The sequence below is a fragment of the Lacinutrix undariae genome (assembly GCF_052934785.1).
Genome location: NZ_CM128809.1, coordinates 490,403 through 548,073, shown reverse-complemented (window position 1 = coordinate 548,073; position 57,671 = coordinate 490,403). Strand labels below are relative to the sequence as shown.

The window sequence follows — 57,671 nt, the reverse complement described above, 5'->3', positions numbered from 1 at the left end:
GGCATATGCATACCTCTTTCTTCATTTTGAATGCTAATGTCTTCTGTTTTAGATTTACTTCCAAAGAATTTTTGAAATAGACTCATTTATCTTTTTACTATTATCTGGGTTATTTTTAGTGTATAATCTCAAATATAAAAAAACTTAAACTAACACAGGGTCAATTTAAGTTTTTTATAAGAATATTAAGGTATTATTTATGCTTGTTCTTCCTTTATAAACGCGCGTTTTCCAAAAATTGTTTCTAAATTATCTTTAAAAATAACTTCTTTTTCTAATAATACTTCAGCTAGTTCAGTTAGCTTGTCTTTGTTTTCTTCTAAAATGGTTAAAGCACGTTGGTATTGTGTTTCAATGATCTTAGAAATTTCTTCATCAATTAGCTCTGCTGTTTTTTCACTGTATGGTTTTGTAAAACTACCTTCAGATTGTCCTGAATCATAGTAAGTAAGGTTTCCTACTTTTTCACTCAATCCGTAAACAGTTACCATTGCTCTAGCTTGTTTCGTTACTTTTTCAAGATCACTTAAAGCACCTGTAGAAATCTTATTGAAGATCACTTTTTCGGCAGCTCTACCACCTAATGCAGCACACATTTCGTCTAGCATTTGTTCTGTTCTTACAATAAGGCGTTCTTCTGGTAAATACCAAGCTGCTCCTAATGATTGCCCACGTGGAACAATAGTTACTTTTACAAGTGGTGCAGCGTGTTCTAGCATCCAACTTATTGTAGCATGACCAGCTTCGTGATAAGCAACAGCTTTCTTTTCGCTAGGCGTAACAATTTTATTTTTCTTTTCAAGTCCACCAACAATTCTGTCAACAGCATCTAAGAAATCTTGTTTATCTACTGCTTTTTTATCGTGTCTTGCAGCAATTAAAGCCGCTTCATTACATACGTTTGCAATATCAGCTCCAGAGAATCCTGGAGTTTGTTTTGCTAAAAATTCAGCATCTAATTTCTCAGATTGTTTGATAGGTCTTAAGTGAACTTCAAAAATTTCTTTACGTTCTCTAACGTCTGGTAGGTCAACAAAAATTTGTCTATCAAAACGTCCAGCACGCATTAAAGCTTTATCTAGAACGTCTGCTCTATTTGTTGCAGCAAGTACAATTACGTTTGTATTTGTTCCAAAACCATCCATCTCAGTTAGCAATTGGTTAAGTGTGTTTTCACGTTCATCATTAGAACCTGAAAAATTACTTTTCCCTCTTGCTCTACCAATGGCATCAATTTCATCAATAAAAATGATTGCTGGCGATTTTTCTTTAGCTTGTTTAAATAAGTCTCTTACACGAGAAGCTCCAACTCCTACAAACATTTCAACAAAATCTGATCCAGATAGTGAAAAGAATGGTACTTGTGCTTCACCTGCAACAGCTTTTGCTAATAAGGTTTTACCTGTTCCTGGTTGTCCTACTAGTAAAGCTCCTTTAGGTATCTTACCTCCAAGAGAGGTGTATTTTTCAGGGTTTTTAAGAAAGTCTACAATTTCTTGTACTTCTTCTTTAGCACCTTCTAAACCAGCAACATCTTTAAAAGTAGTTTTGATATCTGTTTTCTCATCAAATAGTTTGGCTTTAGATTTTCCAATATTGAAAATCTGACCTCCAGCGCCTCCGCCTCCGCCACCAGACATACGTTTCATGATAAAAATCCAAACTCCAATAATTAAAACAAACGGAAGTAATGAAAAGATAAAATTACCCCATACATTTTCTTCTGTTTGATATTTTAATACAGTGTTTAAATTGTTTTCACTAACAGTTTTATTGATGTTTTGTTCAAAGTTTTGTAAGTCACCAAACTCAAACGAGTAATTTGGTTGTGCACTTACTGCAGGAAAAATACTTGATTTTTCTTTCCCTTTGTGAATTTCTTTCTTTTTAGCTTCATCTGTAAGATAAACTTTAGCTTCTCTTTTGTTTACAATTTCAACTTTAGAAACATCACCTTCTTTAAGGTATTCTAAAAATTGAGAAGGTGTAGTTGTAGCAATATCTCCATCACCAAATCCACCTGTAAATACATTTATAGCTAAAATTCCTACAATAGCTAAGCCGTAAAACCAATACATACTAAGTTTTGGTTTTTTATTTGAATTTTTCTTGTCGTTTGCCATTAATGTGTGTTTAGTAACTTGTTTTTATAACAGTTGTTTTTGCATCTCCCCATAAACTTTCAATGTCGTAGTAATCTCTAATGTGATTTTGAAACACATGTACAACAACATTTACGTAATCCATAAGTACCCACTCAGCATTATCCGTACCTTCTACGTGCCAAGGATTGTCTTTAAGTTGTTTACTAACTTTCTTTTGGATTGAGTTAACTATGGCGTTTACCTGCGTATTTGAAGACCCTTCGCAAACGATAAAATAGTCACAAACTGTATTTTCAATTTCTCTTAAGTCGAGAATTGTAATCTCTTTTCCTTTTACATCTTCAATACCAGCTAAAATAGTTGTTATTAATTGGTCTGAATTAGTGTTTTTATTAGCCATTAAAATGATTTAGTTTTGTGCAAAGTTATTATTTTTTTAGTTCTTTTGAGTTTTAATTATTCATAAGAAAAATATAAATTAATATTTGCCATTGAAATGCATATAATCAAACTTAATGCCATTGACTCAACAAACTCTTTTTTAAGACGTTTAAGTGCTGCTCAAAATCTTGACGACTATACCGTTGTTGTTACAAAACATCAAACAAAAGGTCGCGGCCAAATGGGAACACTTTGGAAGTCTGAAGACGCGAAAAACCTTATGTTTAGTGCGTTTAAAGATGTTTCCTTTATTGAGGTGCAACATCATTTTTACATTAGTATTGTTGTTGCTTTGTCTGTTTTTGAAGCCCTAAACCAATTTGATATTAAAAAATTAAAAATAAAATGGCCAAACGACATTTTGGCAGATAATAAAAAAATTGCAGGTATTTTAATTGAAAATGTCATAAAACAAAATCAATTACAAGCATCAATTATTGGGGTTGGAATAAATGTTAATCAAACTAATTTTGAAAATTTGCCGCAAGCGTCATCTTTAAAATCACTTTCTGGTCGTGTTTTTAATGTAGAAGAAATTTTAGACGCTATTGTAAAACGATTAAAAGTGAATTTTGAGTCGTTAACAAATAAAGAGGGGTATGAGATTTTAAAAAAGCGTTATGAAAGCCATCTGTTTAGAAAAAACAAACCTTCAACATTTAAAAATGCTGAAGGTGAAATGTTTTCTGGTTTTATAAAAGGAGTTTCAGATTATGGAAATCTTAAAGTGCTTTTAGAAGATGATATTCTTAAATTATATGATTTAAAAGAAATCTCTTTAATGTATTAAACTACTGCAGTCATGTTTGAGGCAAGTGTTTCAATAAATTTACTGATTGGGCCTTTTATCATCATTGCCATCATCGCGTTAAACTCGCCATCAAAATTTAATTGTACTTCACTTGTAGTGTCATTAACTTCTGTAATATTAGCAATTAAAGAAAAATTTAATTTTCCACCTGCAGCTCCCAAAACAATTTTATTTGGTGCTATAGCTTCTTTTTTCTTTAATACAATCTCAGGCATTCCTTTTAAGGCAAAAAGAAATTTATCTTCACCTAATACTTCAAATTTACTAATGTTTTCAGGCATTAGTTTTTCAAAATTTTTAACATCAGATAAGAAGTCAAAGGTGTTTTGTGGAGATTTATTTACGGTTACTTTTGGTGATTGTAAGTTCATGTGTGTGTCTATTTTAATTTAATGGTATCAATTAGCATTCCATTCGCTTGGATTTGCATTCCATTGTGCCAAAAGGTCTTGTTGGTCTTTGGTAATATAGTTAGTGTCTAAGGCTTGTTCTAATAGACTAGGATAGTCACTTAATGTTTGTAGTTCTACATTTGCTGCTTCAAAATTAGTTTTAGCAATGTCAAATCCATAAGTAAAAATAGCAAGCATTCCTTTTACGTTTGCTCCTGCTTCTTTTAATGCTTTTACAGCGTTTAAGCTGCTTTTTCCTGTGCTTATTAAATCTTCAATAACTACAACGTTTTGTCCAGAATCTAGATGGCCTTCAATTTGGTTTTGGCGACCATGAGATTTTGCTTCAGGACGTACATATATAAAAGGAAGACCTAAATATTCGGCAACTAAAATACCAATTCCAATAGCACCCGTTGCTACACCTGCAATAACATCTGGTTTTCCATAATGGTCTTCAATCTGTTTTGCCATCGTTTCGCGTATGTAGTTACGAATAAGAGGGTAAGATAAACTAATTCTGTTGTCGCAATAGATTGGAGATTTCCATCCAGAAGCCCAAGTGAAAGGTTCAAGAGGACTAAGTTTTATAGCATTAATCTGCAATAAAACTTCTGCGGTTTTTTTGGCTGTGTGTGTGTTAAAAATCATATTGCAAAACTACGAATTTTTGTTAAAAATGAATTTGAAAATTTTAAATAAAATTATTTTTCAAATGCTTATTTTGAATTGAAAAATGATATTTTTACATTAAATTGTTATAATCTTATATAATGTATAGAGTTTTTGTAAACGACAAGCCTATTGTATTAACTACAGAAGTTAGTAAAGAAACTAATTTTAAAAATTACCTTTTAGATAATATTGATATTGAAAAAGTAATAAAAGAGTTAAATACTACAGATTTGCAAGAGGTGCGCCTAATTCATAAAAATGCTGATAAACTTCTAAAAAAGTTTCTTAAAAAACTGCCTAATGTAATTGCTGGTGGCGGAAAAGTATATAATGAAAAAGGTGATGTTTTATTTATTTTCAGAAATAATAAATGGGATTTACCCAAGGGGAAAGCAGAAGCTAAAGAATCTATTGAAGAAACTTCTATTAGAGAAGTTGAAGAAGAAACAGGTGTTGAAGGCTTAGAAATTGTAAAACCCTTAGATATTACTTACCATATTTTTAAACGTCACGGAAAATATAAAATTAAAGTAACACATTGGTTTGAAATGAAAACAGCTTTCGCTGGAAAGTTAGAACCTCAAGAAGAAGAGGGGATTACAAAGGTAGAATGGCTCAATAGTGAAGAAAGTATTGATGCACTTAATAATTCTTATGCAAACATTAAATTACTTGTGTAACTTTGCAAAAACTTTAATAAGTTTTAAACGTATAAAAATTCTCTTAAAATTACAATTTCATAATGCAACAAATTACCAATACTATTTTAATGATTCGTCCTGTAAATTTCAGAATGAATGAGCAAACTGCTGTAAATAACTATTTTCAAGAAGAGTTATCACTTAAAAATATTGAAATTAATGCTAAAGCTCAAAATGAATTTGATGTCTTTGTTGAAAAATTAACAGCTGTAGGTATTCAGGTAATTGTTGAGCATGATGCTAAAGAATTAGATACACCAGATTCTATTTTCCCTAATAACTGGGTAAGTTTTCATAGTAATGGAGATGTTGGTTTGTATCCAATGTTTGCCGAAAACCGCCGTAAAGAACGTCGTGAAGAAGTGCTTTTACGTTTAGAAAAAGAAGGATTTGAAATTAATAATGTTGTAGATTACACAAGTGCCGAAGACGAAGGTTTATTTCTAGAAGGTACCGGAAGTTTACTTTTAGATCGCGTTAACGAAAAGGCTTACTGTGCATTATCTGCAAGAGCTGATGAAGAATTATTTATTGAGTTTTGCGAAGATTTTGAGTATACTCCAATAGTATTTAATGCCAATCAAACTGTAGATGATAAGCGTTTACCTATTTATCATACCAATGTGATGATGTGTTTAGCTGAAAACTTTACTGTGATTTGTCTTGAATCTATAGATGATAAAAAGGAAAGAAAAAATGTGGTTTCTAGTCTTAAAAAAGACGGAAAACAAATTATAGAAATATCTGAAGCTCAAATGCATCAATTTGCAGGTAATATGTTACAACTTCGTGGCGCAGATGACAAGCGTTATTTAGTAATGAGCGAAGCGGCTCATAATAGTTTAACCGCTTCTCAAATTGCTAGAATTGAAAAACATTGTACTATTTTATCTAGTTCTCTACAAACTATTGAAACTTGTGGTGGTGGAAGTGCACGTTGTATGATGGCTGAGGTGTTTTTACCTAAAGCAACTGCAACAATGAAGGTTGTTTTATAAAGATTTTCTAGGGAGTTTAATAAAAAATTGACTCCCAATATTCTCTTTGCTTTTTACCCAAATATCACCCTTATTAATTTGTATTAATTCTTTGCAAATGGTGAGTCCTAATCCTGTACCTTTTTCATTACAAGTACCGTTAGTAGAAAAGGCGCTTTTTTTGAAAAGTTTATCGATGTTTTCTTGAGCGATTCCTACTCCAGAATCTTCAATGGTAATTATTATATTTTCACTTTCTAAAATTGTTGAAATTGTTATGCTGTCTTCAACAGAACAAAATTTTACAGCATTAGTTATAAGATTCTGAATTACAATTCCTATCATATTCTTGTCTGCAAATACATAATGTTTTTTAGAGTTATCAATTAGAGTAATCTGTTTTTTACTAATTTTATTTTCAATCAGTCTTATTTTTTCCTGAAATACGTCTTGAATATTAAATAATTCTGGACGCGGATTTAGGTTTTGCATTTGTGTTTTAGACCAATTTAAAAGATTGTAAAGAAGAGATGATGCATTATCTGCATTTTCACTAAGTTCAGGAAGAAGTTCGTAAAATTCGTCTTTAGTTAAATTGTTATCTTTTAGTAAATCAATAAACCCTTTTATTGAAGATACCGAATCCTTTAAATCATGAGAAACTATAGAGAATAAACGGTCTTTAACATCGTTTGTTTCTTCTAAGTGTTTTTTTTGAGTTTCTATTTGAGTATTTTTATCTTCAAGATTTTTAGTGTATTTTATTCTGTTTTTTCGTTGTATATATACCATGATTAAAAACGAAATAGCAATTACCGCGATAATAATAAGTACAGCCGAAAAATATTTAAATTTCTTTAATTCATTCATTACATCTTTTGGTAAGAAATCATTTTCTGCACTATTAGTAGCGTGATTTGTAAGATGACTAGCGTATGAGTTTTTTATAAAACCGTCATCACGTAATTTTTCTTTTAAATCATAATATTTATTTTGCCAAAAAAAGGCGTTTTGAAATTTCTGCTCAGTCGAATCTATTTTTGTATGCAATAAATAATTATAGAGTAACTCTTTATTGTTGTTATTAGATTTGGCAATTGTATACGCTTCGTTTAACTGAGCTTTAGCCAGTTTGAGTTTATGCTTGTTGATATTAAGAGCTCCTATGTTATTTAACGTACTTGCAAGTTGTATTTTATTGCTTTGATTATGATTATATTGTAAAGCGGTAATTAAATATTTTTCTGCATTTACATAATCATTATTATGCATAAATTCTGTACCAATCTTGGTTAAAATTTCACCTTTTAATTTTTTGTCTGTAATAGAATTTAAAAGTTTAAGCGTGTTTTTGTAGTAGATAATAGCGTGTTCGTGTTTATTTTGTAATGCATACAAATTGGCTATGTTTTTTGATGTATTTTTCAGACCAATACTATCTTTTAAACACTGTTTAGTCTTTAAAGCTTTTAAATGGTACTCAAGCGATTTATCATTTTGGTTTGTGAGAAGATAAATTTTTGCTAAATCATCATAACTTAAACTTAGTTCATCCTTCATTTCTTTTAACTCAAAAAGGCGAGTGGCTATGAGAATGTGTTTTAAAGCTTTTTTGTAATTACCATTTTTAGTTTCAAAACTTCCTAGCTTATTGTTTGTTCGTGCAATACTTAAAGTATCATTAAGAATGGTGTATAGTTGTATCGCCGAGTAAAAATATTTAGTCGCGTTTTTATAATCATCTTTTTTAGCATAAATACAAGCTTTGTAATAGGTTGATTCTGCTGTGCCTTTTTTATAATTTATAGTTTTTGATAAGGTTTTAGCATTTTCAATAAACAAATCTGCTTTAGGGTAATTTTTACTAATAAACAGCTCTTTTACTAAATGTAATGTAGCATCTACCTTTAATGAATCTTCATTTTTATTGGCTAATTCTGCAGTAAGGCGATCTATTTCTTGAGTTTGACAAATACAAAAAAACGATGATAAAATTGCAGCTAATGTAATTAACTGTCTCATTTATATATGCTGGAATTATAAATTGAAATAGAGTTTTGATGTTGACTTACTACCTTGAGGTATAGGTAAGGTGTAAACACAAAACACAATAACAATCCTTTTTGAGGTTGAATATTGGGTGACATCAATTTAGGGGTCTTGATTAATAGCCTACCAAAAATGATTAAAATTGTTGTAATACGCTAATTTTTAGGTTTTAATGCATTAAAATCAGATGAAAAGGGGTGGAGTAAAGGTAAAGGTCTTTTTATATGTATTAAAAGGTGTTTTTTTTAAGCATATAAATTAATTTTAAATTAAATAAGCTGATTATTAAGCGTTAAAGTATCTTTTAGAGGTATGTGTGAAGTATTAAAAAATGATCAATTACAATGATTTGATAATCAGTTTTATGAGTTTTTTGAGTCATCAGAGAGATAAACCCTAGTTCTTACTCTTTTTTTGTTTAAAAAATAGAACTAAAAACACTACATTTGCACACTTAAAAAGTTACAAAAAATGAGCCTTCAAGACACATTATCAAAACACGTTACACAAGCTGTGCAAACTATTTATAACGCTCAGTTACCTGGGGTAGAATTTCAAGCAACTCGTAAAGAATTTGCAGGTGATATTACGGTTGTTGTATTTCCTATGTTGCGCGTTGTAAAAGGAAACCCAGTACAAATAGGTGAAGCAATTGGTGCGTATCTTGTTGAGCATGTTGCCGAAGTTGAAGGATATAATGTAGTGAAAGGTTTTTTAAATATAGAAATCAATCAGGCTAATTATATTAGTTTTTTTAACGGAATTATTAACGATGAAACTTATGGTTTTGTAACGCCTAATCCCGAAGAAAAAGCGGTTATGGTTGAGTATTCTTCACCAAATACTAACAAACCTCTTCATTTAGGTCATATTAGAAATAACTTATTAGGCTACAGTGTTGCCGAAATTTTAAAAGCTTCTGGAAAGAAAGTCTATAAAACCCAAATTATTAACGATAGAGGTATTCATATTTGTAAAAGTATGTTGGCTTGGGAGCGTTTTGGGAATGGAGAAACACCAGAAAGTACAGGATTAAAAGGAGACAAACTTGTAGGAAACTACTATGTAAAGTTTGATCAAGAATATAAAAAAGAAATAGCCGCTTTAATGGCTGAAGGGCAAACAGAAGAGGATGCTAAAAAGAATGCTCCAATGTTATTAGAAGCTCAAAAAATGCTTTTAAAATGGGAAGCAGGAGATGATGCGGTTGTGTCACTTTGGAAAAAAATGAACGGTTGGGTTTATGATGGGTTTAACGTAACCTACAAAAACTTAGGTGTAGATTTTGATGCTTTATACTTTGAGAGTGAAACCTATTTATTAGGAAAAGAATTTGTTGTAGAAGGTTTAAAATCTGGTGTGTTCTTTCAAAAAGAAGATGGTTCGGTTTGGTGTGATTTAACAGCCGATGGATTAGATGAGAAAATTGTACAACGTGCCGATGGTACTGCGGTTTACATGACACAAGATATTGGTACGGCTATACAACGTATTAAAGATTATCCAGATGTTGGAGGGATGGTTTATACTGTAGGAAATGAGCAAGATTATCACTTTCAGGTGCTATTTTTAATATTGAAAAAATTAGGATTTGATTGGGCTAAAAACTTATTCCATTTAAGCTACGGAATGGTAGATTTACCTTCAGGTAAAATGAAGAGTAGAGAAGGAACTGTTGTTGATGCCGATGATTTAGTATCTGAAATGACTGAAACTGCTGGAGAAATTTCAGAAGAATTAGGGAAATTAGACGGATATTCGGCAGACGAAAAACAAGTATTATATCATACTATTGGTCTTGGAGCTTTAAAATATTATATCTTAAAGGTAGATCCTAAAAAAAGAATTTTATTTGATCCTAAAGAGTCTATCGATTTTCAAGGAAATACAGGTCCTTTTATTCAGTATACATACGCAAGAATTCAATCTATATTAAGAAAGGCAAATGTGGATACTTCTGTAAAAACAAATGTGAATTTACATGATAAAGAGAAATCTTTATTAAAACAGATTCAGTTATTTCCAGAGGTTATTCAACATGCAGCAACTAACCATAGTCCTGCATTAATTGCAAACTATACTTACGAATTAGTAAAAGAATTTAACTCGTTTTATCAAAATGTATCTATTCTTGGAGCTGATGATATTAATGAGAAAATATTTAGAGTGCAACTGTCTCAAACAGTGGCAACAATTATTAAAAACGCATTTGGTTTATTAGGAATTCACGTTCCAAAACGTATGTAATTTTATAAATATTTAAATGTTACCGGCTTACTGGTAACAGGGATTGTTACAATATGGTATGGTTGCATAATTGCTTGTGTAACCATGCTATTTGGAGCAGGAGACGTTTTTTTTACGCTCACAATAATTACTTCTTTTTGAGTTTCAATACTCACAATTTCTATAGCATATCCTCCAGATTTTTTTACAGACATAAATACAGCTAAAACTATTTGAGTTTTAAAATCTACTGTTGTTTCAGATGAAATTACAGTATTAGTTGTATTCATTTTGTTTACCAAACTTATCCAATCCTTTTGAGTTGTAATCGCTATGTTTTGTGACTCTATTTTTTCTTGTCCAGCACCATAAAGCGCACCTTTTTGTAGGGTTGTAATTTCGGTTTCTATGGTTTGGCTTTGTGTCGATTTACAGCTGTTCATTAAAATAATTACTAAAATAGAAAGAAGTGTTTTGCTCATGTTTTTTTGATTTCAATTTAAAGATACCAATTTCAAGATTAAAAATGTACTCTAAAACTTACATTTGGAGTAATACCTAACGATTTGTTTTCAATAGTATGAATTTCATTATCATCATCTAAAGTGTAATATGTGTTAATAATATTAGCTCTGTTGGTTAAATTCCATATTGAAAATCCAAACATTGCATTTGCTGTTTTACTGAATTTAAAATGATATGTCGCCGATAAATCAGCACGTAAATAATCGCTTAAATTATTGGCGTTTGGCGCATTGTATTCTATGGTTGTGTTTGTTGTATTTTGAGTGTCACTAATAGTAGTTGTAGGTTTTCCGGAGTGCCAATTTAATCCTAAAGCCAATTTAAAATCGCTAATTTGGTAAGTACTCGCAAACGTGACAGTATGTTTTACGTCAAGATTACTAGCAAAGGTATTTCCATCATTTAAATCTTTAAAATTGTAGTCGTTATTACTAAACGAATAACTCAACCAAGCGCTGGTATTTTTAAATTGTTTGTGTACCAAAAAGTCAACACCTTTTACTTGATACGCACCTGCAACATCGGTGAATTGGTATTGATTTTGAAACCCCTGACTTCTACTATTTATACCATCTACATGTTTTAAAAATGCTTCGGCACTAATTAAAAAGTTGTTTTTATTATAATGAATTCCTACAGATCCTTGCTTACTTTGTATGATAGGTACCGTATTGTCATCGGAAATAACCCAACGTCGTTTTTCAATACCTAAAAAATCATCCTGTAAATCTATAATTTGAGACATTGTTTGGTGCTTAAATTCTGCCAAAATTTCAAGTCTAAATTTATTGTTTAGTTTATGACTTACTGCCAAGCGAGGTTCGGTGAAAACCTCAGAGAATTTTTCAATATAATTAGTTCTTATTCCAATTCTTGCATATGTGTTTTTGTTTGCTGAAGTAAATTCGGCTTCACCATAAATAGCATGAGAGCGATTGATGTTTTTAGCATAATTTATAATATTAGGATTCATGACATCTTCAGTATTTTTTACAATAACACCGGTAAATTGATAGCCTCCATGGAGTTTTAAATGATCATCAATATGGTTTGTCGCATTAATTTTTATACCAAAATCACTTACAGCATTTTCCTGATTTAAACGTTGGTTATTAATCACATCATAATTTGTGGTGTTTAAATTGTAAGTAGATAAATACAATTGTGCAGTTGTGGTGATTTTGTTATTCCAGTATTTTAAATATTCGGCACCTAAAGCTAAATTATCTTGCTCTAATGAGCTTTTTGAAGGTGTATCGTTGCTTTGTATAGACTTTTTATCGTAACTAAGATTGTTGTTTATGGTTAGAAAATTGAATCGCAATTGATCAGAATCTGTAATGTCATACAGTAATTTGGCACTAACATCATAAAAGTAGAAGTTTTCATTATTAGAAATTGTAGCATCACTATTGGTGTTTGAAAGATCAGAATCCTGAAAAGCACGCTTAAAATATTGATCGTAAGTTGGCGTGATTATAAAGTCGGTGATTGATCGACGTGCTGAAACTTGCAATTCTGTTTTTTTATTCAAAGGAATTTTTGCAAAACCATCACTACTAATTAGGTTAAAACCTACACCTGCTTTAAAATCTTGATCAATTTCATTAGATTGTTGCATGTCTATAACGCCCGAAATTCCATCTCCAAATTTCACACTACTTCCGTTTTTAGAGACGTTTACTTTTTTAGTTAAATAAGGGTTAAATGCAGAAACGAGACCAAAAAAATGTCCTGATTGATACATTTTAATACCGTCCCAAAGAATTAAATTCTCATCGTGAGTACCACCTCTAATATTAATATTTGATACCGTTTCGTCAACACTCATAATTCCGGGAAGTGCTTGGATAGTTTGTAAAATATCGGGTTCAATTAATCCCGGAAGAATTCCAAATTTTTCGGTTTGAAATGTGATTTTACCATCACTTTTTTTCGAAATACCGGTAGTTAAGTAATTATTAATTACAATTTCTTCAAGCTTTTGTGTGATAATGGAACTTAACGGATTGTTTCTAGGGGAAATTACAATGCTATTCTTATCAATAGCTATAAAATCTAAATTAGTTTCAGATTGTAATTGTTTAAGGATTTTTTCTAACTCTAAATTTTCTTCGGGTAAAGTTGCTTTTTTGTCTTCAATAAGTATATCTACGTAAGAAAAATAGATTTTATAATGTTCTTCAATCCATATTAATACTAAAGCAAGCGGTTGTTTTTCTTTTTGAATGTTTTGAGCAGAAACTCTAAAAACACTAAAAAAAACAAAGGCAATAAAAAGATAATATACCCTTTTTTTACTCACGTTTTAAGGTAATAATATTGTTGTTAGTGGTGTGCTTTAATTGTAGGGGTAAGGTAATTGATTTTAAAGCATTTTCAATATTATTGTGTGTAAAACTTCCTGTAAAAAGTTGTGCGTCATTAATGTGTTCTAAAACGATACTTGTGTTGTATTGACGCTCAAATTCTGCAATCACTTCTCGGTAAGGTAAACTCTTAAAAACACTTGTATTATTTACCCAAGATGGTGTTGTGTTTTTATCTTTTTGTACGCTAACTAATTTGTGGTTTAAAATTAAAAAGTGATCTCCAGGATGTAGTTTTGTTTCCTTTTTATTGTATGTAACACCTACTAAACCTTCGTAACAAGCAACTTCAAAATAATTATCGCGTTCTTTTATGTTAAATTGAGTTCCGTAAACGGTAACTGTTCCTGCATCTGTAATAACGGTAAATGTTTGTCCTTTGGCAACTTTAAAAAAAGCTTCTCCATCTAAATTAATTTCGCGTTCTGAAGACCAGTTATTTTCATTATAGGTTACTGTAGAAAGCGCATTTAAATTTACGGTTGACGCATCGGGTAATGTGATGGTGTTTTTTTGCGCTGCTAATGTGGTAATTGTAGTATCTAGATTATTGGTGTAATAATAGGTGCCAAAACATAATGTAAAAATAGCAGCAATTTTCATTGCCGTTTTTATCCAGTTTTTAGGTGTGTTTTGTTTTGCTGTAATATTAGGCATTACAGCGTTAAGCTCATCAGAAGTATTGTATTCTGGAGCTTTAAAGCCTTGTAGCGTTTGGTTAATTTTTAATAAATCTTCAGCATCATCTAGTTGCTTAAAAGCTTTTAATTCGGCTTCATTAAGATTATTATCTAACCACTTTTTTATTAATTCTTCTTTTTCCATGATGTGTATTACAACTATATAACAGTTAACTCCCTTTTTTTCCTACCTAAAAATTAAAGTTCAGTAATATCTTCTCTTAATTTTTTTAGTGCGCCATATATACGTTTTTCAACAGCTTTAGTTGAAATGTCTAGTAATTGAGCAATTTCTTTAAAACGTTTGCCTTCAACTCTGTTCATTAAAAAAGCAACACGTTGAGCTTCTGTTAATTTTGCAATAGCGCGTTCTAGTTTTTTTGCGTATTCTTTTTCTTGCATCAAAAACTCTGGGGTTAAATTGGTTTGATGCTGTTGTTTTGTTTGTTGATGTTTTAATACTACTTTTTGATGCGCTACTTCATTAAGCATTAAATTATTTGCAGTGGTGAATAAAAAACTTTTGGCTTTGTTTGGGGCTATTTTTCCGCAGTTTTCCCAAATTTTAATAAAGGCTTCCTGTACTTTGTCTTTAGGGTTTAGGTGGTCGCCAAATTTATAATAGAGAAAATTGTGAAGATCTTTAGCGTGTTTTTTAAACAATGACGAAAACAGTACTTCATTGCATATATTATCATGTAACTGTTTGGGCATAATTAGGTTTTAGTGTTTCAAATGTAAAAAAAAATATGACGCAGTAGGTAGGTGTTTTTAAAAATTAACTGTTATATATGTAGACTTCTAAAACTTATATACAATGAAAAACAAGACACTTGTTCTTTTTAAAATTACCTTTTTTGCCCTATTAATGTTGATGTCTTGTGAAGATGAAAATTTGGTTAATAATATTGATGAAACTGTTATTTTACCAGAATCTAGTTTGGCTCAATTAATAGAAGATGCGGTTGATGATGATAACTCTAATTGTGTGAGCTTTCAGTATCCAATCACATTTTCTATTTACAATAGTAGTTTTCAAATTATAGATACTATAATTATTAATTCTGATACAGCGCTTGATGCATTTTTTCAATCTATTGAAGAAGAAACTCAAGGCGTTGTTTTGGCGAGTTTAAATTTTCCTGTAACGCTTATTTTATCAGATGATACCATTGTTGATGTTGAAAATAATCAAGAATTAGAAACTGAAATTACAAACGCTAATATAGATTGTGAAATTGCAGAAAACACCTGTACAGATAGCGAGATTACCACATATCTGCAAACCTGTTTTTGGCATGTTGATGCGCCTAACGGAAATAATAATTATGAAAATTATAATGTGATTTTTTATGATAATGGCTCGTTTTCTATGTCTAACGGAATTACTGCCGAAGCTATTGGTGGCTCTTGGATTGCTGCAACTACAAATGGTGTTGTAAGTCTTACAATTACTGAATTAACAGCTTATGCGGAAGATTTACAAGGTGATTGGGTGGTTAATGTTTGTAATGACGATTATTTGTTATTAACGCGAACTATTAATGGTGTTTCCACTCAAATAACTTTGGAACAAGATTGTGTAGATGATGAGGTTTTTGAATGTTTTGAAAGTAGCCCAGAATTAGAAGCATGTAATGACAATGGTATTGCTGTATTTGATTTAACAGAAGCTTGGTCTGACTGCGAATATTTATCGCAAGTAGAAATGTCTTATCATGAAACAATATATGACGCTGATATTAATATAAATGCAATTTCTAACCCCACAACTTATACAGCAATTACCACCGCACAAATTATATATGTTAGAGTGGTATTTGAAGATTCAACATATCAGATTAATGAAGTTTATTTAAATATAATTGACTGTAGTCCTTGTGAAAATCCAGCGGTATTATCAGATGATTTGGTCATGTATATGACGTTTTCTGAAGCTGCAAAAGAAATTATTAGCGACTATACGGTTCAAAATATAAGTAATTCGTTTGTTGAAGATAGAAGCGGAAACCCTAGTTGTGCTATCGCTTTTACAGGATCAGATTATATTTCAATTCCAGCTACAGACGATTATGATATTGAGCAAGGCGATAGTTTTAGTATTAGTTTGTGGTTTAAAATGCAAAATACTGCTGCAGGAGACTTAGAAACTTTTTTCAGATTACCAGGAAACGCCACTCAAGGATATCAATTAGGAGTGTATGATTTAAACACGCCGTTGTTCACCGATAATTCTACGTTTAGTCTTTGGGATGATGATTGGAATGGTGAAGTAGATGTAGATTGGGAAAATACCAATTGGCATCATCTTGTTATGACTGTTGATGCTAATAATTCTGTTAGAATGTATCGCGATGGCATTCAGAGAAATATAATAGAAAATTCAAACTTAAATATTGGTTCAGGTGCTGAAAGTCTTATTTATTTAGGCGAAAATTTTGTAGGTCATTTAGATGATTTAAGAGTTTATAAAAAAACATTAACTACTTCAGAAATTTCACAACTCTATAATTTAGATGGTGAATGTTATGAGTGTATTTAAGTATTAATTTTAGTTTTTTAGTTAGTTAAAAGAGGTTGCCCGTCATAGCAGCCTTTTTTTATGCACTAAATTCTAAATATCACTTTATTAATACAGCACAAATCCTTAAATTTGCACCTTTCCAAAAGACATTGAAGTTTTTGGAGAAACTGTACTTAAAATTTAAAGAAGATTATGTTTAATAATTTAAGCGAAAAGTTAGATAAAGCGTTACACGTTCTTAAAGGACATGGAAGTATTACTGAAGTTAATGTTGCGGAAACCCTTAAAGAAGTTCGTCGTGCTTTATTAGATGCCGATGTAAATTTTAAAATAGCTAAAGATTTTACCACTAGAGTAAAAGAAAAAGCCTTAGGTCAGGATGTATTAACATCATTACAACCGGGTCAATTAATGGTGAAGTTAGTTAAAGACGAACTTACCGAACTAATGGGAGGTGATGCTGAAGGGTTAAACTTATCAGGAACACCAAGCATTATTTTAATGTCAGGTTTACAAGGTTCTGGTAAAACAACGTTTTCAGGGAAACTTGCCAACTTTCTTAAAAATAAAAAAACAAAGAAACCTTTATTAGTAGCCTGTGATGTATATCGTCCAGCTGCGGTAGATCAATTACATGTTGTAGGAGATCAAATAGGTGTAGAAGTTTTTAGTGATAAAGGAAATACAAACCCTGTAGCTATTGCACAAGCAGGTATTGCACACGCAAAAGCAAACGGACATAATGTGGTGATTATTGATACTGCAGGTCGTTTAGCTGTTGATGAAGCGATGATGGCTGAAATTTCTGAAATTCATAAAGCGATCCAACCACAAGAAACATTATTTGTTGTAGATTCTATGACAGGGCAAGATGCAGTTAATACAGCAAAAGCTTTTAATGATGTACTTAATTTTGATGGAGTAATTCTTACAAAATTAGATGGTGATACACGTGGTGGAGCCGCAATATCTATTAAATCTGTAGTTAATAAACCAATTAAATTTATTGGTACAGGTGAAAAAATGGAAGCTATTGATGTGTTTTATCCTTCACGTATGGCAGATCGTATCCTTGGGATGGGAGATGTTGTATCTTTAGTTGAAAGAGCGCAAGAGCAGTTTGACGAAGAGGAAGCACGTAAGCTTCAAAAGAAAATAGCCAAAAACCAATTCGGGTTTGATGATTTCTTAAAACAGATTCAACAAATCAAGAAAATGGGGAACATGAAAGACCTTATGGGGATGATTCCTGGTGCTGGAAAAATGATGAAAGATATTGATATTGATGACGATGCTTTTAAAGGTGTTGAAGCAATTATTCACTCAATGACTCCAGAAGAACGTACAAATCCAACAATTATTAATGCGAGTCGTAAAAAACGTATTGGTAAAGGATCTGGAACATCAGTACAAGAAGTTAACCAATTGCTAAAACAATTTAATCAGATGAGTAAGATGATGAAAATGATGCAAGGCGGTGGCGGAAAACGCATGATGCAAGCTATGAAAAACATGAAGTAATTCTTCTGTTTTTTTTATTTCGAATTAAAATAATACTATAATTTGAGTACAGTGAAGCTATAGTATAAATGTTATTATATAAATTAGGTGCCGTCTGTACACGACCTAATAGGTTTACAACTACTACAACAACAACTACAACATGACTATTTTAGACGGAAAAAAAGTAAGTAACGATATTAAAAATGAAATCGCTGCCGAAGTAAAAAAAATGAAAGCTAAAGGGGAGAAAGTCCCTCATTTAGCAGCAATTATTGTGGGTAATGATGGTGCGAGTTTAACTTATGTTGCTAGTAAAGTGAGAGCTTGCGAGCGCGTAGGATTTGAGTCTACAATGGTACGTATGTCTAATACTACAAGTGAGGTAGAATTATTAGATAAGATTGAAGATTTAAATGAAAATCCAGATATTGATGGGTTTATTATTCAATTACCATTACCAAAACAAATTGATACTCAAAAAGTATTATTAGCTGTAAATCCAGATAAGGATGTAGATGGTTTTCATCCTACAAATTTTGGGAAAATGGCTTTAGATATGTCTACATTTATTCCGGCAACACCATTTGGGATATTAGAGCTTCTAGATCGTTACGGTGTAGATTCTCAAGGAAAACATACTGTAGTAATAGGTCGTTCTCATATTGTGGGACGTCCAATGAGTATTTTAATGGGACGTAAAGGATTTCCAGGAAATTCAACAGTAACATTAACACACAGTCACACTAAAAATATTACACAAATTACATCTCAAGCAGATATTATTATTTCAGCATTAGGAGTGCCAAATTTCTTAAAAGCAGAAATGGTAAAAGACGATGTTGTAATTATTGATGTTGGAATTACAAGAGTTCCTGACGATACTACAGAAAAAGGATACCGTATTACAGGTGATGTGGATTTTGAAAACGTAAGTAAAAAAGCAAGTTTTATTACACCAGTTCCTGGAGGAGTAGGACCAATGACAATTGCAATGTTGCTTAAAAACACATTATTGGCAAGAGAGCGTCACTTAAATAGTTAATTTAGGGATAACATAGCACATAAAAAAAAACACTGAGATATTATTTCTCAGTGTTTTTTTGTTTTATATCAAGTAGTAATTAACGTCTTCTGTTAACTAGTGTGATTTTAGGTTGCTTTTCTCTAGTATCTTCTTCTCTGTCTCTAGAAGCTTTGCGATTAGGTTTTTCTTCTCTTGAACGCTCTTCTTTATAATGATGGTCCTCTTTATGACGATCTTCTTTGTGACGATCTTCTCTAGGTTTTCTTATTCTATTATCTTTATTGTCATTGTAGTTTTTTGTTGAATCTTCAAGCAGTAAATTAAGATCTTTCATTTCAACATCAGTCAATTCTCTGTGTGTTCCTAATGGAATGTCTAGCTCAATATTCATAATACGTACACGCTTTAAAGTCTCAACTTCATACGTTAAGTATTCACACATTCTACGAATCTGACGATTTAATCCTTGAGTTAAAATGATACTAAACTCGTAAGTACCTAGTTTTTTTACAACACAAGGTTTTGTAGTTTGGTTTAACTCTTCTAAAGGAATTCCTCTAGACATGTATTCAATAAACGTTTGTGAAATAGGTTTATCAACCGTTACAATATATTCTTTTTCGTGATTGTTACTTGCACGTAAAATTTTGTTTACAATATCACCATCATCAGTTAAAAGGATTAAGCCTTCACTGGGTTTATCTAATCTTCCAATAGGGAAAATACGTTTGTGATATTTAATATAATCAATAATATTATCTTTCTCAACACGCGTGTCTGTAGTACAAACAATACCAACAGGTTTGTTGAATGCTAGATATACAAAAGCCTCCTTTTTACCTTCTATAAGTTTTCCATCTACATGAATTTCATCAGTAGGTGCTACTTTTGTTCCCATTTCTGGAACCTCTCCGTTAATAGTTACGCGTCTGGCATCAATAAGTTTATCGGCTTGTCTGCGTGAACAAACACCGGCTTCACTTAAAAATTTATTTAAACGTTTTAAATTCTCTTCCATAATGCAAAGATAATAAGTTAAGCTTCAATAAAATCATTAATATGAGAAGAAACAACATCGTTGTTTAAAGAGTGTCCGTAACCGCTTGTTGTAATGAATTTGCTGCCTTTAAAACTGTCTTTAATAAGAAGTGCATCTGCATATGGTATGATTTGGTCTAATTCATCATGAATAATAAGTCCTTTTGAAGTAATGTTTTTTGCTTTTTTAGAGGATGAAAAATTTTCGGGCGCAGCACCAAAGCGTTCTATAATAAGAGTAATTAGTTGCTTTTTTACACGATTATTATATCCTAACATATCTATATAGCGATCCAGAACATCTGTAAATTCAGAAGGTGCTCCCAATAAGATCATCTTATTAATAGTGTCAACGTTATATTTATTTTGAAAAAATACAGACGCCATTCCTCCAACCGAATGTCCAATAATAACACTAGGGTTAAATTTCTTTACCACAACGTTTATATATTCAGAATATAAAAGAGCATTAAACGATTTTCCTCCCGAAAACCCATGGCCAGGAGCGTCTAAAGCTATAATATTATAATCTTTCTGCTGTAAGTATTGAATTAGTTTTTTCCACCGTGCCGCATTACTTTCCCAACCGTGAACAAGTAAAATGGTATCTTGTTTTCCAAGCCACCTATAACTCATTATAGATTGATTTTTGTAGGTAAGTTCTTCTTTAAACGCAGTGCTTAAAAAATCAGACTGCGATGCGTTTGGTCTCCCTTTTAGTGGTTTTGAAAATAAATTGAGCGCACTTTTTGCTGCGAAATTTTTTGATATATAACTGGTTAAATTAATACCAAAACCAATGGTTTTTATTAATAACTGCTTAGGCATCTTCCCTGTTTACTAAATTCATAGAAAAGGCAGGGGTGCAAACGGCAAGATATTCGCAAACTTCGGTAAAAGGGTTGGAATATTGAACTCTTGTATTTTTATTGATTTTTATAGATTGTCCTGCTTCCAAAACAATAATTTCATCATCAATAATAAACTGTTTTTTACCTCTAATAATATAGGTGTATTCATCAAACTCTGGGGTTTGAAAGGGTTCACTCCAACCTGCTGGAGCCAACATATGTGCAATACTAATTTCAGGAGTACTTGTTGAGGCATTTCCGAAATGTTCTTTTATAACTTTTCCATCTGTAGTAGGTACGGTAAAAGGAGCGTTTTGGATGGTGTATTTTTTCATGCGTTATTAATTATTTTAGAGGTTTTCTTTTTATGGTACCACCTTTTAAGTCTTTAACTACGCCCATAATCATAAAGGCCTTTTTGTCAATTTTATCAATTTCAGTGTGTAGTTTTGCAAGTTCTAACCGTGTTACAATTGTGTAAATGATGTCTTTATTGTAACCGTCTCCTTGGCTACCATAACCACCTTTTCCAGCATAAATTGTACAGGCACGACGTAATTCTTCGGTAAGCATTACTCTAATTCTTTCATGTTCACCAGAAATAATGGTAACTCCTACATATTCTTCAACACCATCTACAACGAAATCTACTGTTTTTGCGGCAGATAAATACGTTAGTATTGCATATAATGCTATTTCTATAGAGAGTACATAAGCGCCAAATGAGAATATTACAATATTAATAAGTAATAATACATCACCAATAGTAAGTGATAATTTTCTACCTAAATATATAGCTAAAACCTCGGTGCCGTCAATTACAGCACCACCTCTCATGGTCATTCCTATTCCTAATCCTAAAAAGAAACCACCAAAAACGGCAATCAATAATTTGTCGTCTGTTATGGTTGGGTATTCTACATAATGCACTACAATAGCTAGCATTGCAATAGCTATAATACTTTTAAAAGCAAATTTAATATTGAAGGTTTTAGCTCCTAAAATAATAAAAGGTAAATTGACTATTATTAACAAGAAACTCAACTGAATATCGGTGATGTTTTCAAGTAATAATGAAATACCAGTGGCACCCCCATCAATAAAACGGTTAGGTAATAAAAAACCTTTTAGTCCAAAGCCTGCAGAAAATACACCAATAATAATAAAGATAAAATCTTTTATGGTGTGAGATAATTCTACATGAAGAGCTCTTACTATAGGTACAATTTGTTTTTTTCTTAGCGGATCGCTAAAATCAGATTCTGTATGTTTGAGTCGCTTTTTAGCAACGGCTACAAGTAATTTTGATAGGATTGAATTCATTAAATTTTAGTTCCAATAAATGAAAAAATATTTAATTTTTGCAGTATCTGGAATTTGAGATGCTTCAATATTTATGTCCATATTAAATCTTAAATTTGCTGGTAATTCTTTTTTATCAATGGTGAATGACGCGTTTAATTCATCAACAGAAACTACAATAGAATTAATTAAATTATTGATTCGAGATATTTTATAATTAGTTTGAATATCCTTAAACGTACTAACAGCCGTAATTAATTTTTCTGTTTTATAACGGTTATCAATAATTTGAACGCTTTCAATAGTTGAGGTAGAATCTAACGCTTGTTTTGGACTTAATTTTAATAGCGCATTTCCGTTTTTATCAAAAATATTAATGTCGCTAAAATTTCCTGTAAATTCATCACCATTTATAGTTTTTACTATAGAATCGTTGCTAAAAATAACCTCCAAATCTTTAACTTGTGTAGAGTCGGTTAACATCCCAATATTTTGTTTTCCAATTAAAAAAGGATCTTGTGTTTTGTTACAACTTGTAAGTAAAGTAGATGCTATAACGAGGCTTAAAATATATTTATACATGTTTTTTAGTTTTATTAGGGGATTTGTTTTTTTTATTATTTCATCATTTTTGTTAAAATACCAAATACACTTCTTATAAAAGTAGCACTTGTGAGTACTTTAACAATAGGATTCATTGCAGTACTTTTTCGGGTACTTGTTCTTTTTTGTTTTGAACTTGCTTTATCTAAAGCGTCTCGTTCTTTTTTTGCTTTCTCTTTAAGTTCATCGGCTTCGGCAGCTTCTATTTTTTTAGTTAATAGCTCGTAAGCACTTTCTCTATCTATGTTTTCGTTATATTTTTTTACTAATTTAGAATTATCTAAAAGTTCATTTAATTCGGTGTCTGTTAAAATATCCATTCTACTCATTGGTGCACGCATCATTGTTGCAGCAAGTGGAGTAGGGCGACCTTTTTCGTTTAATGCTGAAACCAAAGCTTCTCCTGTTCCTAATGAAGTTAACATTTCGGCAGTATCATAATAATCTGTATCAGGATAATTTTGCGCCGTTAGTTTTATTGCTTTTCTGTCTTTTGCAGTAAACGCACGTAAAGCATGTTGTACTTTTAAACCTAATTGACTCAATACGTCTTCTGGAACATCAGTTGGATTTTGAGTTACAAAATATAAACCTACACCCTTACTTCTTATAAGTTTTACAATGCTTTCTATCTGACTTAATAAGGCTTTTGATGCTTCGTCAAAAATTAAATGTGCTTCGTCAATAAACATCACTAATTCTGGTCTTCCGCTATCGCCTTGTTCAGGAAATGTAGAGTATATCTCAGCCAATAAGCTTAACATAAATGTTGAAAACAACTTTGGCTTATCTTGTATGTCTGTAAGTCTTATGATATTAATGTAACCTTTTCCGTTTTCATCAATTCGAAGTAAATCATCGGTATCAAAAGATTTTTCACCAAAAAACAAATCGGCACCTTGTTGTTCGAGTTCTACGATTTTACGTAGAATTGCGCCAGTTGATGCTGTTGAAATGCGTCCGTAAGCTTCTGTAAATTCGGCTTTACCTTCGTTGGTTGCATATTGAAGAATTTTTTTGAAATCCTTTAAATCTAAAAGCGGTAATTTGTTGTCATCACAGTATTTAAAAACTACCGAAATAATTCCTGCTTGTGTTTCGGTAACATCTAATATTCTCGAAATTAATACGGGACCAAATTCGCTAACCGTTGCACGAAGTTTTACACCGTTTTGTTCGGATAGCGACATGATTTCAACAGGAAATGCTTTTGCATTAAAAGGTAATCCTATTTGCTCGTGGCGTTCATTAATTTTTTCATGACCAGGACTTGGTTGTGCTAATCCACTTAAATCACCTTTAATATCCATTAAAACTACAGGGATTCCTTTTTCTGAAAGATTTTCGGCTAAAACCTGTAATGTTTTTGTTTTCCCTGTTCCGGTAGCACCCGCAATTAGTCCATGTCTGTTCATGGTTTTTAAAGGAATATTTACAAAAGCATTTTTCACTGTTTTACCATCCAACATTGCCGAACCTAATGTGATAAAATCGCCTTTATTGGTGTTTCCTTCTGTGATATGATTAAAAAAATCGTCCTGTCTGCTCATTCTTGAAAATTTGTATAAAAGTACTAATCTTGTAGCAATCTTATGAGAAATCTTTCTGAAAAATGAAGCGATCATTTTTGAGGGATTAAAAAACTTATCATACAACACTTTGGGCTTATAACTTATTAGTATCTTTGCAGGCTATGAATAAAGAAATTCAACATTTAGTAAATAAAGGCGAGATGCTTCCGTTAATGGAAGAATTTTACACCATTCAAGGAGAAGGTTTTCATAAAGGAACTGCAGCTTACTTTATACGAGTAGGAGGTTGCGATGTGGGGTGCCATTGGTGTGATGTTAAAGAAAGCTGGAATGCCGATCTTCATCCTCCAACTAAAACTGAAGATATAGTTGCTCATGCTGTAAAGCATAGTGACACCATTGTAATTACAGGAGGTGAACCTTTAACGTGGGACATGGGACCTTTAACGTCACAGTTAAAAGACAAAGGATTACAAGTGCATATTGAAACTTCTGGTGCTTATAAACTAACAGGGACTTGGGATTGGATTTGTTTGTCTCCTAAAAAGATGAAATTACCAACGCAAGAAGTGTATGATAATGCAGATGAACTAAAAATGATTATTTATAATAAAGATGATTTTAAGTTTGCTGAAGAACAAGCCGCTAAAGTGAATAAGGATTGTATTTTATATTTACAACCAGAATGGAGCAAGCGTGATAAAATGGTTCCTGAAATTGTAGATTATGTAATGAAACATCCTAAGTGGAAAGTTTCTCTACAAACTCATAAGTATTTAAATATTCCATAATAAAAAAAAAGCCTTGATTTCTCAAGGCTTTTTTGTGTATAATATTGAATGTTTATTTTGTAATTGCTACAGAAACTCTTAAAGTATCCCATCCTAAAAACATGGTTCCAGCATCATCAAATGCGATAGAAAAAGCTTCTAAAGATTTTTTACCTTCAGTAACTGGAGCCATAACTCTTACAACATCATTAGCTTCGTTATAAGCATAAGATCCCCAAACATTAATGTCTGTACTTAAAATTACAGTCCATTCTTTTTCTCCAGGAATTGTAAATAAAGCATAAGTTCCTGCTTTAACTTTTTTACCACCAAAAACAGCATCGTTGTAAAATGTGATTTCAGAAGCTTCATTAGCTCCTGTACGCCATACTTTTCCGTTTGGTACAAGTTTCTCTAAACTACGTTCTTTTAATTGTGGTCTGCTGTAAATTACTTTTACGCTTTTTTCAGACTCTTTATGACTACTTGGGTACGCTGCTGCGTCAAGTGGACTTTTGTCTAAACTTTTAAAATCTTGTGCATTTACTTGAAATGAAAATAACATTAGTAAAGCAAATGTAATTGTGAAAGTTAATCTTGATTTGTTCATGAGTTGTTTTTTTTGTTTAAATATAAGTGAAATAGTCTTAAACTTATGCTAAAACTAATATCTGGGTGTTAAAATTTGTATTTTGAGACTATTAGTGAAATTTACTTTAGTATAAGTTTCTTTATGTATTTGTTGTTTTCTGTTTCAATTTCAACAAAATAAATAGCGTTTTTTAAGCTGCTAACATTTATACTTTCATTACTGTTATTGATAGATTGCGAATGTGTTAATTTTCCTAAAAAATCATATATTGAAATATGGGTAACTGTGTTTTTAAGTCCTTTAATTTTGAAAAAATTGGATGTAGGATTAGGAGATAATATAATTTTATTATTGGTAGATTCTTGATTTTCTAAAGAAAGTACGCTTAGATTATCTTGATAATATTTTAGAGCATTTACAGCATAAGCTAATGGAGCGTTCCAGTTAATTGTAACTTCATTAGTGGAGTAAGAACAGGTGTTATCTAAATATGTGTTAGCAGCAGCAGTATTTGGGTAACTTGCACAATCCCCAACCATACTAGCGCTTGTGTGTGGTCCGCCTACTAACATTCCTGGTATTGGGTTGGTTACGTTATCTGCTCTAGATATGGTATGATGTGGATACATAACTTGTTGGTCTCCAAAACCAGTAACATAACAATAACCTGTACCGTTTTTCCCTAAAAGGTAATCTATTGCTGTGTAAGTTGCATTCAAGTACGAGTCGTCGTTTGTTAGTTCATATGCGCGAATTAACATCATAAGATTATTTCCAAAACGGCTATTACTTCCCCAATAATATTCTGAAGTTACAAGTGATGCTTGCATTGGACTCGTGTTGATTTTATTTTTAATAGCGTTTGCTGTTTGAATTAAGATGTTATTTGTAGTCGTTGTGTTTATTTCCGAAGCTAAAGTAGCATTGTGATGTGCAATAGAAATTAAGGATAACCCATCACTTTCTCCCCAAGATGGTGTGCCGCCATACATAGTATTTACATTTATGTCTTCTTTATAGGTAGCATTTTCAGTCGTTATAAATAATTCAGTAGCCGCCCAATTAAATTCATCCAATAGGTCGGTATCTCCATATGTTCCAGTATACACATCGTCTGGTTGTGTATAATATATTATAGGATTTGCTTTTGCCCAGGCGTAAGCAGCTTCAGATGCTTGAAGAAGTTGTGCGCTATATCCTGGTTTTTCAGTATTAAAATTAGCGAAAATTCGAGATGCTACAGCGGTTACAGCTGCAAAATTTAATGTAGCAGCAGTAGTTTTTTGTACGACATAACGATCTAAATTATAATTATTTGGCATTACAATTCCTGAAAAATTAAGACTAGTTAATTTGTGATACACGCCACCGTCACCACCATTATAAGTGGATTCTTGCATGTTTAGTAGCCAATCTAAATTCCAGATAACTTCATCCAAAATATCAGGAATATTGTTTGTGCTTTCAGGAATATTTAAATCTTTATTGTCATAATAAGTCGCATAATGCTCGTAAGCCGTAAGTAATGTGTAAGTACTTATACCACTATTAACAACATATTTATTGTAATCACCTGCATCATACCAGCCTTTTGGAGCAGAAATAATGGTTCCAGTTGGTCTGTTAGAACTTGCTGCAGAGCTGTGAATAATTACATTAGTATCGGGTATTCCTGTTGGTCTATTCCAAACACCTCCGTTTGAGCTTGTGATTTCTGTAGATGCGCGTGCGTAATAATAATATTTAAGAGCAGCTTCAGATAAAGTGTCATATGCTGTATTGCTAATATTAAAAAAAGCCTCAGTCTCATTAGTTGCAATTTTATAAACTCCTTCTGTGTTTAATTCCGAAATATCAATTAAAGCAACATATTCTTCCGCAGAACTCCAATAAATAGCAGTGTCTGTTACGCCAGATAATACTGTTACATTTAAACTGTTTGTTATAGTGTAAGATAAATTAGAAAAAGTGTTAGACGAATTAATAGAGATGGTTTTATTTCTAGAAGGAAAATAGCCAACTTGATTATATCTGATGTTATGACTTGGATCTGTTAATGTAGTTTTTAAAAGACAAGTTGCATTATTGTCTATTTTTAAATTATTAGAATAGCTTAAATAATTTACGAATAATAGAAAAATAACATATAGAAATGATTTTATCATAAAGAAGGATTTAAATAAGGTAAGTTATGAAAAAAGGATTGAAATTAAGGGTTTTATAGTACGTGTAAATGGAATTATTTAGTGTTTCTGTTAGATTATAATTTAAAATCATTTAAAATGAAATAAGAATTATCTATTGATATTAAAATCTGTTAAAAAGTTTTAATATGTAAGTTGTTTTGTGTTTTATGTTTTTGTATTGTAATTAAAAATACATATTTGCTTTATCAAACGAACAAAAAAAGATTAAAATATATAAGTTATGTGTGGAATTGTATGCGCCTTCGATTTAAAACAAAAATCAGATGAATTGAGACCTCAAATTTTAGAGATGTCTAAAACAATTCGTCACCGTGGACCAGATTGGAGCGGGATTTATAGCGACGAAAAAGTAATTATGGCTCACGAACGTTTAGCGATTGTAGATCCTGCTTCAGGAAAACAACCGTTATTGAGTCCTGATAAAAACTTAATCCTTGCGGCGAATGGTGAAATTTATAATCACAGAGCATTGCGTAAACAATTTGACGGGAAATATGAATTTCAAACTGAAAGTGACTGCGAAGTTATTTTAGCATTATACAAAGAAAAGGGTGTAGACTTTGTAGATGAAATGAACGGAATCTTTGGTTTTGCGATTTATGATGCTGAAAAAGACGCGTATTTTATTGCACGAGATCACATGGGGATTATTCCTTTATATATAGGATGGGATAAACATGGTACTTTTTATGTAGCTTCAGAATTAAAAGCTTTAGAAGGCGTGTGTACTAAAATTGAATTATTTCCTCCAGGACATTATATGTCTAGTAAAGATGGTGAGTTTGTAAAATGGTATAAGAGAGATTGGACAGAATATGATGCTGTAAAAGATAATGAAACAAGTATTACTAAAGTAAAAGAAGCGTTAGAAGCTGCTGTGCATAGACAATTAATGAGTGATGTGCCTTATGGTGTATTATTATCTGGAGGATTAGATTCTTCTGTAGTTTCAGCAATTGCAAAAAAATATGCACAAAAACGTGTGGAAAGTGATGATACGTCAGATGCTTGGTATCCGCAATTACATTCATTTGCGGTAGGATTAGAAGGTTCTCCAGATTTGGCTGCTGCACAAAAGGTGGCAGATCATATTGGGACGGTTCATCATGAAATTAAATTTACCATACAAGAAGGATTAGATGCTATTAAAGATGTAATTTATAATATTGAAACGTATGATATTACAACCATTCGTTCATCTACACCAATGTATTTAATGGCCCGAGTTATTAAATCAATGGGAATAAAAATGGTATTATCAGGTGAAGGTGCCGATGAGATTTTTGGGGGTTATCTATATTTTCATAAAGCGCCAAATGCACAAGAATTTCACGAAGAAACAGTGCGTAAATTAGACAAATTACACATGTATGATTGCCTAAGAGCTAACAAAAGTTTAGCAGCTTGGGGAATTGAAGGTCGTGTGCCATTTTTAGATAAAGAATTTATGGATGTTGCCATGCGTATTAACCCACAAGATAAAATGATTAACGGAGAGCGTATGGAAAAATGGGTTATCCGTAAAGCTTTTGAAGATATGTTGCCAGAAAGTGTAGCTTGGAGGCAAAAAGAACAATTTAGTGATGGTGTTGGTTATAGTTGGATTGATACTTTAAAAGAGGTTGTAGACAAAGAGGTGACCGATGAGCAAATGGAAAATGCAAAATTTCGTTTCCCTATTCAAACTCCACAAAATAAAGAAGAGTTTTATTACCGTTCAATTTTCGAAGGTCATTTTCCTAGCGATGCAGCAGCGTTAAGCGTACCACAAGAAGCAAGTGTAGCTTGTAGTACAGCAACAGCTTTAGAGTGGGATGAAGCATTTAAAAACATGAACGAACCTTCTGGTCGTGCTATTGCAATGGTGCACGATAAAGCATATTAATTATAAAATAGTTGTGTTTGTATTGAATTTAGCCTGGAAATATTTTCAGGCTTTTTTCTGTCTTATTTTTGTTGTTTTTAAAATTTGGAGTATTTTAAAATATCTCTTCTAATCCGTTTTTGTGTTTTTTATTCTTCCGAAGAAGAAAGTAAAAAGATGAAATTCTGTTTAAACCGTTTTTAAGAAGATTTAAGCGTTTTTGATGTAATTGGTAAATGTTAATAATTATTTTGCAGAATCAATAAAAAGCTTTTAAAATGCGTTTTAAATGTTTATCTTTGTTTGTATTCAAGAGGATGCCAAAAGCATCTTTTTTTGTGTTCTTGTAGCACAGATTTTTTCAGAAATGAATTTTATCTTGAATTTTAAATTTAATACAGTAAATAAATAGCAATTTATGAGCGAGAAAAAAGAAGAGTTTAATAAGCACAACTATTCGGCTGATAGCATTCAAGCGCTAGAAGGAATGGAGCACGTGCGTATGCGTCCGTCAATGTATATTGGAGATGTTGGAGTAAGAGGACTTCACCATTTGGTATATGAGGTTGTTGATAACTCAATTGATGAGGCATTAGCGGGACATTGTGATAATATAACAGTAACAATTAATGAGGATAACTCAATCACAACAGAAGATGATGGTCGTGGTATTCCTGTAGATCTTCATAAAAAAGAAGGCGTATCTGCACTTGAGGTTGTAATGACTAAAATTGGTGCCGGTGGTAAATTTGATAAAGATTCATACAAAGTATCTGGTGGTTTACACGGGGTTGGTGTGAGTTGTGTAAATGCATTATCTGAGCACTTATCTGCAATCGTTCACCGTAATGGTGAAGTTTGGGAGCAAGAATATGCAATGGGTAAAGCATTATTTCCTGTAAGAAAAATTGGAGAAACAGATAAGAGAGGTACTATTGTAACTTTTAAGCCTGATGCAACAATTTTTAAACAAACTTTAGAGTATAACTACGATACTTTAGCAAGTCGTTTACGTGAATTAGCTTACCTTAATAAAGGAATAACAATTCATTTAATTGATAGAAGAGCAACAAAAGAAGATGGAGAATTTGAAGGTGAAACATTTCATTCTACCGAAGGTTTAAAAGAGTTTATCAAGTATTTAGATGCAACTCGTGAGCCTTTAATGAAAGATGTTATTGCTTTTGAAGGTGAAAAAAATGGCGTACCTGTTGAGGTAGCTATGATTTATAATACATCTTATGCCGAAAATTTACACTCTTATGTAAATAATATTAATACACATGAAGGTGGAACACACCTTTCTGGTTTCCGTAGAGGTTTAACACATACCCTTAAAAAGTATGCTGATGAGTCTGGAATGTTAGATAAATTAAAATTTGATATTGCTGGTGATGATTTCCGTGAAGGATTAACAGCTATCGTTTCGGTAAAAGTACAAGAACCACAATTTGAAGGACAAACAAAAACTAAATTAGGTAACAGAGAAGTTTCGGCAGCAGTAAGTCAGTCGGTTTCAGAAATGTTAACTGATTATTTAGAAGAGAATCCAGATGATGCTAAAATTATTGTTCAAAAAGTAATATTAGCAGCGCAAGCACGTCATGCCGCTCAAAAAGCACGTGATATGGTACAGCGTAAAACAGTGATGAGTATTGGAGGGTTGCCAGGGAAACTAAGTGACTGTTCTGAGCAAGATCCTGCAAAATGTGAAGTATTTCTTGTTGAGGGAGATTCGGCGGGTGGTACGGCTAAACAAGGTCGTGACAGAGCATTTCAAGCTATTCTTCCACTTCGTGGTAAAATCTTAAATGTTGAAAAAGCCATGACGCATAAGGTTTTTGAAAATGAAGAGATTAAAAATATCTTTACAGCTTTAGGGGTTACTATTGGTACAGAAGAAGATAGTAAAGCGCTTAATTTATCTAAATTACGTTACCATAAAGTGGTAATTATGTGTGATGCCGATATTGATGGTAGTCACATTGCAACGTTAATTTTAACGTTTTTCTTTAGATATATGAAAGAGTTAATTGAAAACGGACATATATACATTGCAACACCGCCGTTATACTTAGTAAAACGTGGTGCTAAAAAACAATATGCTTGGTCAGATCAAGAGCGCGATAGTATTGTAAAAGAATTTGGTGATGGATCAAAAATTCAAAGATATAAAGGTCTTGGGGAAATGAATGCATCTCAACTATGGGATACTACAATGAACCCTGAATTTAGAACCATGCGTTTAGTTCAAATTGATAACGGTACTGAAGCAGATCGTGTATTCTCAATGTTAATGGGGGACGAAGTACCACCACGTAGAGAATTTATTGAAAAGAATGCTATTTATGCAAATATTGATGCATAAATAATATCATATATTTTATTAAAAACGAGTACTTTTAGTGCTCGTTTTTTTTGTTTTTAAATTAATAAAATATCGATTAAATGCTATTTTCATCGATAAAAAGTGTTGTGTTATTTATTTTTCACTATTTTTGTCATTCAATTTATATAAGATCACTCATGAAAAGAATCAGTTTTTTATCCGCGTTTTTAATGTTTTCGACAGTTATTGTAGCTCAAGAAAATATAAATAATTTACTAACAGCAGGTGTTAATGATGCTGAAAAATTTACAGCCGCATATATTGCTCCGGCTTCCGAAGGAATTGCATTTGGGATAAATAACGGGTGGTTTAATAATGCAAAAGCACCAAAACGTTATACGTTTGAAATTTCTATAATGGGAAATGCCTCATTTATAAAAGATGATAAAAAATCATTTCAACTAAATATTGACGACTATGAAAATATTAGATTCCCTGATAATAGTCCGTCACAAACTGTAGCTACAGCTTTAGGTCATAATACATCAGATATTACAGTAATTGCCACATACCAAGATCCTGTTTTTGGAAATCAAGAAGTAGAGATAGAGTTGCCTACCGGAATTGGTTCAGAAAATATTAATTTAATTCCTACAGCATTTTTACAAGCTAGTTTTTCTCCGTTCACCGGAACTCAAATAAAAGGGCGTTTTTTTCCAAAAGTAGATACCGATGATATTAAAGTTGGTTTTTATGGGATTGGATTACAGCAAGAATTTACGGCATGGTTACCAGAAGAAAAATCTATTCCTGTAGCAATTTCAGGATTGGTAGCTTATACACATTTAGATGGTGCTTACGATTTTTCTAATACAGATTATGTAGAAGGAGAAAATCAAAGTGTAGAAACTAATATAAACACTTTGTTATTTGAACTTATTGTAGGAACAAAATTTAAAGTACTTAACTTTTATGGAGGGTTAGGTTATATTTCTGGAACATCTACTACAGATTTATTAGGAACATATAGAGTAACAGATGGATTTTTAGTTTCTGAAGAAGTAACAGACCCATTTAAAATAGAACAAGATATTGATGGAATGCGAGGAACTGTTGGAGCAAATTTACAACTTGGTTTTTTCTCTCTAAATGCAGATTATACTGTTGCTGAATTTGATAGCGCATCATTAGGTGTTAATTTTGCGTTCTAAAATATTAACAAAAAAATAAGAAAAGTGCAGGATTAAACCCTGCACTTTTTTCATTTAAAGCATAATAATTTGTAAATTTGTTTCGTTAAAATTCAACACAAATTTAAAATATAAAAAATGAAAGTAACAGTAGTAGGAGCAGGAGCAGTAGGTGCAAGTTGTGCAGAGTACATTGCAATTAAAGACTTTGCTAGCGAAGTTGTAATCTTAGATATTAAAGAAGGTTTTGCTGAAGGTAAAGCAATGGATTTAATGCAAACAGCATCATTAAACAATTTTGACACTAAAATTACAGGAAGTACTAATGATTACGCTAAAACAGCAGGATCTGATGTATGTGTAATTACTTCTGGAATTCCAAGAAAACCAGGTATGACTCGCGAAGAGTTAATTGGTATCAATGCAGGAATTGTAAAAATGGTATCTTCAAGCTTAATTGAGCACTCGCCAAATACAATTATCATTGTAGTATCTAATCCAATGGATACAATGACGTATTTAGTACATAAAACTACAGGTTTACCTAAAAACAGAATTATTGGAATGGGTGGAGCATTAGATTCTGCACGTTTCAAATACAGATTAGCAGAAGCTTTAGGAGCTCCTATTAGTGATGTAGACGGAATGGTTATTGGTGGACATAGCGATAAAGGTATGGTACCATTAATAGGTAAAGCTGCAAGAAACAGTGTAAAAGTTTCTGAGTTTTTATCAGAAGAACGTATGGATCAAGTAGTACAAGATACTAAAGTTGGTGGAGCTACACTTACAGGTTTATTAGGAACTTCAGCTTGGTATGCACCAGGAGCAGCAGTATCAGCAATGGTACAAGCAATTGCTTGTGATACTAAAAAGATATTCCCTTGTTCAGCTTTATTAGAAGGTGAATTTGGATTAAACGATTTATCAATTGGTGTACCTTGCGTATTAGGTGCTAACGGAATTGAAAAAATTGTTGAAATTAGCTTAACTGATGCAGAAAAAGCAAAATTAGCTGAATCTGCTGAAGGTGTAAAAACGACTAACGGATTGTTAGAGTTATAATATATCTCTCATATTTTATAAAAAGAGCTGCTGTAAAGTGGCTCTTTTTTTTGTTTTTCACTTCCGTAGAAATATAAAAAACAAATCATATAATTAAATTTGAAATATCTATTATATGATAGATTATAAATGTTTGATAAGCTGTTAATAATTAACAAATGAGGGTGTAAAAACAATCCTTATTTTTTTATATATTTGGCACATGAATTCGAGGTGGTACATTGGTGCTTTAATTATAATCTTTTCCGTTTTAGGAGGTGTTGCCAATAGGCAACAAGAAAACCTTCCTAATCAGGAAGTGATTTTACAGTTTGTAAATAAAGATCTTACCTCAGATGCTGCTCAATACACTATTTCTGCTGTAAAGCAACAACTACAAAATATTGGTGTAAATAATATTACCATTGTAGAACAAAATAATGGAGAATTAAAAATCTCCTATTATAGTGATACCGATGCGGCTATTATAAAAAATATTTTAGAACTAGATAAAACATCTAGTTATGAAAAGCAGTCGCCTTCTCCATTTCCAGCGCAAGAAACAACTTTAGCTTATAATTTTGATGTGTATGATCTTCATAAAGATTATGATATATTATCAAATTTAGGTGGAAAATTAGCACTAGAACTAAAAGCAAATACAGATCGTTTTTCTAACCCTAATGAGTATATTTTTGTTAACGGTATAATTATTAAAGGCGAAGAAGCTCATGTAAAAGTGGCTTACAAATTTTATAAAACCATTGCCATTGCAATAGATAATAATTCTCAAAAAATACCTGAAGTTAGGGCAGGACCCCAATGTTAATACAGGTTGAAAAATCGCTCGGTTTTTCAAATTACAAAAACGGTTGTTAACTTTAAGAGGTCGTTTTTAGTATAGCTTTCATTACTTTAGGTGAAAAGCTGTAAAATATTCACATATTACATAAAAAACAATTGTCAAGTAGGCGGTAAATTTTATATTTGCTCGTCTTAAAAAATTGACGAATTAAAAATTAAAAGAATGCAAAACAAAGGATTAGTAAAGCTTTTTGCACTGTTATTTGGTTTGGTAAGTATTTATCAATTATCATTTACGTTTAAAGCAAATCAAATTGATGCTGCTGCAAAAGAAGCTGCGGTTACAAAATTTGAAACACCAGAAGAAAGAGGTGCTGAAGAGGTACGTTATTTAGACTCTCTTAAGAGTTACAAAGTTGATGTAGACGGGAAACAAGAAAACATCAAAGTATTTAATATTGGTATTGCAGATTATACTTACAATGATGTAAAGGATAAAGCAATGAATCTTGGGTTAGACCTTAAAGGTGGTATCAATGTAATTCTAGAGATTTCTGTAAAAGATATCTTAAAAGGATTAGCTAACGATAGTAAAGATCCTATTTTTAATAAAGCTTTAGCAGATGCAGAAGAAATTCAAAAAAGTGCACAAGAGCCTTATTTAGAGTCTTTTTATACAGCTTTTGATGCAATAAAAGGAGATACTAAATTAGCATCACCTGATATTTTTGCTAACAGAAGTCTTGTTGGTGAGGTAGATTTAAATATGTCTGATGACGATGTAAAAAGCATTATTAAAACTAAAGTAGACGAATCTATCGTTTCTGCTTTTGAGGTATTGCGTAAACGTATTGATAAGTTTGGGGTAACACAACCAAACATCCAACGTTTAGGGAATTCAGGTCGTATTTTAGTAGAGCTTCCAGGAGCTAAAGATGTTGATCGTGTAAAAAAATTATTACAAAGTACTGCTCAATTAGAATTTTGGGATGTATATAGTGGAGAACAATTTTTACCATTCTTAGCACAAGCTAACGAAACTTTAAAAGGTATTGTTGATACAACACCTGTTACTGAAGAAGCTGTTGTAGCTGAAGAAGTTTCAGAAGATAAAAAAGATGATTTATTAAATGAATTAGTTGGTGAAACTTCTACAGATAGTACTGCAGTTGTAAATCCTTTATTAGATTTATTAAGAGGTTACGGATCAGGAACTGGTGCTGTAGCAACTTTTGAAGCTAAAGATCAAGAATTAGTATCTTCTTACTTAAACAATCCACAAGTAAGATCATTATTACCTGCAGAACAACGTTACGTGAAATTTGTATGGGGACTTCAATCTAAAGATAGTGATTATGTTGAGTTATATGCTTTAGCTGGAAACAGAGAAAACAAACCAGAATTAAGTGGAGCTGTAATTACAGATGCACGTCAATCTTATAATCAAACAGGAAAGCCATCTGTAAGTATGCAAATGGATAGTAGAGGATCTAAGATCTGGGAAGAAATGACCGGAAGAGCTTACGCTCAAAAAAGTAGCATTGCTATTGTATTAGATGAAATTGTATACTCTGCACCAACTGTAAATACAGGAGCTATTTCTGGAGGAAACTCTGAAATTTCTGGAGCATTTACAATCAATGAAGCTGTCGATTTAGCAAACGTATTAAGAGCTGGTAAATTACCTGCTTCTGCAGATATCGTTCAAGCAGATGAGGTAGGACCATCATTAGGTCACGAAGCTATTAGTAGTGGTACAACATCGTTCTTAATCGCTTTAGCATTAGTATTAGCGTGGATGATTCTTTACTACGGTAAATCTGGTATTTTTGCAAACATTGCATTATTATTAAATATCTTATTAATGTTTGGTGTACTTTCTGGATTAGGAGCTGTATTAACACTTCCAGGTCTTGCAGGTATCGTATTAACATTAGGTATGGCGGTTGATGCCAACGTACTTATTTACGAACGTATTAGAGAAGAATTAAGAAACGGTAAAATGCAACAAGAAGCTATTAAAGATGGTTTCTCTAACGCATTATCTTCTATTTTAGATGCAAATATTACTACAGGACTTACTGCTCTTATATTATTTGTATTTGGTACAGGTCCAATTAAAGGATTCGCTACAACATTATTAATTGGTATTATTACCTCTTTATTTACAGCGATCTTTATCACTAGATTATTTGTTGATTGGTATGCAAACAAAGGGAAATCATTAACATTCTCTACGCCACTTACAAAAGGATTATTCCAAAACATGAATATCAATTTTATCACTAAACGTAAAATTGCTTATACTATTTCAGGAGTATTAATCGTATTAAGTATTGGTTCTTTATTGACTAAAGGATTAGATCAAGGTATTGATTTTGTAGGAGGAAGAACTTACCAAGTGCGTTTTGCTGATGATGTTAGTCCAGAAGATGTAAAAGATAACTTAGTTGCAGCTTTTGAAAGTGCTGAAGTAAAAACAATTGGTAATTCTCATCAATTAAAAATTTCAACAAAATATAAAGTAGACGAAAATTCTGCAGAAGCTGATGAAGAAGTACAACACATGTTGTTTGATGCATTAAAAAGCCACTTACCAGAAGGAACAACTTACCAAGATTTCTCTGATGCTAAAAACGGTGTTGGTAAAGTATTATCTAGTAAAGTAAGTCCAACAATTGCCGATGATATTAAGAAAGAATCTTTCTGGGCAGTATTAGGATCTTTAATAGTTGTATTTTTATACATCTTATTCCGTTTCAAAAAATGGCAATTCTCATTAGGAGCTGTAACAGCGGTATTCCACGATATTATTATCGTATTAGGAGTATTCTCTTTCACACACTCATTTATGCCATTTAGCATGGAAGTAGATCAAGCGTTTATTGCGGCAATATTAACCGTAATTGGTTACTCACTTAATGATACCGTAGTTGTATTTGATAGAATTAGAGAAGTGCTTGCTGATAAAGCTGGATTTAAAGGTGGTAAAAACATTAACTTTGCAATTAACAGTACGTTAAGTAGAACCTTAAATACATCACTTACTACATTAGTAGTATTATTAGCGATGTTCATTTTTGGAGCAGATTCTCTTAGAGGATTATTATTTGCATTAATAGTTGGTGTAGTAGTAGGTACATATTCTTCTGTATTTATTGCAACTCCAGTAATGTATGATACTTTAAAAAATAAAGGTGCTGAAACTTCTGAAGAAGAAGAAGCATAAGTTTTAATAAAGCTTACAATTTTAAAAAGCCACTCATTTTTTGAGTGGCTTTTTTATGCGATATAATCAACGATTTTAATGTGTGATTAGAAATATTTTAAGCTGAAAATATAAACACTCATTAAAGATTGTATTGCATTTAATTGATTAAAATTTCTCCGTCAAGCGGAATAAAATACCTGTAAGTTGAACAGCTATTTCATAAAAGAAACATTATAAGACCTTATCAGGTAGATCAGAGTCGAGGTCATATTAATATCAGATTACATACTTACAAATTGTTAATAACTGTCTCAATTTCGTTAAAGAAGATCTTTTAGTATAATATAAGCATTAAATTCAGAGAATTGTTAGGTTTAGCGGTGTCAAGACTTCATTGATTTCAGAATAGAACCTTGTAGATTGTTAATAAGTGTCTCAATTTCTATAGAAAAGACTATTTTAATATAATATGAGCATTAAATTCAGTGAAATGTTAGGTTCAACTGAGTCGAGACGTCGTTAACTTCAGAATAAAACCTTATGGATTGTTAATAAGTCACTGAATTTCGTTCAAGAAGACTATTTTAATATAATATGAACATCAAATTCAGTGAAATGTTAGGTTCAACTGAGTCGAGACGTCGTTAACTTCAGAATAAAACCTTATGGATTGTTAATAAGTCACTGAATTTCGTTCAAGAAGACTATTTTAATATAATATGAGCATTAAATTCAGTGAAATGTTAGGTTCAACTGAGTCGAGACGTCGTTAACTTCAGAATAAAACCTTATGGATTGTTAATAAGTCACTAAATATCGTTCAAGAAGATCATTTCAATATTGAAAAATCTACAGTATCTCCAGTTTCAATATTCCAAGTGTCAGCTAAACCACCATTAATTTCTAAAACATACTTAGTAGGACCTTCAGAAGGTAAAGACGTTTCGTTAAAAGGTCTGGCATTTTTTTGAATGCTAACCACTTTTTTATTGGTGTTAATGTAAATAATATCTAGCGGAATTCGTGTGTTTTTCATGTAGAAACTACGCGGTCTTTCATCAGGGAAAATAAATAACATTCCCTGTTTCTTATCCATGTGATCTCTGTACATTAACCCTGTTTGCGTTTGATAATCATCATCGGCAATTTCAATATCCAGACTTGTGATTAAGCTATCTGAATTTGCTTTTCGTAAGGTTAATTCGCCTTCTTTTTCAAATGAAATTACAATAGGCTTTACTGTTTTTTGTTCCTCTTTACAAGAAATATTCAATATAGAAAGCATTCCTAAACTGATAACCGAAAATACAGTGAGCGCTTTTAATTGCATTAGGCAAGTTTTGTTTTAGGTTTGTATACAAACATAAAGTAAAGACCTAAAAGTACAAATGGGATACTTAACCATTGTCCGGTATTTAAAGCCCAAGTTGCTCTGTCGTCTACTTGTGCTTCTTTTACAAATTCTACAAAGAATCTTACAGACCATAATAGCACTAAAAATAACCCGAATAAAAAGCCTTCTTGCTCGCTTTTTTTAGTTTTCCAATAGAAATAAAATAGAATTAAAAATACAAATACATAACATATTGCTTCATATAATTGCGCCGGATGTCTTGGCATTTGCATATCTCTAGGAAGTTGTTTAAAAACGATTCCAAAATCTGAACCAGTAGGTTTTCCTATGATTTCAGAATTAATAAAATTTCCTATTCTTACAAATACAGCTCCAAATGCTACAGGAACAACCACTCTATCTAAAATCCAAAGTACAGTTTTGTGAAGTACTTTTTTGTTGTATAAATACATTGAAATAATCATGGCAATTGCGGCACCATGACTTGCTAACCCTTGAAAACCGGTAAATTCAAAACCGTTTTTAAAACTGAAAGGTAAAAAGATGCTGAAAAAATCTTCTTTAAAAAGTTCTGGTTGATAAAAAATAACATGGCCTAAACGCGCACCAAGCATAATTCCTAATACCGAATATATAAATAAAGAATCTAGCGACTCGTTACTCTGACCTTCGTTTTTGTAAATGCGTTTCATGATGTTAAATCCTGCGATAAAAGCAACAATCCACATTAAACTATAATAGTGTAACATGTAAAAACCTAAGTCTAATCCTTTTGAAGGATCCCAAACAATATATAAAGCGTGCATAGTTTTAATTTTTCAAGCGTAAAGATAGTATTTTGAAATAGAGTAGATGTTAAGGTTTTTTGAAATTATAAAACCTTTTGAGATATTTTAAAATATTTAGTTGTCATCCTTTTTAGGAACGGGATCAAATCCTGATTTTCCCCATGGATGACAACTAAAAATCCTTATCACTGCTAGTTTTCCACCTTTTAATAAACCATGAACTTCTAAGGCTTCCTTTGTGTAATGTGAACACGTAGGTTGAAACCTACATGTTGCTGGAGTAAAGGGAGATATTAAAGTTTGGTATATTTTTATTAAAAATAAAAATGGTGCAATGACTATTTTTTTCATAATGCTAGTGCATTATTTAATGTGTTTTAATTGGTGCTAAATGTTGTGCCTTCTTTTCCGTCGTTAAGTTGAATTCCGGCAGCGGCTAATTCATCTCTAATTTTATCAGACATTGCAAAGTCTTTATTCGCTCTTGCTTCTTGTCTTAATTGAATTAATAAATCTACAGCTCCTGCTAGTTTCTCAGTTCCAGTATCAGCTTTAGTAACGTTTACCAATCCTAAAACATCAAAAGTGAAATTATGAATGGTTTGTTTTAAAATAGCTAAGTCTTCTGCTGTTAACGATGCATTTCCTTCTTTTATTTGATTTACTAATTTAGCAGCTTCAAATAAATGAGCTATTAATATAGGTGAATTAAAATCGTCGTTCATAGCGTCGTAACATTTCTGTTTCCATGCTAAAACATCAAAAGTAGAAGTTTTACTTGTTTTTAAATCTTCAAGCGCATTGATAGCATCCATTAAACGGAAAAAACCTTTTTCGCTAGCTAATAATCCATCGTCTGTAAGGTCTAAAACGCTACGATAAGAAGATTGTGCAATAAAAAATCGAATCACACTAGGTGAAAATGCTTTACTGAAAAATTCGTTATTTCCTGAAAGTAATTCGTCTGGGTTTACAGTGTTTCCTGTAGATTTAGACATACGTTGCCCATTAAGTTCAAGCATGTTGGCGTGCATCCAGTAATTAACCGGTGCTACTCCTTTTGAAGCTTCACTTTGTGCGATTTCACATTCGTGATGTGGAAATTTTAAATCCATTCCACCACCATGAATATCAAAATTATCACCTAGATATTTTGTGCTCATTGCTGTACATTCTAAATGCCAACCTGGGAAACCATCACTCCAAGGAGAAGGCCATCTCATAATGTGTTGAGGTTCGGCTTTTTTCCAAAGGGCAAAATCTTGAGGGTTTTTCTTGTCGCTTTGCCCATCTAAAGCACGCGTATTATGAATTAAATCTTCAAGTTTACGCTTGCTTAAAATTCCGTAATTTTTTGTTTCATTAAATTTATGAACGTCAAAATATACAGAGCCATTTATTTGGTAAGCAAAACCGTTGTCAATTATTGTTTTGATTAATTCAATCTGCTCAATAATATGTCCGGTTGCGGTTGGTTCAATACTTGGCGGTAAGAAATTAAACGTGTTAAGGATATTATGAAAATCTACCGTGTAGCGTTGCACTACTTCCATAGGTTCAATAGCTTCTAAACGTGCCTTTTTTGTAATTTTATCTTCACCTTCGTCTGCATCATTTTCTAAATGACCAGCATCTGTAATATTTCTTACATAGCGTACTTTATAACCAAGATGTTTAAAATATCTAAACACCATATCAAAAGACATAAATGTTCTTACATTTCCTAAATGAACATTGCTATACACTGTTGGTCCGCAAACGTACATGCCAATATAGCCTTTGGTTATGGGATTAAATGTTTCTTTTTGTCCAGATAAAGAATTGTATATTTTAATGGTATGTTGGTTGTAAAGCTGCATATGTTATATTGTTGTAGGTTGACGTTTAATTAGAATTTTGTTTCTAATTTAATATATTCTAAAAATTCTTTACGGGTATCTTGTTCTTTAAATTTCCCTCCAAATTCGGCAGTTACTGTACTGCTTTCAATATCTCTAATCCCTCTAGAATTTACACAAAGGTGTTTAGCGTCAATAATACAAGCCACATCGTCTGTATTTAACACACGTTGTAATTCTTTTACAATTTGTATGGTAAGACGTTCTTGTACTTGTGGTCTTTTGGCGTAAAAATCTACAATTCTATTCATTTTAGATAATCCAACCACCGATCCGTTAGCAATATATGCTACGTGCGCGCGTCCAACGATAGGTAATAAGTGGTGCTCGCAGGTAGAGTAAACAGTGATGTTTTTTTCTACAAGCATTTCTCCATACTTATATTTGTTATCAAAAGTTGATGCTTTTGGTTTTTTGTCGGGGTTTAATCCTCCAAAAATTTCTTTTACAAACATTTTAGCAACCCGCATTGGTGTGCCTTTAAGACTATCATCGGTAAGATCAAGTCCTAATGTTTCCATGATATGAAAAACATCATCTTTAATGATGTCTATTTTTTCATCATCTCCAAGATTAAACGCGTCTTCACGCATTGGAGTATCTTCTGAAGATCCTATATGGTTGTCTCCTATAGATTCTATTTGTTCTATATCTTTTTCTATTTTCATTTCAAAATTAAAATAAGCTTCTTATTAAACAGGTGGCAAAGATAAGAAATTAAAAAAATCCTAACACTAGGTAGGGATTTTTATATTTAAACTGTTATATAATTATATCAACAAAGTATTAATTTCATTAACATATTAACATCATTTTTACTAAAATTTACTTAAATTTCACGTCTTTATAAAACTAACTTAACAATGAAAATAAAATTTCACAGCCTAATGGTCTTGGTAATATGTGCTTTAAGTAGCAATATTACTTTTTCTCAGTCAAACTCATTAAAGCAAAATATCCCTTTGGTTAAATATGATGCTAATGTAAATGCTCCTTTAACAATTTTAGAAACTAATTTTATAAAAGAAGTTTATGGAGAGAAAGCAAATGCATACGTTTTTAATAGGCCACAACGAGTTAAGGATATTAAAAACTTACTTAGAAACAGAGTCGTTATTATGGATGTTCCTAACGAAAGAGATCAAAAAAAAGCACCACTTTTATCACAAGTGCCTTTGTTTGATTACTATGTGAAAAACTTAAAGCGCGATATGGTATTTAATGCACAAACATTTAACCCTTTAAAATATCTTTTTAATGTAAATGGTCTTGAAGGCAAAATGTATAGAGTTGATAATACCAACTATTTTATTTTAATTAAATCTCAACACGAACAATAAACTTATATCTTTTAATTATGAAAAAAGCAATATTTGTATTTTTCTTTATATACGCTCTTGTAGCGCAAGCTCAAGATGCTATAATGCAAAATGGAACAGTTACTCAGTGTTCTGGAACATTTTATGATTCAGGAGGTACTGGAGGGAATTATTCTAGTAACGAAACTTTAGTATTTACAATCTGTCCTGAAAATCCAGGGCAATTAATTCAATTAGACTTTACGGCATTTAATACACAATTAGGAGCAGATGTTCTAACCATTTACAATGGAGATAGTACTGCATCTCCTGCTTTTGGAACTTTTGATGGGACTAATAACCCCGGTTTTGTAGGTGCAACACCAGATAATACTTCAGGTTGTATAACTTTTGAATTTGTTTCAGATGCTACAGCAACAACTACAGGTTGGGCAGCTAATATTTCGTGCTTAACACCTTGTCAAACTATTACATCTCAATTAGACTCTGCATCACCAGCTCCAAATGGCGATGGATACATAAGAGTGTGTCAAGGAGAAGATATTACCCTTACAGGTAGTGGGAATTTTGAGTTTGATGGTGTAGGTGCAACTTACGAATGGGATTTAGGTGATGGAAATACTGCTGCCGGACAAACGGCTACGTTTTCTTATACCACTCCTGGGGTGTATGTTGTAAATCTTAATATTAAGGATTCAAACACATCTATCAATCCTGATGGTTGTGGAAATACAAATTTAATTAATCAAATTATTCAAGTATCTACCGATCCTGATTTTATAGGAACTCAGGCAGCTGAAAGTGTAATTTGTTTTGGAGAATCTACAACTATTGAAGGTGTTGTTGAAGCTGTACCTTTTATTAATGATTGTACACCACCTGTAAGTGGAACAACATTTTTACCAGATGGGTCAGGAGCAGTATATACAACTTGTATTACTGTAGATTGTTTTGATTCTGCTCAAACATTAACAGATGTAAGTCAATTAGAAAGTATTTGTTTAAACCTTGAACATTCATATTTAGGAGATTTAGAAATTAATATTATTAGTCCTAACGGGCAAATTGCTAACTTAAAATCTTATCCTGGAGGAGGAGGTACTTATTTAGGAGGCGCAAATGATGATGGTTCAAATACACCAGGTATTGGTGCTGATTATTGTTTTTCAATGACAGGAACAGAATTATTAGTGGATGGACCAGAAATTACAGCTGGGTCTAATCCTCCTAATGATTCAAAGCGTCCAGGAACTTATTTGCCAGAAGAATCTTTTACTTCATTAATAGGAAGTCCTCTTAATGGAGATTGGTGTATTGAGGTAGTTGATCATCTTGGTGCTGATAACGGTTTTATATTCTCATGGGGATTAGATTTTGATCCTACAATACAACCTCCAGAATTATCTTTTACGCCTGTAATTGTTTCTGAAGCTTGGGAAGCTAGCGCTTCTATTACAGGAACAACAGGAAATACAATAACTGTAGCACCTACAACAGCTGGAATACACTGTTATACTTATACTGTTGTTGATGATTTTGATTGTGAATACGAGCAAGAAGTTTGTATTGAAGTTTTACCTGAATTAATTACTGAAGCTCCAAATGATTTATTTATTTGTGATACAGGTACACCTCCTTATATTTTTGATTTAACATCTAACACTCCAGTCGTACTTGCAAGTGCAACAAATGCTGCAGATTTAAATGTAACTTATCATGAAAGCTTATCAGATGCAGATGCAAATGTTGCCGCTATAACGAATCCTAGTTCTTACTCAGGAACAGATGGTCAAGTTATTTATATAAGAGTTGAATATTTAGCATCAGGATGTTATGTAGTATTACCATTTACACTTAATGTTTCTGGGCAACCAATAATCAACCCTGTTTTAAATCTCATCACTTGTGATGACGACAGTAACGATGGTTTTGAAGAATTTGATTTAGAGAGTCAAGACTTAGGGATTTTAGGCGCTCAACCCGCAGCAGATTTCAATGTTAGTTATTATACTAGTTTTGCAGATGCTGATTCAGGAACGGATGCATTACCGAGTCCTTATACAAATACCGCTAACCCACAACCAATTTTTGTACGTGTAGAAAGCGCCGGAGATTCAGCCTGTTATATTGCTTCACCTACTGCAGTTTTTGAGTTAATAGTAAATACAAGAGCTATTGCTAACCCAATAGATGATCAAGTATTATGTGATGATCCTAGTAATGATACTATAGAAGTTTTCGATCTTACCTCACAAGAGTCTACAATTTTAGGCACACAAGATGCTACGCTTTATAATATTACTTATTATATCGCCCAATCCGATGCAGAAAACCCATCAAATGCGATACCTAATCCATCAGCGTATAGTAATATCATCAACCCACAAACTATTCATGTGCGTGTTGAAGATCCTTTATATCCAGAATGTTACGGTTATACCACGTTTGATATTATTGTAAACGAAGCTCCAACGGTTATTGTGCCAACCACATTATTTGTATGTGATGATGATACCGATGGATTTGCAGCATTTATGCTAAGCGATAAAAATACTGAGATTTTAAACGGACAAACCGGACTCACAGTAAGTTATTATCCAACATTAACAGATGCTGAAGACGCAACAAATGCGTTAACCGAACCTTATACAAATACCACAATCACTACAGAAACTGTTTTTGTAAGATTAGAAAACACGACAACCGGTTGTTATAACACGACTACATTAGACTTAGAAGTTAGTGTAAATCCAGTAGCGATAACACCAACGGCATTAGAAGTTTGTGATGATGATAACGACGGATTTTCAACTTTTGATTTAACACTTAAATCTTCAGAGATTTTAGGAGGACAAACAGGAATGACTGTAAGTTTCTACGAGACTCAATCTGATGCAGAAAATGCAGTTAACCCATTAGCCAGTCCTTATGATAATATTAATCCAGGATCACAAACGGTTTTTGGAAGATTAGAAAATGATGCCTCAGGATGTTATGATACGGTGGAGTTAATTTTATTAGTTAACCCATTACCAACAGTGCCAACCATCACCGCTTTTGAATTATGTGATTATGATAATCCAGGTGATGAGGTAGAGCAATTCGATTTAAGTTCAAAAGACATCGAAATTATTAACGGACAAGTTAATATTGGCGTGAGCTACTATGAAACAGAAGCAGATGCTGAAGCAGGAACCAATGCTTTAATTGGTTTATATACCAATACAAGTAACCCGCAAACGATCTATGTACAATTAGAAAACACAAATACAGGATGTATTGAAGTAGGAAGTTTTAACCTAGATGTTAATCCCTTACCAACTTATGTCGTGCCAACACCATTAGAGGTTTGTGATGATAATGTACCAGATGGTATAACCGATATTGATTTAACGTTGAAAAACAATGAGATTAGTGGAAATAACCCAAATTATTCAATGAGTTATTACACCTCTCAAGCCGATGCTGATGCAGCAACAGGAGCTTTAACTATACCGTATACAGGAACAGATGGCGAAATTGTTTTTGTAAGAGTTCAAGATATCAACACTGGATGTTACGCCACAACAACCTTAACTTTAGTTGTAGAGCAAGCTCCAGTAGCAAATGACCCAACAGCATTAGAATATTGTGATCCAGATAGTGATGGATTTGGGGTGTTTACACTTACAGATTCAGACAACGAAATCACAGGCGGTGTTGCTGGTTTAACGGTAAGCTACCACGAAACCATGGCAGATGCAGATAATGATGTCAATCCATTAGCAAGTCCATATAATAATATTGTAGCCAACTCTCAAACGGTTTACGCAAGAGTAGAAAGTGCAACAATAGCAACAGACTGTGCAACGATTGTAACTTTAGAGTTAATTGTAAATCCAACCCCACAATTAGGAGTAGGACCAACAGCCTTAGAAGTTTGTGATGATATTTCAGCAGACGGATTAGCGCAATTTAACTTAAGCTCAAAAGATGCAGAGATTTTAAGTCCTCTTGCAGACCCAACGTTATATACCGTAACTTATTACGAAGTAGAAGCGAATGCAGAATCAGGGACAAATGCAATTTTAACACCAGCAGCTTACACAAACACCACACCATTTAACCAAACGTTATGGGTACGTGTTGATGATGATGTTAATGGGTGTTATAAAGTGACAACTTTAGAGTTAATTGTAAATGCCTTACCAGTCTTAGTACAACCTTCACCATTAGAATTATGTGATTATGTGACTTTAGGCGATGAGCAAGAGGAGTTTACATTAGAAGATGCCAACGATGAGATTTTAAACGGTCAAACGGGAATAGGGCTAAGCTACTACGAAACTCAAGCCGATGCCGATGCCGGAACAGGTGAAATTACAGGACCATATACCAACACGGTTAATCCTCAAACAGTTTATGTAAGAGCAGAAAATAATGTGACAGGATGTTATAACACGATTACTTTAAACTTACGTGTAAATCCTGTACCATCACCAGAAGCTAATCCAGAACCTATAGAAGAATGTGATCCAGATAACGATGGTTTTGCAAGTTTTGATTTAGAAACACGTACCGTAGAAATTATTAATGGCGAATTGGATATCGCTATTACTTATCACGAAACACAAGCTGATGCAGATAATGCTCAAAATGCATTAACAAGTCCGTATGAAAATATCGTAGCAAATACTCAAATCGTTTTCGCTAGAGCGGAAAATACAATCACAGGATGTTATGCTGTTGTAGAATTAACCTTAAATGTATTGCCTTCACCAGTTGTACCAACAGCTATTGAAGACTATGTGATTTGTGACACTGATAGTAATGGAATTTCACAATTTGATTTAACCACAAAAGATGCAGAGATTTTAGGTACACAAGATGCAACATTGTTCACTTTAACCTATCACTTATCACAAGTAAATGCAGAAGACGGAACAAATCCAATTGTAAATACAACAAGCTATACTAATCAAATTAACCCACAAACCTTATATGTAAGATTAGAAAGTGTAGCCAACGGTTGTGTTACTACAGGAGAGCTTGAAATTAGAGTAGAGTTACCACCAGTAGCAATTCAGCCAACACGATTAGCACTTTGTGATGATGCCATTGCAGATGAAGTTACTGTATTTGATTTAACGGTAAAAGACAATGAAATTACAGGAGGCGAAGCAAGTTGGAGTGTAAGTTATTATGAAACACAAGCCGATGCAGACTCAGGAACAAATGCGGTAGATGCAACAGCGTATACTAACACATCTGTAGGCGGAGCAGCAGCAAATCCACAAACACTTTATGCGGTTGTTACCGATACTGATACTGGATGTACAGATATGACCACGTTAACCATACGTGTGTTACCAAATCCTACACCAAGTTTAGATCCATCAGATTTAGAATTATGTGATGATACTAATCCAGGAGATGGCGTTGAAGCTTTTGATTTAACACTAAACGAAGTGTATATTTTAAACGGAGAAACAGGAGTAACACCAAGTTATTATGAAAGTGAAGCTGATGCAGAAGCAGGAGCAAATGCTATTGCAACACCAACGGCTTACGAGAATATTGATAGTCCAACGCAAACAGTTTACGTAAGAGTGACTAATGATATTACTGGATGTTTCACCTTAGTGAATTTTAATATTATTGTACACCCATTACCAGATGCTGTAGCTATTACAGATTATATTTTCTGTGAAGATAATACCGATGGTTTTGCAGGATTTGACTTAACAACAAAAGATGCAGAAGTTTTAAACGGACAAGACGCAACACTGTTTACAGTTACTTATCACGCAACACAATTAGATGCGGATGATTTAATGAACGCTTTAGTAAGTCCTTATACAAATACCACTAATACACAACAAGTATTTGTAGCAATAACCAATACTATTACAGGATGTTCAGTAAGTACAGAAAGCTTTAATTTAGAAGTACAAGAAGCAGCAGAAGCAAATAGCGACGGTATAGCAATTGTATATGAATTGTGTGATGACAATATGGAAACAGATGCTGATGCTACAAATGATACGGTTCAGTTTGATTTAACCACTCAAAACGACTTCTTATTAGACGGGCAAAGTGATGTAGATTATACGGTAAGTTATTATGCTACCGAAGCAGAAGCAGAATTAGGGATAAATCCATTACCAACCTTATACGAAAACGTCATTAACCCACAAGTTATTTACGGACGTGTAGATAATGATACGACACCAGATTCTATCTGTTATGCTGTAGCCGAATTAACATTAGATGTAAATCCGCAACCTGTATTTGATTTAGATGCGAGTTATGTATTATGTGTAAGTTCAAACGGAAGTGAAGTTATTGATACCCCAATTTTAGAAACAGGCTTAACAAGTCCGGAATATACATTTGTATGGTACTTAAATAGTGTTGAAATAGCAGGAGCAACCTCACCAAACTATATTCCAACAGAAGGCGGAACTTATAGTGTAACGGTAACCGATGTAACCACATCAACAGTAACCATGTGTGAACGTACCGATACGACAGAAGTTATAGAAAGTGCACCACCAACAATAGTTGCAGATGTATTAACCGATGCTTTTTCAGAAAATCATATTGTAGAAGCTATCGCAAGTGGCGCAGGAGAATATGAATACAGTTTAGATAACGGACCATGGCAATTAAGTGGTGTTTTTGAAGACGTAAGTTCAGGAGATCATGTAGTTACTGCTCGCGATATGAACGGATGTGGAACTACAGATATCACAGTTACGGTATTAGATTATCCAGTATATTTCACGCCAAATGGTGATGGATATCACGATACATGGAACATAATTGGATTTGCTGACCAACCAAGCGCAAAAATTTATATATTTGACAGATATGGAAAACTGGTAAAACAGATTAGTCCATCGGGAGATGGTTGGGATGGAAATTACAATGGAAACCCAATGCCAACAAGCGATTACTGGTTTGTAGTAGAGTATAACGAGCCAAATACTGGCGCAAGAAAAGAGTTTAAAGCCCATTTTACTTTGAAAAGATAAATGAGTAATTAATAAATAATTAAAAGCCGAAGTTTTATACTTCGGCTTTTTTTTGCCTTTTAGTAAACAGTAAACAGTAAGTAGTAAGTAGTAGGAGGGAAGAAGACTTGTTTTTAGTTATTTGATAAGAGATGAAATTTGTGCTGTAAGTACGATGGGTTATATTTAATATAAGATGTTTTATAGACGTGTATAATCGTTTTTTATTCTAAGGATGGAAAAACATGTCTTGTTTTTTTTTAGAAGCTTTAATTGAGTGTTGATATATTCTCAAGTCATTGATAATTTTATCTCTTACATATAATAGAGGATAATATTGGATAAAAAATATGACATATAAAAAACAAAAACCCCTTTGAATTGTCTTCAAAGGGGTTTTGTTATAAGTAGTAAAATATTATAAATTGAATGCTAATGATAATGTAACATTAGTAAATTTACTATCTATACTTGCTGAGTTTGTTAACCCATTATCGTATAATTGGTAATCAACGTCTCTGTTTGACTGATCAAAAGCAAGATCTAATTTTGTGTTTCCAAAGTTATAACCTAAACCTAATGAGTAGCCATTTAAATCACCGTAACTTGACGTATCCTCATATGGACTTTCTTCTAAGCGATAACCACCTCTAAAACTTAATTGTTTATAACGGTATTCACCACCAATTTTGTATGTTGATGCTGTTGTTAAGTTGGTATTGATAAGACTGTTTTGAAAAGAAAAATCAGGATCTGATGTTGGTTTAAATTTTGTACTAGAGTAGTCTTTTCTAGAATAATCAAAACTCAATAATCCACGTTCTCCAAATATGTATGCTAAACTTCCTGTGATTTTACCTGGAGTTTTTAGTTTGTATTCAGAAAACACATTAACTATATTAGGGTTTACAACTTGTGGTGTGTTTCCTGTACCTCTTAAAGTTGCAATGTATTGTGTAGTTTCATCATTAATAGTGTACCAAGTTGGAGAGTTATATGTAAGACCAACTCTAAAAGCTTCGGTTACTTTTGCAATAGTTCCTACTTGAAAAGAAAATCCTCCACCAGTAGTATATAATGTATTTTCAAAACCAACTTCATTTACTAAAGATCCAGCATTTGAATTCTGCTCATTTAAGAATGAAATTTTTTCATAATTGATAAAGTGAGAGTTTAAATTTAAACCTACAGAAACTTTATCCTTAATCTGAGTCGCGATATTAAAACTTACTTTTCCATTATAACCAGTTGCTGCGTAACGGTAACGTTGATAAAAAGTACCAGGAGCAATGTTAGATGAATACGTTGAGTTTGCATCTGTATCATCTAAAGGTTGTAAAATATAAGACTCATAACCTAAAAAGGCTTGTTGATTTCTGTAGCCATATGCTGATCCAATTTCAGAATAAGCTGAAGAATAGCTTTCTCCAGGAAATGCCGAAATTTCATCTAAACGTAAACCTTGTGCTTGATTTAAAAAATAACTATCAATAGACGTTGTGCTTGTTCCGTTTGAAGTCCATTTATTATCGTAGTTGGCTGCTTTATCATAAGCAACACTTAATACAAATTTATTCCAAATAGAACTATCATCTGTATTATTAAAAACAAATGCTGCACCAGCTTGATTTAAATCGAAATCAGAATTTGTAGATGAATTTTTTCCATTAAAATAACGCGTATCATTTTTAGTATTTAAACTAGAAATCGTAAAAGATGCATAACTGTTATTAAATATTGCAGAACCTGCTGGATTAATACTAACTGCCGATAAATCGCCACCTAAAGCTCCAAAAGCACCACTCATCCCTCTAAATCTTGCACTTCCTTGTATTTCATCTTGTGAGTATCTTACAGCATCAGATACATTTTGAGCCATAACATTAGACATAGATATGACACCTATGAATAGTAAAGTTAACTTTTTCATATTCTTTTAATTATTAGCGTTATAGCTGTTTTTTAGTTTCCTCTTCTTCCAGATGAGCGCGAACTAGAACTTCCTCGAGATGACGATGTTCCTGAACTTCTGCTTGAGCTAGATGAGCTGTTAATATTACTAGAACTTCTTCGTGTAGATGTGTTAGTTGATCTCGCGTTTGAACTTCTTGTTGAACTTCTTCTTGTTGTAGTTCTGTTAGTTCTAGGCGTTGTATTTGTATTTCTTATTGTGGAATTACTTCTTCTTATTGTTGTAGTTCTAGGTCTAATAGTAGATCTACTATTGCTACGTCTCAAAGTGCTAGAACTATTACGTCTTGTTGCATTATTATAACCTGATCTTTGTGAATTAATTCTGCCATTACTATTATTACCAACTAAACTTCCTCTACGGCTAGCATTATAGCTTCTGTTTCTACCTCTATAACCGTTACTATAAGCGTAACCATTATAATGAGGATAGTAATTGTTGTATCCATATCCATAAAAAGGAGAATTCCATGAGTTGTAACCATAATAGTTGTTCCATCCCATATTCCAATTCCAAAAATTGTTACGATAAGGTCTGTACCAACCATAAGTGTAGTAAGGAGTGTTCCAAGAGTTGTATCCAAAATTGTTGTACCCATTATTTGAGTAGATATTTACAGTAACATTATCTGAATTATCACCCCAACCCGCATAACCACTATTATAATCATCCTCATAATAAGTATCATCATAATCTGCAGAATAAGAATCTATATCAGTAAAAATAACATCCTCTTCAGGGATATCACCATATTGTTGAGATTTTTCTCCAAAATAATTTTTGTAATAATCATTGTTTGAAACTGCAGCTTCGGCTTCAACGTATGGCTCATCTTCATAAGTTACAGATTCCGAACTATAGATACCATCATTATTGTAACCAGCGTACTGATACGAACCACAAGAAGCTAAAACAAAAGCAAAGCTTAGTGCAACATAAAATGGCAATTTTGATTGTAAGTAATATTTAAATTGCATAAGTATATAATTTTATTGTTGAACATTGCAAAAATAGTTAGTTTTGTTGAACTATTTTTATATTTAACATATGCACAATTTTTGTGCCAAAAGACTGACAATGAGCAAAAATCTTACAAGTAGAGCAGAAGACTACTCAAAATGGTATAACGAATTGGTCGTTAAAGCAGACCTAGCTGAAAATTCAGCCGTTAGAGGGTGCATGGTTATAAAACCATACGGCTATGCTATTTGGGAAAAAATGCAAGCAGAATTAGATCGCATGTTTAAAGAAACAGGCCATCAAAACGCATACTTTCCTTTATTTGTCCCTAAAAGCTTGTTTGAAGCTGAAGAGAAAAATGCCGAAGGTTTTGCTAAAGAATGTGCAGTTGTAACACATTACAGATTACAAAATGATCCAGATAATCCAGGAAAGCTACGTGTTGATCCTGATGCTAAATTAGAAGAAGAACTTGTGGTACGTCCAACGAGTGAAGCTATTATTTGGAATACCTATAAAGGTTGGATCCAATCTTATAGAGATCTTCCTATATTAATTAACCAATGGGCTAATGTTGTACGTTGGGAAATGCGTACACGTTTATTTTTACGTACAGCTGAATTTTTATGGCAAGAAGGTCACACAGCCCATGCAACAAAAAATGAAGCTATAGCTGAAGCAGAACAAATGAATCAAGTATATGCTGATTTTGCCGAAAACTTTATGGCTATTCCTGTAGTACAAGGTGTGAAAACTGAAAGCGAACGTTTTGCAGGTGCTGTTGAAACCTATTGTATTGAAGCATTAATGCAAGATGGGAAAGCTTTACAAGCAGGAACTTCTCACTTTTTAGGACAAAATTTTGCTGAAGCATTTGATGTGAAGTTTACTAATAATGAAGGGAAGCAAGATTTAGTTTGGGCAACATCATGGGGTGTTTCAACACGATTAATGGGCGCCTTAATCATGACACATAGTGATGATAAAGGATTAGTATTACCACCTAACTTAGCACCAATACAAGTTGTTTTTGTTCCTATATACAAGACAGACGAGCAATTTGAAGCTATTTCTGAAGTTGTAAATACTAAAATTAAAGAATTAAGAGCTTTAGGAGTAAGCTGTAAATTTGATGATCGCACCACACAACGTCCAGGAGCTAAATTTGCACAACACGAATTACAAGGTGTGCCGTTACGTGTTGCTATTGGACCAAAAGATTTAGAAAATCAAACCGTAGAGTTAGCACGTAGAGATACACTAACAAAAGAAACTGTTGCTCTAGATGCTTTAGTAGAAACTGTAACCGGTTTAATGACTGTAATACAAGACACTTTATATAATAAGGCCTTAACTTATAGAGATACGCATACTACCGAAGTAGAAACCTATGAAGAATTTAAAAAAGTTTTAGAAACTAAAACAGGATTTATTTCTGCACATTGGGACGGTACCGCAGAAACCGAACAAAAGATAAAAGAAGAGACAAAAGCAACGATTCGTTGTATTCCTTTAGATACTGAAAAAACGCCTGGAAACTGCGTATACACAGGGAAACCATCAGTAGGAAGAGTCCTTTTTGCAAAGGCATATTAAAAAAAATATAAAAACTTTAAAAAAATTGTTGCTATAACGGAAAAGATGTCTATATTTGCACCCGCAATCACAGTATAAGTATTGCAAGTTCATTTGAAGACTGTTGCAGATTAAAAAAATATTTTTATATTTGCATTCTCAATAAAGCAAATGGCCCGTTCGTCTATCGGCTAGGACGCATGGTTTTCATCCATGTAAGAGGGGTTCGATTCCCCTACGGGCTACAATTTTTTAATAAGAAAAATAAAACAATGGCAAATCACAAGTCAGCATTAAAAAGAATAAGAAGTAACGAAGCAAAACGTTTGTCTAACCGTTACCACCATAAAACAACTCGTAACGCGATTAAGAAATTACGTGATACGGTTGAAGCAAAAGATGCTCAAGCACTTTTACCTTCAGTTTGTTCTATGATTGATAAGTTAGCTAAAATTAACGTGATACACGCTAATAAAGCTGCTAATTTAAAGTCAGGTTTAACTAAGCATGTTGCTACATTATAGTATTAAGAAAACAATATAAAAAAGCCTTTTCTTAATGAGAAGGCTTTTTTTATATCTCAACTTAAAACTATAAAGTGTTTTTCAATTTGCTATAAAAGTAAATGGCCCGTTCGTCTATCGGCTAGGACGCATGGTTTTCATCCATGTAAGAGGGGTTCGATTCCCCTACGGGCTACAATTCTTTAAAGAAAATAAAAAAAATGGCAAATCATAAATCTGCATTAAAAAGAATAAGAAGTAACGAAGCTAAACGCTTATCTAACCGTTACCATCACAAAACAACTCGTAACGCGATTAAGAAATTACGTGAAACAGTTGAAGCAAAAGAAGCTCAGGCTCTTTTACCTTCTGTATGTTCTATGATTGATAAATTGGCAAAGATAAATGTTATACATGCTAATAAAGCAGGTAATTTAAAATCTGGTTTAACAAAATATGTAACTTCTCTTTAAATTTATGTTTAAAGTCTAAGATATTAAAGCTTCTCTTTTTAGAGACGCTTTTTTTTTTGCATTATTTTAAGACTCTTATAGTGCTAAAAGGAATTTAAAAATATAAATTTGCAAATAGAATAAGTTTATTAACCACATAATATTATCTCAGTTGGAAAATCAAAAAGCAAATAAATTAGTTGATAAGATTCTTAATGATCTTGATAAAACAGGAATTAACAAAGATGTATTAATCGACGATATTAAGGAATTAAGAGCTTACGCTGCGGAAGAAAAAGTACCGTTAGCCGTAAAAGTATTACGATTTACTTATGAGCACATAGAGGAAAATAACACATTCCTTATTCCTGTTCTTAATGATGAACCTATTGATGAGGATGAAGAAGCTGTTGAAGGAGATGTAGAGCTAGCTGCTGAAGAAGTTGTAGTAAATGATATGGATACGCCAGTAGAGAGCTTAAAGTATTTAATTGCTTTAACTAAAAACCTTAATAATGCAGGTAATATTGCTGACTTAAGAGAATACAAAGAACTTTTTTTAAAGTACTAAATTAACTTTTACATTAAACACTGCGCTTGTAGAGTTTATAAATTATAAAAAAACGCCTTCACATAACATTATATGAAGGCGTTTTTATATTTATTAGGGTTTCTTGGTTTGCGTTAGTGATTGTAGTGGTTAGCTTTTGGTGTAGCGATAGCCCACCAAAACTAGTAACGTAAAGCGCGACCCTTGTGGTAACGCCCTCAAAAAAGGTATAAAAAAAGCCTTAACTTTTACATTAAGGCTTTATATATGGTGGTGAATAATTTTTTATCCGTTCATAGAGATTAAAAATTCTTCGTTGTTTTTGGTTTGTTTAAAACGTTCGTTGATAAATTCCATAGCTTCTACAGGATTCATATCAGCAAGATATTTACGCATTACCCACATACGTTGGATAGTAACGGCATCTAGTAAGATATCATCACGACGTGTGCTTGAAGATGTAAGATCGATAGCTGGGAAAATACGACGGTTAGATATTTTACGATCTAATTGAAGCTCCATGTTACCGGTTCCTTTAAATTCTTCAAAGATAACTTCGTCCATTTTAGATCCTGTTTCGGTTAATGCTGTAGCGATGATTGTTAAAGATCCACCGTTTTCAATATTACGAGCAGCACCAAAGAAACGTTTTGGTTTGTGTAGTGCATTGGCATCAACACCTCCAGAAAGTATTTTTCCTGACGCGGGTTGTACCGAGTTATATGCTCTTGCTAAACGTGTAATTGAATCTAAAAGAATGACTACATCATGACCACATTCCACCAAACGTTTTGCTTTTTCAAGTACAATGTTGGCAATTTTTACGTGTTCGTGAGCTTCTTTATCAAAGGTTGAAGCGATAACTTCTCCTTGTACGTTACGTTGCATGTCTGTAACCTCTTCCGGACGTTCATCAATAAGTAAAATCATTTGGTATACTTCTGGATGGTTGGCTGCAATTGCATT

General features: G+C 32.6%; 46 protein-coding genes and 2 tRNA genes (2 of these 48 running past the window's edge). 22 read left to right on the top strand and 26 right to left on the bottom strand.

All coding sequences use genetic code 11. The annotated features are described in order from the left end of the window. The 3 genes from ACU4C5_RS02605 to rsfS all read right to left on the bottom strand — a co-directional run. Window positions 1-86, bottom strand: partial view of an LUD domain-containing protein gene (locus ACU4C5_RS02605; protein WP_446845498.1) — the 5' end (the start) only. The gene continues 523 nt to the left of window position 1, outside the view; only the first 86 of its 609 coding nucleotides appear in the window; the start codon lies at window positions 84-86; its stop codon lies off the left edge, out of view. Between the two features lie 111 nt (window positions 87-197). After that, the gene (gene ftsH / locus ACU4C5_RS02600) at window positions 198-2,123 is read right to left on the bottom strand and encodes an ATP-dependent zinc metalloprotease FtsH (protein ID WP_446845497.1); all 1,926 of its coding nucleotides are present in this window, start codon (window positions 2,121-2,123) and stop codon (window positions 198-200) included. A 10-nt stretch (window positions 2,124-2,133) separates the two neighbouring features. Further along, complete coding sequence (gene rsfS, locus ACU4C5_RS02595) at window positions 2,134-2,505, bottom strand: ribosome silencing factor (protein ID WP_446845496.1); 372 nt, start codon at window positions 2,503-2,505, stop codon at window positions 2,134-2,136. A 96-nt stretch (window positions 2,506-2,601) separates the two neighbouring features. Between rsfS and ACU4C5_RS02590 the strand changes: the two genes are divergently transcribed. Continuing rightward, a complete protein-coding gene (locus tag ACU4C5_RS02590; RefSeq protein ID WP_446845495.1) occupies window positions 2,602-3,336 on the top strand; it encodes a biotin--[acetyl-CoA-carboxylase] ligase in 735 nt (244 codons plus the stop codon). On the opposite strand, the gene ACU4C5_RS02585 is transcribed toward ACU4C5_RS02590, so the two are convergent. Further along, window positions 3,333-3,728: an SRPBCC family protein gene (locus ACU4C5_RS02585; protein WP_446845494.1), complete on the bottom strand. Its 396-nt coding sequence runs from the start codon at window positions 3,726-3,728 to the stop codon at window positions 3,333-3,335. The two genes, ACU4C5_RS02590 and ACU4C5_RS02585, sit on opposite strands and share 4 nt — an antisense overlap. Before the next feature lie 27 nt (window positions 3,729-3,755). After that, window positions 3,756-4,400 carry an orotate phosphoribosyltransferase gene (pyrE, locus tag ACU4C5_RS02580; RefSeq protein ID WP_446845493.1) on the bottom strand — a complete coding sequence of 215 codons (645 nt, stop codon included), beginning with the start codon at window positions 4,398-4,400 and terminating at the stop codon, window positions 3,756-3,758. A 122-nt stretch (window positions 4,401-4,522) separates the two neighbouring features. Here pyrE and ACU4C5_RS02575 point away from each other — a divergent pair, with 122 nt between their 5' ends. Both ACU4C5_RS02575 and ctlX read left to right on the top strand, forming a co-directional pair. Beyond that, window positions 4,523-5,104, top strand: a complete 582-nt coding sequence (locus ACU4C5_RS02575; protein ID WP_446845492.1) for an NUDIX hydrolase — start codon at window positions 4,523-4,525, stop codon at window positions 5,102-5,104. Between the two features lie 62 nt (window positions 5,105-5,166). Beyond that, window positions 5,167-6,123, top strand: coding sequence for a citrulline utilization hydrolase CtlX (ctlX, locus tag ACU4C5_RS02570; RefSeq protein WP_446845491.1), 957 nt, complete (start codon window positions 5,167-5,169; stop codon window positions 6,121-6,123). Here ctlX and ACU4C5_RS02565 read toward each other — a convergent pair. Continuing rightward, window positions 6,118-8,124: a tetratricopeptide repeat-containing sensor histidine kinase gene (locus ACU4C5_RS02565; protein ID WP_446845490.1), complete on the bottom strand. Its 2,007-nt coding sequence runs from the start codon at window positions 8,122-8,124 to the stop codon at window positions 6,118-6,120. The two genes, ctlX and ACU4C5_RS02565, sit on opposite strands and share 6 nt — an antisense overlap. A 498-nt stretch (window positions 8,125-8,622) precedes the next feature. Between ACU4C5_RS02565 and argS the strand changes: the two genes are divergently transcribed. Continuing rightward, window positions 8,623-10,398 carry an arginine--tRNA ligase gene (argS, locus tag ACU4C5_RS02560; protein ID WP_446845489.1) on the top strand — a complete coding sequence of 592 codons (1,776 nt, stop codon included), beginning with the start codon at window positions 8,623-8,625 and terminating at the stop codon, window positions 10,396-10,398. 2 nt (window positions 10,399-10,400) lie between these two features. Here the strand turns inward: argS and ACU4C5_RS02555 are convergent, their stop codons facing one another. From ACU4C5_RS02555 to ACU4C5_RS02540, 4 genes are read right to left on the bottom strand one after another with little or no spacing between them, the layout of a single operon-like run. After that, window positions 10,401-10,859, bottom strand: a complete 459-nt coding sequence (locus ACU4C5_RS02555; RefSeq protein ID WP_446845488.1) for a protease complex subunit PrcB family protein — start codon at window positions 10,857-10,859, stop codon at window positions 10,401-10,403. Between the two features lie 38 nt (window positions 10,860-10,897). Further along, on the bottom strand, window positions 10,898-13,207 hold the full coding sequence (locus ACU4C5_RS02550) for a TonB-dependent receptor plug domain-containing protein (RefSeq protein ID WP_446845487.1): 2,310 nt from the start codon (window positions 13,205-13,207) through the stop codon (window positions 10,898-10,900). Beyond that, window positions 13,200-14,096, bottom strand: a complete 897-nt coding sequence (locus ACU4C5_RS02545) for a FecR family protein (protein WP_446845486.1) — start codon at window positions 14,094-14,096, stop codon at window positions 13,200-13,202. The genes ACU4C5_RS02550 and ACU4C5_RS02545 overlap by 8 nt, the downstream gene beginning before the upstream one ends. 53 nt (window positions 14,097-14,149) lie before the next feature. Next, window positions 14,150-14,665: an RNA polymerase sigma factor gene (locus ACU4C5_RS02540; protein WP_446845485.1), complete on the bottom strand. Its 516-nt coding sequence runs from the start codon at window positions 14,663-14,665 to the stop codon at window positions 14,150-14,152. 103 nt (window positions 14,666-14,768) lie between these two features. On the opposite strand from ACU4C5_RS02540, the gene ACU4C5_RS02535 reads away from it, so the two are divergent. From ACU4C5_RS02535 to ACU4C5_RS02525, 3 genes are all read left to right on the top strand, one after another. Then, complete coding sequence (locus tag ACU4C5_RS02535; protein WP_446845484.1) at window positions 14,769-16,493, top strand: LamG domain-containing protein; 1,725 nt, start codon at window positions 14,769-14,771, stop codon at window positions 16,491-16,493. Window positions 16,494-16,667: 174 nt separating this feature from the next. Further along, a complete protein-coding gene (ffh, locus tag ACU4C5_RS02530; RefSeq protein ID WP_446845483.1) occupies window positions 16,668-17,996 on the top strand; it encodes a signal recognition particle protein in 1,329 nt (442 codons plus the stop codon). A gap of 142 nt (window positions 17,997-18,138) precedes the next feature. Then, window positions 18,139-19,020, top strand: coding sequence for a bifunctional 5,10-methylenetetrahydrofolate dehydrogenase/5,10-methenyltetrahydrofolate cyclohydrolase (locus tag ACU4C5_RS02525; protein ID WP_446845482.1), 882 nt, complete (start codon window positions 18,139-18,141; stop codon window positions 19,018-19,020). Between the two features lie 79 nt (window positions 19,021-19,099). Here the strand turns inward: ACU4C5_RS02525 and ACU4C5_RS02520 are convergent, their stop codons facing one another. The 6 genes from ACU4C5_RS02520 to ACU4C5_RS02495 are packed head-to-tail and all read right to left on the bottom strand — an operon-like array spanning window position 19,100 to window position 24,346. Continuing rightward, window positions 19,100-20,020, bottom strand: coding sequence for a pseudouridine synthase (locus ACU4C5_RS02520; protein WP_446845481.1), 921 nt, complete (start codon window positions 20,018-20,020; stop codon window positions 19,100-19,102). A 17-nt stretch (window positions 20,021-20,037) separates the two neighbouring features. Further along, the gene (locus ACU4C5_RS02515; RefSeq protein WP_446845480.1) at window positions 20,038-20,868 is read right to left on the bottom strand and encodes an alpha/beta fold hydrolase; all 831 of its coding nucleotides are present in this window, start codon (window positions 20,866-20,868) and stop codon (window positions 20,038-20,040) included. Further along, the gene (locus ACU4C5_RS02510; protein ID WP_446845479.1) at window positions 20,861-21,226 is read right to left on the bottom strand and encodes a cupin domain-containing protein; all 366 of its coding nucleotides are present in this window, start codon (window positions 21,224-21,226) and stop codon (window positions 20,861-20,863) included. Before ACU4C5_RS02510 ends, ACU4C5_RS02515 begins: the two co-directional genes overlap by 8 nt. A 10-nt stretch (window positions 21,227-21,236) precedes the next feature. Next, window positions 21,237-22,214 (bottom strand): YitT family protein, encoded by a 978-nt coding sequence (locus ACU4C5_RS02505; protein ID WP_446845477.1) that lies wholly within the window; start codon window positions 22,212-22,214, stop codon window positions 21,237-21,239. A 6-nt stretch (window positions 22,215-22,220) separates the two neighbouring features. Then, window positions 22,221-22,775, bottom strand: coding sequence for a hypothetical protein (locus tag ACU4C5_RS02500; RefSeq protein ID WP_446845476.1), 555 nt, complete (start codon window positions 22,773-22,775; stop codon window positions 22,221-22,223). A 35-nt stretch (window positions 22,776-22,810) separates the two neighbouring features. Next, window positions 22,811-24,346: a helicase HerA-like domain-containing protein gene (locus ACU4C5_RS02495; protein WP_446845475.1), complete on the bottom strand. Its 1,536-nt coding sequence runs from the start codon at window positions 24,344-24,346 to the stop codon at window positions 22,811-22,813. 143 nt (window positions 24,347-24,489) lie between these two features. Between ACU4C5_RS02495 and ACU4C5_RS02490 the strand changes: the two genes are divergently transcribed. Then, entirely contained in the window at window positions 24,490-25,119 is a 630-nt protein-coding gene (locus tag ACU4C5_RS02490) for a 7-carboxy-7-deazaguanine synthase QueE (protein WP_446845474.1), read from the top strand. A 52-nt stretch (window positions 25,120-25,171) separates the two neighbouring features. Here the strand turns inward: ACU4C5_RS02490 and ACU4C5_RS02485 are convergent, their stop codons facing one another. Continuing rightward, window positions 25,172-25,708, bottom strand: a complete 537-nt coding sequence (locus tag ACU4C5_RS02485; protein WP_446845473.1) for a DUF2911 domain-containing protein — start codon at window positions 25,706-25,708, stop codon at window positions 25,172-25,174. A 101-nt stretch (window positions 25,709-25,809) separates the two neighbouring features. Next, window positions 25,810-27,855 carry a glycoside hydrolase family 9 protein gene (locus ACU4C5_RS02480; RefSeq protein ID WP_446845472.1) on the bottom strand — a complete coding sequence of 682 codons (2,046 nt, stop codon included), beginning with the start codon at window positions 27,853-27,855 and terminating at the stop codon, window positions 25,810-25,812. Between the two features lie 262 nt (window positions 27,856-28,117). On the opposite strand from ACU4C5_RS02480, the gene asnB reads away from it, so the two are divergent. The 6 genes from asnB (at window position 28,118) to secDF (ending at window position 38,357) form a co-directional block, all read left to right on the top strand. Next, on the top strand, window positions 28,118-29,782 hold the full coding sequence (asnB, locus tag ACU4C5_RS02475) for an asparagine synthase B (RefSeq protein WP_446845471.1): 1,665 nt from the start codon (window positions 28,118-28,120) through the stop codon (window positions 29,780-29,782). 397 nt (window positions 29,783-30,179) lie between these two features. Further along, the gene (gene gyrB, locus ACU4C5_RS02470) at window positions 30,180-32,129 is read left to right on the top strand and encodes a DNA topoisomerase (ATP-hydrolyzing) subunit B (protein ID WP_446845470.1); all 1,950 of its coding nucleotides are present in this window, start codon (window positions 30,180-30,182) and stop codon (window positions 32,127-32,129) included. Between the two features lie 158 nt (window positions 32,130-32,287). Beyond that, entirely contained in the window at window positions 32,288-33,301 is a 1,014-nt protein-coding gene (locus tag ACU4C5_RS02465; protein WP_446845469.1) for a DUF6588 family protein, read from the top strand. Between the two features lie 117 nt (window positions 33,302-33,418). After that, on the top strand, window positions 33,419-34,345 hold the full coding sequence (gene mdh / locus ACU4C5_RS02460; protein ID WP_446845468.1) for a malate dehydrogenase: 927 nt from the start codon (window positions 33,419-33,421) through the stop codon (window positions 34,343-34,345). 202 nt (window positions 34,346-34,547) lie between these two features. Then, a complete protein-coding gene (locus ACU4C5_RS02455) occupies window positions 34,548-35,153 on the top strand; it encodes a hypothetical protein (protein ID WP_446845467.1) in 606 nt (201 codons plus the stop codon). A gap of 198 nt (window positions 35,154-35,351) precedes the next feature. Beyond that, entirely contained in the window at window positions 35,352-38,357 is a 3,006-nt protein-coding gene (secDF, locus tag ACU4C5_RS02450; RefSeq protein ID WP_446845466.1) for a protein translocase subunit SecDF, read from the top strand. Between the two features lie 811 nt (window positions 38,358-39,168). Here secDF and ACU4C5_RS02445 read toward each other — a convergent pair. The 5 genes from ACU4C5_RS02445 to folE form a co-directional block, all read right to left on the bottom strand. Beyond that, window positions 39,169-39,669 carry a DUF192 domain-containing protein gene (locus ACU4C5_RS02445; RefSeq protein ID WP_446845465.1) on the bottom strand — a complete coding sequence of 167 codons (501 nt, stop codon included), beginning with the start codon at window positions 39,667-39,669 and terminating at the stop codon, window positions 39,169-39,171. Continuing rightward, complete coding sequence (gene lgt, locus ACU4C5_RS02440; RefSeq protein WP_446845464.1) at window positions 39,669-40,499, bottom strand: prolipoprotein diacylglyceryl transferase; 831 nt, start codon at window positions 40,497-40,499, stop codon at window positions 39,669-39,671. The genes ACU4C5_RS02445 and lgt overlap by 1 nt, the downstream gene beginning before the upstream one ends. A gap of 96 nt (window positions 40,500-40,595) precedes the next feature. Next, window positions 40,596-40,832, bottom strand: coding sequence for a membrane protein insertion efficiency factor YidD (yidD, locus tag ACU4C5_RS02435; RefSeq protein WP_446845463.1), 237 nt, complete (start codon window positions 40,830-40,832; stop codon window positions 40,596-40,598). A 26-nt stretch (window positions 40,833-40,858) separates the two neighbouring features. Then, the gene (gene cysS, locus ACU4C5_RS02430) at window positions 40,859-42,340 is read right to left on the bottom strand and encodes a cysteine--tRNA ligase (protein ID WP_446845461.1); all 1,482 of its coding nucleotides are present in this window, start codon (window positions 42,338-42,340) and stop codon (window positions 40,859-40,861) included. Between the two features lie 29 nt (window positions 42,341-42,369). Then, window positions 42,370-43,047 (bottom strand): GTP cyclohydrolase I FolE, encoded by a 678-nt coding sequence (folE, locus tag ACU4C5_RS02425; protein ID WP_446845460.1) that lies wholly within the window; start codon window positions 43,045-43,047, stop codon window positions 42,370-42,372. Window positions 43,048-43,242: 195 nt separating this feature from the next. Between folE and ACU4C5_RS02420 the strand changes: the two genes are divergently transcribed. Both ACU4C5_RS02420 and ACU4C5_RS02415 read left to right on the top strand, forming a co-directional pair. Then, complete coding sequence (locus ACU4C5_RS02420; protein WP_446845459.1) at window positions 43,243-43,719, top strand: hypothetical protein; 477 nt, start codon at window positions 43,243-43,245, stop codon at window positions 43,717-43,719. A gap of 17 nt (window positions 43,720-43,736) precedes the next feature. Then, window positions 43,737-50,714, top strand: coding sequence for an FIDD domain-containing protein (locus ACU4C5_RS02415; RefSeq protein WP_446845458.1), 6,978 nt, complete (start codon window positions 43,737-43,739; stop codon window positions 50,712-50,714). 397 nt (window positions 50,715-51,111) lie between these two features. Here ACU4C5_RS02415 and ACU4C5_RS02410 read toward each other — a convergent pair whose 3' ends face one another. Both ACU4C5_RS02410 and ACU4C5_RS02405 read right to left on the bottom strand, forming a co-directional pair. Further along, window positions 51,112-52,623 carry an OmpP1/FadL family transporter gene (locus ACU4C5_RS02410; protein WP_446845457.1) on the bottom strand — a complete coding sequence of 504 codons (1,512 nt, stop codon included), beginning with the start codon at window positions 52,621-52,623 and terminating at the stop codon, window positions 51,112-51,114. Between the two features lie 32 nt (window positions 52,624-52,655). After that, window positions 52,656-53,642 carry a hypothetical protein gene (locus tag ACU4C5_RS02405; RefSeq protein ID WP_446845456.1) on the bottom strand — a complete coding sequence of 329 codons (987 nt, stop codon included), beginning with the start codon at window positions 53,640-53,642 and terminating at the stop codon, window positions 52,656-52,658. 100 nt (window positions 53,643-53,742) lie between these two features. On the opposite strand from ACU4C5_RS02405, the gene proS reads away from it, so the two are divergent. The 6 genes from proS to ACU4C5_RS02375 all read left to right on the top strand — a co-directional run bounded on the left by proS (window position 53,743) and on the right by ACU4C5_RS02375 (window position 56,726). Continuing rightward, a complete protein-coding gene (gene proS / locus ACU4C5_RS02400) occupies window positions 53,743-55,221 on the top strand; it encodes a proline--tRNA ligase (protein WP_446845454.1) in 1,479 nt (492 codons plus the stop codon). Between the two features lie 152 nt (window positions 55,222-55,373). Continuing rightward, window positions 55,374-55,445 (top strand) — tRNA-Glu (locus ACU4C5_RS02395). 27 nt (window positions 55,446-55,472) lie between these two features. Next, the gene (gene rpsT, locus ACU4C5_RS02390) at window positions 55,473-55,724 is read left to right on the top strand and encodes a 30S ribosomal protein S20 (RefSeq protein ID WP_446845453.1); all 252 of its coding nucleotides are present in this window, start codon (window positions 55,473-55,475) and stop codon (window positions 55,722-55,724) included. A gap of 103 nt (window positions 55,725-55,827) precedes the next feature. Then, window positions 55,828-55,899: transfer RNA gene (locus ACU4C5_RS02385), tRNA-Glu, on the top strand. Between the two features lie 25 nt (window positions 55,900-55,924). Then, window positions 55,925-56,176, top strand: a complete 252-nt coding sequence (gene rpsT, locus ACU4C5_RS02380; RefSeq protein ID WP_446845452.1) for a 30S ribosomal protein S20 — start codon at window positions 55,925-55,927, stop codon at window positions 56,174-56,176. A gap of 151 nt (window positions 56,177-56,327) precedes the next feature. Continuing rightward, window positions 56,328-56,726 carry a hypothetical protein gene (locus tag ACU4C5_RS02375; RefSeq protein WP_446845451.1) on the top strand — a complete coding sequence of 133 codons (399 nt, stop codon included), beginning with the start codon at window positions 56,328-56,330 and terminating at the stop codon, window positions 56,724-56,726. 264 nt (window positions 56,727-56,990) lie between these two features. On the opposite strand, the gene rho is transcribed toward ACU4C5_RS02375, so the two are convergent. Then, window positions 56,991-57,671, bottom strand: the 3' portion of a protein-coding gene (gene rho, locus ACU4C5_RS02370) for a transcription termination factor Rho (protein WP_446845450.1). Its footprint extends 1,017 nt past the window's final position; the window shows 681 of its 1,698 coding nt (coding positions 1,018-1,698); its start codon lies beyond the right edge, outside the window — the gene reads right to left on this strand; it ends in the stop codon at window positions 56,991-56,993.

Coding starts and splice junctions, on each gene's coding strand:
- ftsH (WP_446845497.1), bottom strand. CDS start 2,123: ATGGCAAACGACAAGAAAAATTCAAATAAAAAACCAAAACTTAGTATG.
- rsfS (WP_446845496.1), bottom strand. CDS start 2,505: ATGGCTAATAAAAACACTAATTCAGACCAATTAATAACAACTATTTTA.
- ACU4C5_RS02590 (WP_446845495.1), top strand. CDS start 2,602: ATGCATATAATCAAACTTAATGCCATTGACTCAACAAACTCTTTTTTA.
- ACU4C5_RS02585 (WP_446845494.1), bottom strand. CDS start 3,728: ATGAACTTACAATCACCAAAAGTAACCGTAAATAAATCTCCACAAAAC.
- pyrE (WP_446845493.1), bottom strand. CDS start 4,400: ATGATTTTTAACACACACACAGCCAAAAAAACCGCAGAAGTTTTATTG.
- ACU4C5_RS02575 (WP_446845492.1), top strand. CDS start 4,523: ATGTATAGAGTTTTTGTAAACGACAAGCCTATTGTATTAACTACAGAA.
- ctlX (WP_446845491.1), top strand. CDS start 5,167: ATGCAACAAATTACCAATACTATTTTAATGATTCGTCCTGTAAATTTC.
- ACU4C5_RS02565 (WP_446845490.1), bottom strand. CDS start 8,124: ATGAGACAGTTAATTACATTAGCTGCAATTTTATCATCGTTTTTTTGT.
- argS (WP_446845489.1), top strand. CDS start 8,623: ATGAGCCTTCAAGACACATTATCAAAACACGTTACACAAGCTGTGCAA.
- ACU4C5_RS02555 (WP_446845488.1), bottom strand. CDS start 10,859: ATGAGCAAAACACTTCTTTCTATTTTAGTAATTATTTTAATGAACAGC.
- ACU4C5_RS02545 (WP_446845486.1), bottom strand. CDS start 14,096: ATGGAAAAAGAAGAATTAATAAAAAAGTGGTTAGATAATAATCTTAAT.
- ACU4C5_RS02540 (WP_446845485.1), bottom strand. CDS start 14,665: ATGCCCAAACAGTTACATGATAATATATGCAATGAAGTACTGTTTTCG.
- ACU4C5_RS02535 (WP_446845484.1), top strand. CDS start 14,769: ATGAAAAACAAGACACTTGTTCTTTTTAAAATTACCTTTTTTGCCCTA.
- ffh (WP_446845483.1), top strand. CDS start 16,668: ATGTTTAATAATTTAAGCGAAAAGTTAGATAAAGCGTTACACGTTCTT.
- ACU4C5_RS02525 (WP_446845482.1), top strand. CDS start 18,139: ATGACTATTTTAGACGGAAAAAAAGTAAGTAACGATATTAAAAATGAA.
- ACU4C5_RS02520 (WP_446845481.1), bottom strand. CDS start 20,020: ATGGAAGAGAATTTAAAACGTTTAAATAAATTTTTAAGTGAAGCCGGT.
- ACU4C5_RS02515 (WP_446845480.1), bottom strand. CDS start 20,868: ATGCCTAAGCAGTTATTAATAAAAACCATTGGTTTTGGTATTAATTTA.
- ACU4C5_RS02510 (WP_446845479.1), bottom strand. CDS start 21,226: ATGAAAAAATACACCATCCAAAACGCTCCTTTTACCGTACCTACTACA.
- ACU4C5_RS02505 (WP_446845477.1), bottom strand. CDS start 22,214: ATGAATTCAATCCTATCAAAATTACTTGTAGCCGTTGCTAAAAAGCGA.
- ACU4C5_RS02500 (WP_446845476.1), bottom strand. CDS start 22,775: ATGTATAAATATATTTTAAGCCTCGTTATAGCATCTACTTTACTTACA.
- ACU4C5_RS02495 (WP_446845475.1), bottom strand. CDS start 24,346: ATGAGCAGACAGGACGATTTTTTTAATCATATCACAGAAGGAAACACC.
- ACU4C5_RS02490 (WP_446845474.1), top strand. CDS start 24,490: ATGAATAAAGAAATTCAACATTTAGTAAATAAAGGCGAGATGCTTCCG.
- ACU4C5_RS02485 (WP_446845473.1), bottom strand. CDS start 25,708: ATGAACAAATCAAGATTAACTTTCACAATTACATTTGCTTTACTAATG.
- ACU4C5_RS02480 (WP_446845472.1), bottom strand. CDS start 27,855: ATGATAAAATCATTTCTATATGTTATTTTTCTATTATTCGTAAATTAT.
- asnB (WP_446845471.1), top strand. CDS start 28,118: ATGTGTGGAATTGTATGCGCCTTCGATTTAAAACAAAAATCAGATGAA.
- gyrB (WP_446845470.1), top strand. CDS start 30,180: ATGAGCGAGAAAAAAGAAGAGTTTAATAAGCACAACTATTCGGCTGAT.
- ACU4C5_RS02465 (WP_446845469.1), top strand. CDS start 32,288: ATGAAAAGAATCAGTTTTTTATCCGCGTTTTTAATGTTTTCGACAGTT.
- mdh (WP_446845468.1), top strand. CDS start 33,419: ATGAAAGTAACAGTAGTAGGAGCAGGAGCAGTAGGTGCAAGTTGTGCA.
- ACU4C5_RS02455 (WP_446845467.1), top strand. CDS start 34,548: ATGAATTCGAGGTGGTACATTGGTGCTTTAATTATAATCTTTTCCGTT.
- secDF (WP_446845466.1), top strand. CDS start 35,352: ATGCAAAACAAAGGATTAGTAAAGCTTTTTGCACTGTTATTTGGTTTG.
- ACU4C5_RS02445 (WP_446845465.1), bottom strand. CDS start 39,669: ATGCAATTAAAAGCGCTCACTGTATTTTCGGTTATCAGTTTAGGAATG.
- lgt (WP_446845464.1), bottom strand. CDS start 40,499: ATGCACGCTTTATATATTGTTTGGGATCCTTCAAAAGGATTAGACTTA.
- yidD (WP_446845463.1), bottom strand. CDS start 40,832: ATGAAAAAAATAGTCATTGCACCATTTTTATTTTTAATAAAAATATAC.
- cysS (WP_446845461.1), bottom strand. CDS start 42,340: ATGCAGCTTTACAACCAACATACCATTAAAATATACAATTCTTTATCT.
- folE (WP_446845460.1), bottom strand. CDS start 43,047: ATGAAAATAGAAAAAGATATAGAACAAATAGAATCTATAGGAGACAAC.
- ACU4C5_RS02420 (WP_446845459.1), top strand. CDS start 43,243: ATGAAAATAAAATTTCACAGCCTAATGGTCTTGGTAATATGTGCTTTA.
- ACU4C5_RS02415 (WP_446845458.1), top strand. CDS start 43,737: ATGAAAAAAGCAATATTTGTATTTTTCTTTATATACGCTCTTGTAGCG.
- ACU4C5_RS02410 (WP_446845457.1), bottom strand. CDS start 52,623: ATGAAAAAGTTAACTTTACTATTCATAGGTGTCATATCTATGTCTAAT.
- ACU4C5_RS02405 (WP_446845456.1), bottom strand. CDS start 53,642: ATGCAATTTAAATATTACTTACAATCAAAATTGCCATTTTATGTTGCA.
- proS (WP_446845454.1), top strand. CDS start 53,743: ATGAGCAAAAATCTTACAAGTAGAGCAGAAGACTACTCAAAATGGTAT.
- rpsT (WP_446845453.1), top strand. CDS start 55,473: ATGGCAAATCACAAGTCAGCATTAAAAAGAATAAGAAGTAACGAAGCA.
- rpsT (WP_446845452.1), top strand. CDS start 55,925: ATGGCAAATCATAAATCTGCATTAAAAAGAATAAGAAGTAACGAAGCT.